This window comes from Anaeromassilibacillus sp. Marseille-P3371 (assembly GCF_900169665.1).
Lineage (GTDB): Bacteria > Bacillota > Clostridia > Oscillospirales > Acutalibacteraceae > Anaeromassilibacillus.
In genome coordinates, this window is record NZ_LT835157.1 from 2,328,999 (window position 1) to 2,386,669 (window position 57,671).

Here is a 57,671-nt window from a genome sequence, read left to right on the forward strand (position 1 = left end):
CGGTGAGGTTACAGAGATCTTCTCCCACCCCAAGACACCGGCTGCACAGCATTTGGTCTTTCCAGAGGGGAAACATACTACCGAGCAATTCACCGGCAAGCATGCAATTCGCATTGTATTCGATGGGAGTTCCTCTTTTGAACCTGTGATCGCAAACATGGTGCTGGAATATAAGTCCCCTGTCAATATTCTATTTGCAGACACAAAAAATATGGACGGCAAAGCTTTCGGTCAAATCGTGATCCAATTGCCGGAAGATGTCTCTCTTGCGGAAAAGATGCAGCGGTATCTGCATCTGCGGGGATTGACCGTAGAGGAGGTGAGCGGAAATGTGGGATGAATCCACGCTGCAAATGTTGTTACAAGGCGTTGGTGAAACCCTGTATATGACACTGGGGTCCACCCTGTTCGCCTATGTGATTGGACTTCCATTGGGTGTTCTGCTCGTCATGTGCGCCTCGGACGGGATCCGCCCACATCCAGTCCTGTACAAAATTTTGGATGTGGTGGTCAATTTGACCCGGTCTTTCCCATTCATCATCCTATTAATTGCTGTTTTGCCGTTCACTCGTTGGCTGCTCGGTACCACACTCGGCCCTACCGCAGTCATTGTCCCCCTGACGATCTCTGCCGCCCCGTTTGTGGCGCGGTTGGTCGAGGGGTCTCTCAAAGAAGTCGATGTTGGTGTGATTGAAGCATCTCAATCGATGGGAGCTTCCGCTTTCCAGATCATTTGGAAAGTCCTTCTTCCAGAGGCACGCCCTTCGCTCATCGTCAACTGTGCCATTGCCATCACGACCATTCTTGGATATACTGCGATGGCAGGATTTGTCGGCGGTGGAGGATTAGGAGACATTGCCATACGCTTCGGTTATTACCGGCGTGAAGAGGATATTATGCTCATCACCGTCGTCCTCTTGATCGTTGTGGTTCAGGTATTCCAAGGGCTGGGGCTTTGGGTAGCCAGGCGACTCGACCGGCGGAAATAAATTTGGAAAAACAGAATGTTTTTTCCATCTGTTGAAAAAACAAGGAGGATTCTCTCATGAAAAAGATTTTTGCAATTTTGTTGGCTGTTGCACTTTCCGCTACTGTTTTAGCTGGATGCCAATCCGGCGGTAATACCTCTTCCGAAACAAATGCAACCAATTCTGAAGCTAAAGTCATTAAAGTAGGGGCTTCTCCTGCCCCTCATGCAGAAATTCTTGCGGTCGCCAGTGATCTTCTTAAAGAACAGGGCTATGAGCTGGATGTCGTCGAGTTTTCCGATTATGTGCAGCCGAACCTTGCGCTCTCTGAGGGCGAACTGGATGCAAACTATTTCCAGCATCAGACCTATCTGGACAACTTTAACGAGGAGTATGGCACGGAATTGGTCTCCATCGGTGCAATCCATTACGAGCCCCTCGGCATTTATGCCGGCCGTACTGCCTCATTGGACAACCTCCCGGACAATGCGACCATTGCTGTCCCAAATGATACGACCAATGAAGCGCGCGCACTCCTGTTGCTCCAAGATCAGGGCTTCATCGAAGTGGATGAATCCGCTGGATTAAATGCGACAGTGAAGGACATCACCAATAATCCCAAGAATATTCAAATAACGGAAATTGAGGCGGCACAGTTGTCCCGCATTCTTCCCGATGTCGATCTCGCCGTCATCAACGGAAATTACGCCATCGACGGCGGCCTAAAAATCAGCGACGCTTTGGCCGTGGAAGAGAGCGGTTCTGTTGCGACAACCGCCTACCCCAATGTGATCGCTGTTCGCAAGGGAGACGAAGACCGCCCGGAATTGAAGGCGCTTGTGGATGCCCTGAAGAGCGACACTGTTAAGCAGTATATCAATGAAACTTATGCGGGTTCCGTTGTTCCAATTGAGTGAACCGCAAACGTCAACCGGCTGTGTGAAATCACACAGCCGGTTTCTTGTTGCCGCTTTCAACATAAACGCCTTGCTTCAACCGCGAAATTCAAAAAGTTTCGACTGGAAACGATCTTGGGGGTTACCAGCCTATCAAGAAGGAACGTCGCCTATCCTTTTCCGATGATTTCAGAGGTATTTGTAAATCCCCAAAACCGATACAGTTAACAAGATACTGAAAGGAGCTGGTTTATCCGTAGCCGGGCAAGCAATGCAATTCTATTTTCAGTACCTCTTCCTATGAATCAAAAGTGCTCCCCTTTAAGATGGAAGTAAACCTCTCATTATATGTAGTTTTAAGTAGTTCCGATTTCATCCTTTCGAATCAGATTATACTTGCCACCACTGAGAGGCCCGGTTTCTCTTTGTTGGCCTTTTTGCGCTAGCCAAAAGCAAAAGGGGCTTCGTAAAAGCGCTTTGATGCGATTTTAATATGTGTCTCCAGCCTAACAAAGAAACGCCCTGTAACACAGCCATTCGGCAGATACAGGGCGTTATTTTTTGTTGGACGTGCAATTCTATTTATAAATGATGTATCCGTTCCCGATGATTGCTATTCCTCTCCGAGAATTACAAGATCAAGAACCCTCATCCATTTCCGTATTTCTGTACCCAACAATCTGGGTAGACCGGCGACGGATTATACCCTGCCTGATCTAAGTTCACAGTTGCATCCTCGCCTTCCCGCACACGGCGGGCCACAACGACCGTTCGAAATTCTTTAAACTCATAGGAACAGGTTGAAAGGGTGAGCAATTGGTCATCTGTGGTAACATCAACTGGTATATTTAGAATAGAGCGGCTTTTCATCTCCTCAATAAACGCCGCAAAAGCTGCATCATCTGGAAAATCCGGCTGGGCATAGTCGAAAATCTCTCCCTGCTCTGGGAGTGTGTTGATCTTAAACACGGAGAAAACCTTCCACTTGCCCTCAACGCCTTCTAAGTCGAAATCAATAACAGGAGCAGACTTATAGAAATCCAGATCGGTATATTGCAAAATAGCTGCAAACATCTGCCCATCATCCATATTATGCCCATAGAGAGTCAAATTCTTCATGTCCTGTGCCGGCGAGCAATTGGCATCCAGAAAAATACACCCATACTGGGTATACTTTTTGTCATATCCATGACGCAAATAGAGTTCTGGATTGTCCTTTGCAGACTGCATCACTGGATAATCCACCACCGTATTGGGAATCTGAATCCATCCAATGGTATCCGGATTGCCTTCCTTGAGTTGTTTAAAGGCATCCCGTTTTCTCTCTGCGGTTTTTTCCGGAACCTGTGAAGAAGAGGTACGATCCTTGTCATCTTCTTCGGTGTGATAAATCTGCTGTACCTGCTCGACTGCATTCCGGTTTCGCAGGGGTTCATAGATCCCTTTATATCCGATCACGCTCAAAGAGCCCACAAAAACACAGAGCGACACAACAAAAATCCCCTTGCGTAGACCGTTTCTCATAGGCTCTCCTTTCGCAGTTTCCGCATCTTCTATCGATCCGCCGGTCAACGTTGCGTCTCTTGTGTACGCAGGCTGATGATCTGTTCTTTCAGGTGTATTTCCCCTTTTCTGCGGCATTTTGCCTCAAATGCGCTGCGGATGCGGTTTGCAACCAATTGACCGTTTTCTTCCTGTGCCACCAGCAGCCCCAAAATAAACTGCGACGGGCTATAGCGCGCTACAATATCATTCCGGCGTAAGGTTTCCGATATTGCTTGCTTCAAAAGGATCATAATATTTTTTAATTTCTCCAACGGAGGAATCTCTCCGTTCTTATCCGTTGCTGTAAGCAAAATCAAAACCTCGCTCTGATTGCAGCGCTCTTGCGAACGCATCTGTACTCGACAGATTTCACGGAATACCGTATATTCACAGAAAAATGGCGTAGAACCGGAGGTCTCCTCCGCAAGGATGTCGTCCTTGATTTGATTCATATCGATCTCTACCATGTTGAGCCCTTGGATAATTTCACGATGTAGATTTCGGATGGAATTAGAAAGACCCATTCCCAATTCCCGATTAAAAGATTCCGAAATATTCTCATAATGAACCAAAGCTTGTGCATATTGACCGGTATGCAAATAGGCCTTTAGCAAAATGTGATGGATGTCCTCCTGATAAGGACAAAAGCGGACCGCACGCTCACAAACCGAGATCACATCCCCGTACTGTTCCGACTGATTCAAAAGTCTGCACAGCGTCAGTACACAACTGACATAGAGGCTTTGGTATTGCGCACGTCTGCTAAAAATCCATTCGTCCTCTCCCAAATTGGGCAGGAATTCCCCGTTGTACAGTTCCACCGCCTGGGAATAACAGGCAATACGGCTTTCCAGGGCCTGCTCTTCATCCGAACCACGCTTGGCCAATAGGGACATAACCTCCGTATCAATCTCACAAGGAAAATCCTCATTCCACATGTAAGCGCCTTCGGAAAAACGAATCAGCTCCATGCCTTCCTCACAAGCTTCATTGTCCGGCGTCAAATCATCCAACAGCATACGCGCACGATAGACCAAATTCTTCAAAGAATTTGCCGGATCGATACACTCGTCTCCATCCCGCCACAATAGACGAATCAAATGGTCTTGGGACAACCTTTGGCCCCGGTTAATTAAGAGAATCCCTATCAAAAGCCAGATCTTTTTGGAACGGTTTCCTTTTTTCACGACTTCCCGGTCGCCCCGCCGGATTGAAAAATCTCCCAGCATGCGCACGGACAGCTTTTCAGTGGCCATCATTCCGATTTCCCCCACAATCTTTTTATTCGTTTCACTGGATTGGTTGTCCTGCCCCCTGGACAGGAAACCCTTATGTAATAAAAACAAACTGCACCAACAGCATATACAGTACCGTCCCTACACCAATACTCAGCAGAGTGTTTTTCTTCCAAAGGTGCAGCATCACAACCGCTGCTACAGCGATCAGTTCCGGTAATCCATATGGCCATTCCAACAAACTGGTCCCTTTCAAACAGTATACCATCAGCATGGCAATAATTGCAAAAGGTAAAACTTTCCCCAGATATTTCACATACGGTGGGGTCTCCTTTCCTTCTGGGAAAAGAACAAACGGAAGCAGCCTTGTGAAAAAAGTAACAAGCGCAACAAACGCAATCACCAGTAGCGCACGAATCGCCCCGTTCATGTAGCCGCCCCCTCCTCCGGCCTGTCCAGACGTCCTCGAAAGACCGACAGTAACACGACCATTCCGATCAACGCCGGCAGGATAAAATTGTCCGCTCCAAAGAGCAATAGACACACCAGTGAACAAACCAGCCCCACCAACGCCGGAACATGGCTCTTTGCCTCGCGCCACTGGTTTACAAAGATTACCACAAAGAGTGCCGTCATTGCAAAGTCAATTCCCTGCGTGTTGAACGAAAAAGAAGAACCGAGCAAGCCTCCTACCACAGAACCCACAATCCAATATAACTGATTGAACAAAGCGATAAAAAAGAAAAACCAATTGCGGTCCACATTTTTCGGTGGCTCTGCTGTGCAAAGCAAAGAAAACGTTTCGTCCGTCAGGGAAAAAATCATGTAGGGTTTCTTTGCTCCAAGATTCCGAAATTTCCCCAACATGGAAATCCCGTAAAAGACATGTCGGATATTCACCATCAAGGTCATCAAAATAACCTGTAAAAATCCTGCCCCGGTGGCCAACAGATCGACTGCTACAAATTGCATCGATCCGGCATAGATGAATATGCTCATCAAGGCAGCCCATCCAAAGCCATACCCTTTACTTTCCAGCAAAATTCCAAAGGCAGCCCCCAAAAAAAGGTATCCCACCATCACGGGAACCGTTCGAGGGAAGGCTGCGCGGAGGGCCAACTTCAACTGCCGCATTTTTGCTGGTTGTCCTGTTTGCATTGCTTTGCCTCCCTTATGCCTTTTTCTTCCTGCGAAGGCGGGAGACAATCAAAATCAGCGCTGCACCACCAATCAATACAACCGGAGCCGCTATGCGAATCATCTGGTCTTTGCGCGCCTCCCCCGCAGTGTAATCAGGATTTTGATCCGGGTCATTTTCCTCCTGCAAAATTTGCAGATAGGCATCTTCCCCGGTCTTATAGGCATCCGCAGCATTGGGGAACAGATACAACGGGGCGGTCACACGGATGTCTACGGCATGGTTGGCCGGAACTTCGTCCACGGTCAAGCTCACCAATTCGCCGCTTTCGATGACCAGCGTATCGTTTTCCTGGTCATGCGTCCATGCTTTTACCTCTTTGCGCTCCGCACCATACGGCAAAATGACATAACCAGTCAGCAATCCCGCCTCATATGGAATATCTTCTCCGATCAGTTGCCAGTTGAATTCCATCGTATCGTTATGAAACCGGACCGCGCCTTTTACCGTATAGAGGACTTTGATCGTCGTAGTAGCATTCCAATTTTTTAGATAAGCATGAATGTCGTATCCCGTATCGGTTTCATCCAATGTATACTTACGCTCCGGATATTTTTCCCCCTCGGTTTCCGTCGCTGCTTGGATTTCCTCGTAGCTGTTAAAACGCTCCAAATCCTCTGAACCCATAACCACACGGATATTCGATATTTCATAGGCATCGGACTTTGCAATCGTGCGTTCGAATTTTGTCATCTTTTCAAAATTCCGGCAGGAGAACGTCCAATATTCTATGATGTTCACTGTACCATCTGTGAGCAGCTCTGCCTCTACCTTTTCGGATTGACAGGTATAGCCCTCCACCGCCAGATCAAACGCTTCCACCTGATGGTTCATAATGTATTCGCCGAGTTCCTTCATTTCTGACGAGATCTCTTCTTCGTCTTCTTCAGCAAAAGCGAAGGACGTACATGAGAGCGCCAGAAGCAGCGCCAGAAGCAGAGATAGGTATTTTTTCATGGATGCTCTCTCCTTGTATTCATAAATTATTTCCGAAAGAGTTGCTTGACCGAACGGATTTCTTCACCGTTCGGGATCAAAAGCCGGTAAAATGGCGTGTGCGTAAACAGGCAAAAAATCACCATGGAGGTAAAGCCCTGTGCAGTCAAAGACGCTGATGTTGCCAATGCAATCCCATTGACCCCCATCAAAGGAATCAAAACGAAGGACAAACTCAGATTGACAATAATTCCGATGATGGTGGGCAGAATGTTCAACTCCGGTTTTCCATAAGCGGCAATGGAATTGGCCAACACCTTTGCATAACAGATAAAAACCGAACCAATGATTAGATACCGCAAAGGCGCGATCGCCTCTACATACTTTGGGAAAACAATCGGCACAAATACCTGCGCTACTAACACCAAAAGTACGGCGCAAACGATGGTGATATAGGTTACAACTTTACAGGACATCAAGGTCAAACGGACTTTGTCATCCTTCTCATGCATGGCCGCAATCCGGCTCATAATCACTTGGCTCACCGCATCGGGCAACAACCAGACCTGCTGCATCATTGTCACTGCCGCATTATAAATGCCAAAGGTCGAAAGAGAATACACGGCGTTGACAATATAAGAGCCCAAATAGGAGTTAATATAGGTCATCACATTGGAAACATGCGACTTCAGACTGTAGCGCAACATGGCACCTGTCCGTACAGGAAAATCATCATCTGGAGCAGGTTCCGGCTCTTTTCCATTCCAACGCTTAATTCCATACATCGCCAAGACGATCATCAGCACCTGGATGCCAATCATCGAAGTCACCAACAACATCGCACTGGGCCACAACAACATGGAAAACATAAATGCGGTCAGCAACACTTTTTGCAGCAGGTTGATGGTGTTGAACATTTTAAACTTGTTTTCACCGCGCAGAATTGCCAGGCAGACGTTCAGCAAAAATGAGAACAGGCCATACACAACAGCCGCCCAACAGTAAAAGGCCGTACTGCCGGGGAAAAAGATCTGCTTCATAAACAGCACTGCCGCAGCGCCAGCCGCCATAATCAGGATGGACATCGCTGTTGTCAAGGTTGTGATCGCCTTTTTGGTATTCTTGATCTTAAAGCGGGAGACAAAGTAGATCATTGCGGCATTGATGCTGAACCCAAACAGTGTAAACAAACCATTTCCCACCAGCTGCACTTGGTTATACTGCCCTTTGACGTCAGGGTCCAGGACACCCAGTACAAAAAATGCGGAGATGATGGACAATAGAGAGCCTATCGCATTGGTGCCGAATGTATTGATGCTATCCCGCACAATGTCGCTGTGAAATCTCTTGGGCTTCTTTTCCGTATCCTTCATCCTGTGAAACTCCATTCCAGGGAAAAATCCCTTTTTTCAAGGCCGAAATTCATAAAGATTATTATAACATTTTGACAAGCAATTCCACAAGGGATTTTCCGGATTTTTACGGATTCTGCGGGTTTGAGGTTTCAAAGGGGCGAAAAAAGCCAGGAATATCGTCCATATCGTATAAAACCCTTTCGTAGGTTTCTACACAAATCGGTCCTTCTTTATATATCCTTCCGTTGTTTGGTCCTTTCTGTGGATTTCCGACTCTGATTCTATCTATCGAGAAACGTCCCTTATCCACATCTTCCGGGCGATATGCAAACTTCTAGGGAATTCCATTTCAAAAGCAGTTGTCCTTCCAAATGCCAAACCCTCTATACGATGTCCAGTTTCATCAAAAACAACCCACTTGCAGTGAGCTTGCGGACGGAAAAGGAATCCAAAGCATGGGAATCTTCTCAAAATCAATCGATAATCAGAAGGTATGACAAAGCAAAGGGAGGACGTTTCTCCTAAAAATCGAATCGTTCGAATCCTGGAGCCTTGTAAAATTGAATCATTTCTGTATATGCCCCCGTACCCCACCGGGATAGAGGGTCCTCCTCCTAATATTTGACGATCTCTCGTCCGCCGGAGCCGTACAATTGAATAATTTTTGTACATGCGCCAGTAGTTCAATAGGATAGAGCACCCCTCTCCTGACAATCGAACCGTTCGAATCCCGGAGCCTTGTAAAATTGAATCATTTCTGTATATGCCCCCGTACCTCACCGGGATAGAGGGTCCTCCTAATATTTGACGATCTCTCGTCCGCCGGAGCCGTACAATTGAATAATTTTTGTACATACGCCAGTAGTTCAATAGGATAGAGCACCCCTCTCCTGACAATCGAACCGTTCGAATCCCGGAGCCTTGTAAAATTGAATCATTTCTGTATATGCCCCGTACCTCACCGGGATAGAGGGTCCGCCTCCTGAAAGAAACGACCTCCCATCAGTCCATCCCCGCAAATATGGATTATAAAAAATAAATTTCCTATTTTTGCGGCTTCCTACAATCCTGATGGAGTCCTCAAATTTTTTGAAACGAGGAGTCTTGCCCCGGATGAAATACCTCTAAACACGGTCTTTCCCACGTACAATGGCGTCAAGGCATGACCTGATTTTTCTCGCATCTTTTAAAAAAATAAGCCTGTTGTACGGTCTTTCCCACGTACAACAGGCTTATCTATTTTCACTTCTATTCGGTTACGCTCGACGCGGGCCGCCTACTGGTAAATGCGCACGCTCCAAGGCTTTGCGGATCGCAAAGAAAAACGGCACCGCGATCACATCGGCCACAATTGCATTTGTCAAAGTGGCTGCCAACTTTGTTACCATTGCAAGTGCCGCAGCCTCTGGTGCAGATCCCACCAAGATTAGCTTCACGAACGAATATCCCAAATACAGAACACAGTAGCAGAGAGAACCACTCACTGCACCCACAATCACACGGGAGAGCTTCCTCGCCGTGTGATCGCCGCCCCATGCGATCAGGCCGCACACAAACGCCATTAGGAATTTAAAAATCAAGGTACTTGGCGCACTGTCCGCCCATCCGCCGATTAAATCAAAAATGCAGGAACCAATGCCAGCCGCAAGGCCGCCATACACCGGCCCCAACAACAGGCCGGCTAAAATGCAAAACACATTTGCAAACCCAATCATCGTTTTATCCGTTCCCACAGGAATCTGCACTTTAAAGAACATCGTCGCCACTAGGACAAGCGCCGCCATCAGCCCAGTAAGCGCCAGATTGACGCTGGTATTCCGTTCATTCAAATGAAATTTCATGGTCTTCCCCTCCAGACAGTTTAAACAGAGAATCTTGCATCTCTGTCCATTTGTGGTATAATCATAGCGCAAAAGTGTTCATACTAAAATATACAGTTTATAAAAAATTGACCAGTACAGTTTGTGAGGAAATCGTTATGACATACGACTATTTGGTCCTTCATCCGAATGCAGAAGTACCTTTATATCAGCAGCTCTATGAGTCTTTGCGAAATTCAATTGAACGAGGACACCTGACCAGAAATGAAAAACTCCCTTCGATTCGCAAGCTTTCTGAAGATTTGCATTTAAGCCGCACCACAATTGAGATGGCATATCAGCAGCTCTGTGTCGAAGGATATGTGCGCGCCCGCCCGCAAAGCGGCTTTTTTGTGGAAGCCAGTCCTCTTCGGTCAGAACACGTGCCCCTCCCAGAGCCTCCCGTGCGTTCCCTCCAAGCGGAAACACTGGAGTCCCGTATTCGTTACAATTTTGGCAGTGATTCCGTGGACAGCGTGTGTATTGACCTCAAAATATGGCGCCGTCATATCCGCGATGTGCTAACCCGTCAGGAGGTGTTGACCTCCTATGGTGATCCCCAGGGGGAACCCGCCCTGCGAGAAGCGCTTTCCTCCTATTGTTATGGTGTGCGTGGGGTGAAAGCCAGCCCGGGACAGATCGTGGTTGGTGCGGGTACCCAGCCGCTTTTATATCTACTCTGTGGCCTGCTTTCGGAAAAAACAGTCGCGATGGACGAGCGCGGCTTTCCCCAAGCGGAACGTGTTTTTGCGGACTGCGGTTTCTCAGTTTTACACCTGCCGGCCGATCGGGACGGCATTCGTATGGATGCATTGGAAGCCAGCGGCGTTCGTGCTGTCTTGGTGCGGCCCTCTCACAGCGTTCAAAGTGGAACCGCAATGCCTATGAATCGACGCTTTGCCCTCCTGGAATGGGCAAAGGCTCATCGAGCTCTGGTCATTGAGGATGACTACAACGGCGAATTGCGCTACAATGCCCGCCCCATCCCCGCTATGCAGGGAATGGCAAGCGGGGAACAAGTTGCCTACATTGGTTCCTTTTCCAAATTGCTCCTGCCATCGGTGCGCATAGGGTATATGGTATTGCCGTCCTCTCTGCTTGCGGACTATCGTTCCCGTGTGCGAAGCTACAATCAGACCGCCTCCAAGGTGGAGCAGCTTGCGCTGTGCAGCTATGTCAAAAGCGGGCAATTGGAACGTCATCTTCGCCGCTTGCGCAAACTTTATGCGGCGAAAAGCATAGAGCTCATCCGCTCGGTACAAAAGGCATTTGGACCCCGATGCCGCCTCTTTTTGCAGGAAACGGCGCTTCGGTTGACCTTATTTCTTCCCTATGAAACTCCCTCTGAAGAACTTTGCCAATTAGCCGCTCAGCGTGGGGTCCGGGTGATTGCTGAAAAAGAGCCGGGCAGTGTCACTCTGGGATTTGCTGGCATCCCCTTGGAAGACATCCCTTCAGCAGTGGAACAACTTCACATTGCCTGGGAAACACTTCCCACCGTATGACCTTTCTGCAGCAATCCACACATATAAAAAAGGATGGATAGAATGAATTCCCTTAAAAGCCTTTATTTCGATGCGGCAGAACCCGATAGCCAGCGCTGGAAGATGCTTGTTGAAAAACACGCGAAAAGAGCGCAGACCTTTGAAATCCACTGCTGGAAGGAAGAACCAGAGTGGATCGATCTCGCTTTACAATACGGAATCCCCAAAGAAACCGATTGGCCATATGGTACAGTTATCTCCGGACCCGTAACACCGGAATTCCTTCATATGCTCCTATGTCTGCCAAAGCCAATGGATACTGAAATTTACAATAAGATGACTCCGTTTTTTTCCATATTCTTTGATAACGGATTTTCTAGCGAGCACTATGGAACAGAGCTGCACCATGGCGAGCCACATCCTTTGTGAAAACAACATTGCGCTTTGAAAAAAATTGGCGTATGATGGAAAAAAATGCTTTTCCCTGAAAGGAGACATATGTGATGAGAGCTTATGAACGATTTCTACAATATGTGCGTTATCATACCACTTCTGACGACAATGCACCGGCGGATAAATGTCCCACAACCGATCGCCAAAAGGTACTGGGGGCTGCACTTGCTGAGGAACTGCTCAGCTTGGGATTGGCCGATGCCCATATGGATGAATTTGGCTATGTCTACGGAACACTGCCAGCCAATTGTAAAACGGACCAGCCGGTTTTGGGGCTAATTGCACATATGGACACCTCTCCCGCAGCAAGCGGTGAAAATGTGCAAGCACGTATTGTGGAAAACTACAATGGAGGAGACATCCTACTCAACGCGGAAAAGAAGATCGTCATGCGTCCCACAGAATTTGAAAGCCTTCTCGATTATAAAGGACAGGATCTGATTGTGACCGATGGTACGACGCTGCTTGGTTCGGATGACAAAGCGGGGATTGCTGAGATCTTCACTGCACTGGAACGCCTGACAACGGAAAACATTCCGCACGGTACGATTAAAGTCGGCATTACGCCCGACGAAGAGACCGGACGTGGCGCAGACCGCTTTGATGTAAAGGGATTTGGGGCGCAATATGCCTATACAGTTGACGGAGGAAAACTCGGTGAAATTGAATATGAAAACTTTAATGCCGCAGATGCTAAGGTCACCATCAATGGTGTAAGCGTTCATCCTGGTACAGCCAAGGGCAAGATGAAAAATGCAATCCTAATTGCAATGGAATTTCACTCCATGCTTCCCGTTTTCGAAAATCCGGCCTTTACAGAAGGATATGAGGGGTTCAGCCATCTGGAAGGTATTCAGGGACATGAAGAGCAGACAAGCTTGCACTATATTATCCGAGACCATGATATGGAAAAATTTGAAGTCAAAAAGGCGCGTTTTCAAAAGATTGCGACTTACTTGAATGAGAAATATGGTACAGGAACAGTTGTTCTCAACATCACTGACAGTTATTATAATATGAAACAACAGATCGCTCCTCATATGTTCCTGATTGAAAATGCCGAACAAGCGATGCGTAAAGCTGGGGTTGAACCCCTGGTTGTGCCGATTCGCGGCGGTACGGACGGCGCCCGTCTCTCCTATATGGGACTTCCATGCCCCAACCTCTCCACCGGCGGCCACAATTTCCATGGCCGTTTTGAATACATCCCCATTCAGAGTATGGACAAGATGGTGGACGTTCTGTTAAATCTTGTACGGATTTAATGGGTTCCTTATCCATATAAAACACCAAAACATGAGGCTGTAAGCTGGATTGCTCCGGCTTACAGCCTCATGTTATTTTGTATATTCAACTTTTGAAACACCTACCGCAAGAACCATCGGAGAAGTTGTTCTTTTCTCGCCGTTGCCGGGGGATAACGCACAGGCAAATCCAAAAAACTGGAATTCTTTAGAATGCTCTTATAATGGCTAAATGTGTCAAAACTCTTTTTGCCGTGATAGCTCCCCATCCCGCTCTGACCAACGCCCCCAAATCCCATGTACGGCGTGGCAAGATGTACCACAGTGTCGTTGATGCATCCGCCGCCAAACGGAATTTCCCGCAAGACTCTCTTCTCTGCAATGCGATCCCTGGTAAAAAGATACAGCGCGAGAGGTTTTTCTCGCCCTTTGACAAAATGGATCGCTTCATCCAATGTCGAGAAGGTCAGGATCGGAAGAATCGGGCCAAAGATTTCCTCCTGCATCACCGGCGCATCGGGCGATACAGGTTCCAATAAGGTCGGTGCAATTTTATCCGTGCCGTTGTCCTGGCCGCCCAGTAGAATGTGTTGGTTTTCCAACAGTCCTTTGAGACGTAGAAAGTGTTTTTCATTGATAATCTTTGGATAATGGGGATTATCTATAGGATTCTTTCCATAAAACCATAAGAGGTACCGGCGCATATACGCCACAAGTTCATTTTTTACCTCCCGATGCACCAACAGATAGTCGGGGGCCACGCAGGTCTGGCCTGCGTTGAGAAATTTTCCAAAGACAATCCGCTTTGCTGCCAGCTTGCTATTGGCCGTTCGGTCCACGATACAGGGGCTTTTCCCACCCAATTCCAAGGTGACTGGGGTCAGATGTGCGGCCGCTTTCTCCATCACAAGCTTCCCAACCGCTACGCTTCCCGTGAAAAAGATGTAATCAAATTGCTGTTCCAGCAGGGCGGTATTGGTCTCGCGCCCACCTTGTACCACGGTCACATATTCCGGCGGAAAACAAGCACGGAGCAGTTCTTCGATTTCCTGCGCTACATGGGGCGCATAGGCAGAGGGCTTGAGAATCACGGTATTTCCCGCAGCTAAAGCGCCGATCAACGGCTCCATACTCAGCAAAAACGGATAGTTCCATGGAGACAGTATTAAAACCACTCCATATGGTTCTGCTAGGCAAAAACTCCTGGATGGAAACTGGCTTAGCGGTGTTGGCACCCGTTTTTTGGTTGCCCAGCGCGTCATATGCGCGGCTATGTAACGAAGTTCGCTATATGTGAGTCCGAGTTCTGTCATATACCCTTCCATATTGGATTTTCCAAGGTCCTGCCGTAAAGCGCGCAAGAACCTGTGCTCTCGAGCGTGCATTTCCCGCGCGAGACGCTCCAAAGCCACTGCACGAAATGCAAGGTTTCTTGTCTTGCCGTGATCATAAAAGGAGCGCTGTGCCTGTACTAGGTCCGCGATGTGCATCGCATGTTCCTCCTCTCGCCCATAGACCCACCCACTGGCCGCCGCTCAAAATCTGCGTGGAAGCGGCCCAATTGTCTTGCGTTTATTTCAGTAAGCATTTTCCTGAAATTAGGAATTGGCTTTTATTAGCGGGTCTTGCTTGTCCATTCTTCGATTCATTATATCCACAAAGATTTGAAATTCGCAAGCAAATTTTGTAAAACAAAATATTCCCTTCTGTATTTTTGATGAATCTGCAAATGATAAGAGTGCGCTTTTATCCGATGGGACTTTTCTGCCTATTTGCATATTGAAAAGGTATTTTTGTCACTTCATCGGACCAAGCGTATAGACAGGAGGTGAATCATATGCCGGAAGAGAAAGCCAATGCCGTTTTAAACAACCCACAGATGAAGAAATTTTTCTCAGCACAGCCCTTTTTTGTACAGGAGAGCATTATGCAGACCGGCGTGGGTGCAAGCACTGAAAATGAGCTGAAGCAGTGTGCAGAAAATCTAACCAAAAAACAACCTGCCGAATAAAAATGGCTTTTCCAATTGTTTGATTAAAAGGGTGCTCCTCTCTTTATTCTTTGTCACACCTACTGAGGAAAAGTTCTTTCCAGTCCTGTGTGCGATTTTATGAACGGCCGTCTTAACGGACAAAAACATCCCGCGGATCGCTCTTCGCCTTCCGCGGGATGTTTCTTATTGAATCAATTCATCCAAGTAGGACCGGAAGATCTTTACATGTACCTTTTCATCCTCCACGATTCGCAGCAGGATAGCGGAAAGCGAAGCGTCGTGCACCATCGCCGCTTGGCGCCGGTAACGGTCAATTGTCTCTTGTTCTGCCAATAAGTTGCTCTGCATCATGTGAAAAAAGTTTTTGCAGGACGATACCATATTTCCGTCCCATGTCCGCCTTCGCTGTCGAAAAGAGACCGAGTAAACTGGGTCACCACCCAAAAGACAAATAAGCTGCGCAAAAATGTCGATATGGTGCATCTCTACCATTGCAATTTGCTTTAAAGCTTGGGATGCCTCAGCATTCTTCGCCTCGATAACCCACCCCTGGTAGAGATATTGCATCACAGCGGTCATTTCACTCTGGGCTGCGCACAGATTCATATGCATCAGCCCGGCATACAGACGATTTTTCCCTGCCACTTCAATCGGTGGATAGGGTTCCGGAGAGGCATATACCTTTGCGGTTTCTATGTGCATGTCACGCTTTTCCACGGGAAATCCTCCATTACGAATGAATTCATCAATACATATGCACCGGACAGACCAGCTAGTACCAGATGCCCCTACAGATCGTAGGAGGATTTGACATTTGCGGTAGATGAGCGTATCATTTTTTCCAGAAAGAGGGATGGATCATGGAACAAACCACCATCAAGATCATTGCAGGCTATTGTCCCTATCTCCATGCGGAGCATTCTATCCGCGCTACATATACCCTGATTCCACATCATGGCAGGAAATTTTCCAACTATTGTTGCAAATACGCACAGGAATGTAAGCAGATGGAACATTGCCCATTATAGCGTGCCGCAATATTAAACGAAAATTGACGCATATTTTTACTTCCATAGGCGAATGCTATGGAAGGGTGATCGAATGTTGGAAACACCGCTTGGCTTTGGAATGCCGATGATTCAATGCCCAGAGGCCATACAGTACCTGGAAGTGGATCGTTCGGTCGACTTCCTTCTGGAGACACAGCCCAATCCTGAGTTGAGAGAAGTCCGACGCACGCAGGAACACGGTTTTGCTACAGCGTTTCAAGAGGCATTTCGTTGGCGTGTATAACTTGCATTCTTATTGGTATAAAAATTAATATGAAAAGCCGCTGTCCATTCTGCACACATTGGACAGCGGCTTCTTTTAAATAACTCTCAATTCGATTAAAGGATCGAACTATCGGCGGATGATGCTTGCAGTTGAATACGTTCAACCATTTCCGCCAAGGAGGTGGCCCGCAAGGTAATCTCCACCTCTTGATCGATGGCGTCCCAAACATGCCGCTTCAAAAAAGCGCGCAACGGTGTCCCTGCATCAAGCTCTTCAGAAATGGACAGATCCCCCTCCAACGCCTCTAATATTGACTGCAAAGAAATCTGTTCCGCTGGTCTGGCAAGAGAATATCCCCCTTGCGCACCAGCCATTCCCAAAACAAAACCCGCGCGCTTTAATGCAGAAAAAATACTTTCCAAGTAGTTGAGGGACAGGTCCTGTCGCGCGGCAATTGCAGCCAATGGCACACGCCCCTCCTCGGCATGCAAGGCTAGATCGATCATCGCCCGCAGTCCATAGCGGCCTCGAGTCGATATTTTCATCGGGGCATTCCCCCTTCCTGCTCGGTCTTCCATTCAGTCCGAAGGCGATCGAGTGTAATACTATCCGCTGCACGCGCAAGGGCATCCGATAATTCCACCCACACCTGCCTGCTGATACAAGTGCCTCGTACCCTGCTGGTACAGGCGGAGAGCGACTCCACACACTTGACAGGAACCAAACTCCCCTCTACTGCTCGGATGATTTGGCCAACAGAAATTTCCGAAAGCGGTTGATTAAAAATGAAACCTCCCCGGGCACCGCGCACAGTACGAATGATGCCCGACTGTTTAAGCTTAAAAAAGATTTGCTCCAAATAAGCAGCGGAAATCCCAGTCCCTGTAGCGATCTCTTTGATGCTTACCGCTCGATCCGGCGTCGCAATCGCCATATAAAAAAGCCCCTCGAGTGCATAACGGCCCTTGGTTGAAAGCTTCATAGCACTTCCCCTCTGTATGACTGCATTTGATTGTCTACTATTATACTATGATTTGGGGACCGATGCAATAAAAACAAGATTTTTCCTATTGACTTTGTCATATATATGGAATATAATAGGGAAAAATTTAATCCTTACTAATTTAATAGGAATTCAAGCAGTCTGCTAAAAACCAGATAGAATGGAGCGAATGTACATGAAGATTTCCAAAAAATTGACGGATCTGATCGGCCATACCCCTCTTCTCGAATTGTCAAATTATGAAGCAAAGCACAACCTGGAAGCCACACTTGTGGCAAAGCTGGAGTCCTTTAACCCGCTTTCCTCTGTAAAGGATCGCGTCGGTTTCGCACTGATTCAAGACGCAGAAGAGCGTGGTCTTATCAATTCGGATACAACTATTATTGAACCGACCAGCGGCAATACTGGCGTAGGGCTTGCCTTTGTGGCAGCTTCCAAAGGGTATCGACTGATTTTGACCATGCCGGAAACCATGAGCTTAGAACGCCGCCGCTTGGTATCCGCCCTCGGTGCAGAACTTGTCCTCACCGAGGGGGCTGCCGGTATGAAAGGCGCCATTGCCAAGGCAGAGGAGCTCGCAAAAGAAATTCCCAACTCCTTTATCCCTGGCCAGTTCACCAATCCAGCCAATCCGGCCGCTCATCGTGCCACAACTGCCCAGGAGATTTGGGCTGATACGGACGGCAAAGTCGATATTTTTGTCGCTGGAATGGGAACTGGTGGAACCATCACCGGCACAGGGGAAGGTCTGAAATCCTACAATCCGAAGATTCGAATTGTCGGTGTGGAACCTGCGTCCTCCCCCGTCATCACGCAGGGAAAGGCTGGACCTCACAAAATTCAGGGCATTGGCGCTGGATTTGTTCCGGATATTCTCAATACAGACATTCTCGATGAGGTTCTCACTGTGACCAACGAGGACGCATATGCTACCACTAAGGAACTCGCAAGAACAGAAGGTCTACTGGCCGGCATTTCCTCCGGTGCTGCTGTCTATGCGGCAACACAGCTTGCAAAACGTCCAGAAAACAAAGGGAAACAAATTGTCGTCCTGCTGCCGGATACAGGAGAGCGCTACCTCTCCACTGGTGTATTTGATGCAGAATAAGTTCTAAAACAAAGGAACGCGCTCTGGGTTGTAGGCAACCTCAGAGCGCGTTCCTTTGCCCGGAAAAGACCGTTTGACAAACCTGTAGAACCGCAGTAAAATAAAAGAAATTCACAGAAAAGTCCATTCTTTGTAGAATTTTTTGGGGTTAGAACCTCATCTGATAGGAGGAGTTGAGCATGAGTACCAAAACCATCATTACCATTGCGCGGCAATATGGCAGCGGCGGAAGAGAAATCGGGGAAAAAGTCGCCAAGCGGTTGGGGATTCCTTTTTATAATAAGGATTTGATTACATTAGCGGCAAAGCAAAGCGGCATGAGCCCCGAAATTTTTGAAAAGGCGGATGAAAAAGCTACCAACAGTTTGTTATATTCTTTGATGATGGGAAACTATACCTTTGGAAGCCAAATAACACCGATGGATAATTTGCCCATCAATGACAAATTATTCTTAGCACAGTCTCAAATCATCCGCGAGGCGGCGGAAAAAGGCCCCTGTGTCATAGTGGGCCGCTGCGCCGATTACGTTCTGCGTGAAAATAAAAATTGTCTGCATGTATTTATCTACGCGGATCATTTTGCACGTATGGACCGAATCATCAAAAAATACGACGTCGATCCGGCTAAAGCAGCAGATACACTGGTGAAACAAGATAAACAGCGTGCAAATTATTACAACTTTTACTCCAACCAAAAGTGGGGAAGCCCGGAAAATTATCACCTTATGTTGGAATCCTCTGCCTTTGGCATTGAAAATTCCATCGACTTGATCTGCAAAGCTGTAGAGATGAAGGAAAACGCCCGGTAATCCATTCCCTACCGTGCTTTTCTGATCGGGCCCTTTCGGATCGCCGTCAAACGGCCTCCTGAAGGGGCCTTTTCTATTCGGAAATCTAAAAGTAAAGGAGTTCTTTCCGTGAAAAAACTTCACGCTGGCGCCACAGATATGACCAGTGGCAGCCCTTACCGGCTCTTGTTCCTATTTACCGCTCCGTTGCTGTTGGGAAATGTGTTTCAGCAGCTCTACAATATGGTGGATAGCATTGTTGTAGGAAATTTTATCGGAGAAAAGGCGCTTGCCGCAGTAGGAACCGGGTTTCCCATCATCTTTATGATGAGCTCTCTGTTTATGGGACTGAGCACGGGTGCAACGATTATGATTTCACAATACTACGGTGCGAGGGACATGGAAAATGTCCGTGCGACGGTCAACACCATCTACACCGCGATGATGATTGGGATCATCCCACTCACAATCATCGGCATTTTATGCAGCCGGCCATTGCTCCTCTTGATGAATGTCCCAAACGATGGTACATTGGAGCTCGCAGAAATCTATATGATTGTGATTTTTGTCGGTATGATCGGCACCCTTGGATTTAATATCAACGCAGGTATTCTACAGGGTTTAGGAGACAGCCGTACATCCTTACTGTTTCTTTCTACCGCAGCAGGAATCAATATCGTGTTGGACCTGGCTTTCACATTCTGTGGGATGGGCGTGTTTGGGGTAGCCTTAGCAACCATTCTTGCACAGATCACTTCCTGGTTGTTCGGCGTGTACTTTATCAACCGGCATTACACATTCCTACATATTCATCTCTTCCAATTTCACTTCAATCGTTCCCTGTTTCAAAAGGCTATTAAGCTAGGGGTTCCTTCCGGTATTCAGCAAGCTTTATTTGCCGTTGGGATTATGGCCATGCAGGCATTGGTCAACAGTTATGGCTCTACCTTTACCGCTGGTTTTAATGGCGCCAATAAAATCGATACATTTGTGTTTCTTCCCATTCAAAGTATGTCTACTGCTGTCACCACCTATGTCGGCCAAAATGTCGGCGCCGCCCGTATGGAACGGGTACACCGCGGTACGCGCGCTGGACTGACACTGTGTGTAGGTGCAAGCATCCTCATCAGTGTGGTGGTTTTTCCGCTCAGTGATCTGTTGATGCATATGTTCAGCCAAAGCCCCGCAGTCATAGAAGCTGGTGTTTATTATCTGCATGCATTGCTTCCCTTCTATTTCTTGTGTGCAATTCTTTTTATTCTCAGCGCTGTCCTACGCGGAGCTGGTTCCATGATCGTCCCCATGGCGGCAAGCTTGCTTTCGCTGTGGTTGGCAAGGGTTCCTATCGCCTATTGGATTGCAGGTGTCTGGGGAAAAGAATTTATCTACTATTCCTATCCCGTCAGCTGGGCGATTGGCATTATCATCGTCTTGGTATCCTATCTACATGGCGGCTGGAAAAAGAAAACCATTGTCACTCCTTCCACAACCGTATAACCGCGGCGGACAGTATGGAATGCTGTCCGCTTATTTTTCATCTATCTCTTGCAGGAAGGAGCGTTCCCCTCTTTTGCAACCGGCCGATCGTAAAGGTAGAATTCCATTGTGGCAGTTTGTCCTTTGAGGCTGACTGTACATCTGTACTGCTGCCGGCGAATCATTCCTTGATGTTCATAGAAGCCAAAATTACAACTTGTATCCGTGAATAGATAGAAACTGGGAATCCCCCTTTGAGCCATATACTGAAGTAAACTGTGAAACAGTTGCTTTCCAAGTCCCAATCCACGATATTCCGGAGATAAAGCAAATAAGGCTACTTCTCCTTTATAAGGCTTATCACATTGTTCCAAAAGCTTTTGATCCACCCCATCGATTGCCTGATAAAATTTGAGCAACTGCCTTCCCTCTTTCATCATGAGAAGTTGGATGATTCCTAGGATCTGGCGCATTCGATACTTGAATGGACAACGGTGGTTCTCGATGTCTTTTCCCAAAATGACGCCCACCGGAAGGCCGTCGGCTTCCGCTATGCGCGAAAAGGTCTGGTTTGCCAAACAGGATGCCAAATAAACCTTTGCCAGTTTTTTCGCCGTCTTTGGAGAGGCAAATCGATCATAGTTCCAAGTCACTCGGATCACATCTTCCAGTGCTTTCAAATCGTCCCATTTCAGATCTCTCAATAGAATGTTCATCTTTTTTCCTTTCTGCCTATTCTTAAAAAATTCTATACGCATCATAAACGATTCAGCAACTGTAAAGTCAAGGAGAATTTTTGTGAAATCAAATGAGTTAAAGTTAACGACCTCCCAATTTGCAAAACTACACCATGTGAACAAAAGGACGCTTCATTATTACGACAGCATCGGTCTATTTTCCCCTAAATGGAAAGGAGCGAACGGCTATCGTTACTACGACTATGCGCAAAGCATGGAATTCGCTTTTATACGTATGCTAAAAGAACTAAATTTGCGCATTGATGAGATCAAAGAGATTGTTTGTAAACTTGATGAGCAGAAATTTTTACAAACAGTGGACCGCAAACAGGAAGAAATTGCAGAGGAGATCAAAGCATTAGAAAGAACCCAGAAAATTCTTGAAAAGAAGCAGAAGCAACTGTTGTTGTCCCAGGAGATCACGGACATGGAATTACGCTTTGTCTCCTGTCAAGATGAATATCTATTGACTGCCCCCTATCGCTTTGCAAATGACGATGTTGCTGAGGTATTCCGATTTGTCCAGAACATCTGGCAACCGGAACAATACCGTTTGGGAGTCGGAAGCTATATATCTCTCGAAAAAGTCCAAAATGCGGCGTTTGAGGTATACGACGGCTTGTTTTCCCCAACTGAAAAACCAAAAGAGAACGATCGTGTCCTATTAAAACCAAAGGGGACCTATTTATGTGGCTATTTATGTGGAAGTTGGGAACGCCTTCCAGCGCTGTATCAGAAGATGTTTCGCCTGGCAAAAGAGCACGGATTGCACTTTACCGGCTACGCTTACGAAATCGGGATCAATGATTTTGCTGTGTCTGACATCCAGGATTATGTCACTCAGGTTTCCATTCAAGTCCAGAACCCGAGTACGACGGATCTTTAAACCGAAATGAGGAGCCCTTCCCATAGTATGGGAAGGGCTCCTCATTGCATCAAAAGGGTATTTAATCACGCCGGTTTTTATTGTAGACAATCAATAGGCCTTTTAACATCAGATTGTCGTCACAGATAATCTTTCTGCGGCAATGTGGAACAATCACACGCGCAAGGCCGCCAGTCGCAATGACCGTCGGCGCTTCTCCCAGTTCTTCTGCAACACGTTCTACGATACCGTCCAGCATGGCGGCATTTCCATAAATCGCACCACTCTTCATGCAATCGATCGTATTCGTCCCAACCAAGCGCTTGGGCGCCTCCAGACCGATATGCGGCAACTGCGATGCACGGTTCGAAATTGCCTCTACTCCAACGACAACGCCAGGCATAATCATGCCACCCAAGTAGTTCCCCTTTTTGTCCACCACAGAAAGGGTGGTCGCTGTTCCGAGATCAAAAATCATAACAGGTTTTGGGTACTCGGCGATCGCTGCCACTGCATCAACCACCAGATCGCTGCCAAGCTGCGCCGGATTGTCAATCAAAATATTCAACCCGGTCTTTAGGCCGCTCCCCACCACCATACATGGTTTCCCTGTGATTTTTTCTAAAGCAAGGCGTAGCGTAGTTGCCAACGCGGGGACCACCGTGGATATGATGCTTCCTTCCATCTCAGACGGCGTATATCCATTTAATTCAATCAGATTTTTCATTAAAACCGCATACTCATCGTTGGATTTAAAGCGGTCCGTGGAGATCCGCACAGTAAAATAGATTTTTTCATTGTCGATGCCGCCCAACACAATGTTGCTATTTCCAACATCAATGGCAAGAATCATCTGTGTGTCATCCTTTCTGCCTTTTACTGTCTTATACGCGGCCCTTTCTTTGCAATCCCAGCAGGGCCTTTCCAATCGCTACCGTCAATACAATGGCGGCGGCAGCCTCCGGTACACCATTTGCACCCACTACCGCCAGAATGGCACCCATAACTGCGTCGGCAGGGATTCCTTTAATCGCCGCATAAGCATCCTTAAAAATCAGGAAAATACTGCCCATAACCAAAATCGTGTTGGTAAAAGAGCCAGCCAAAGCTCCAACGGCCAGGGACAAAAATTCTCCCTTTGTGCTTTTTTTCATCAGCTTTTGGAACAGCGCAAATACATAATACGCCACAACCCCCACCAAAATACGCGGGATAAAACAGATAAACAAACTCCAAATGCTGCCGTTCGGCGTGCCCGGAAGCGGGATCGCCGGCGAAAATGCAAAGGAAAGCGCCGTCGGCATAAAGGTATTGCTGATAAAACTTGTCAGCCCAAACAATACGCCCAAAATAGCGCCCTTCTTTGGCCCTAGAACAATTGCACCAAGTATTACCGGCACGTGGACGATCGTGGCCTTGATGATTGGAAGCTGAATATAACCAATCGGCGTAAAGGCCAACAACAGGATGATGGCCGCGAACAAGGCTAGCAGCACAAAATCGCGGTACTTTGCGGTCTGACGATTCATTTTTACTACCTCCTGCTGCTGCTCTTTTGAAAAAGATGCAGCGCAATTTTTCGCCTTTATTATACGCTAAGATCGTTAAAAAATCAACAATATATTTCCCCATATCCAATGAGCAAGCCATTTCTGCAACTATACGCGGACTAGAATCCGTGTTATAATATCATTGAAAAGGCCATCCGCTTTTTACAGGCATATGAAACAAACCAATGGACTGTTGTTCCATAACATTGCCCGGTAGCTATAGTGCGTCCGTTTCAGAGCCGTTTTCGAATCAGGCGTTATATGGACCAGCCTATGGGGCTATTCAGGTATTCTCCTGTAAGAAACCTGATATATTCACAGAAAACGCACAAAGTACACGGTGGAACAATCACGAGAAATGGGGGAATAACATTGTTGCGAGGAAAGACCATACTGTTGGGCGTCACCGGTGGAATTGCCGCGTACAAAGCCGCCTATTTGGCCAGTGCTCTTCACAAGCAGGGATGCCATGTCCATGTTTTGATGACCCAAAATGCCACAAATTTTATCAATCCCATCACCTTTGAAAGTTTGACGGGAAACAAATGTCTCGTAGATACCTTTGACCGCAACTTCCAATTTCAAGTAGAACACGTTTCGATTGCCAAGGCTGCCGATCTCTGCCTGATTGCCCCGGCAACCGCCAATGTGATTGCAAAAATGGCCCATGGCTTGGCAGACGACATGCTGACTACAACCGTTTTGGCCTGCCAGTGTAAAAAACTGGTTTCTCCTGCCATGAATACCAGGATGTATGAAAATCCAATTACGCAAGATAATCTGAATATTCTGCGAAAGTATGGATTCACCGTCATTGAACCCAGTTCGGGCTATCTTGCTTGTGGAGATACCGGCGCCGGAAAATTCCCCGACCCTGAAGTGATCTTGGAATATGTCTACCAAGAATTGGAATATGCAAAAGATATGGTTGGGCTGCACGTGCTGGTCACCGCTGGACCGACACAGGAATCCATCGATCCGGTGCGCTACATCACCAATCATTCTACCGGAAAAATGGGCTATGCGCTTGCACAAAATGCAGCGCGGCGCGGTGCAACCGTCACGCTGGTTACCGGACCTACCGCTCTGAAGCCGCCGGCATTTGTCGATGTCGTCCCTATTACTACCGCACAGGAAATGTTTGAGGCCGTTGCCTCCCGCAGCGAGCAGCAGGAGATTCTTGTAAAAGCAGCCGCTGTTGCAGATTATCGCCCTGCATTGGTTCATGAAGAGAAGATGAAAAAGCAGGACAGCGATTGCAGCTTGGCCTTGGAACGTACCACCGATATTCTTCAATATTTGGGAGAACACCGCCGGCCAGGGCAATTTCTCTGTGGATTCTCCATGGAAACACAAAACATGTTGGAAAATTCACGAAAAAAACTTGCTAAAAAGCACGCAGATATGATTGTTGCAAACAATTTAAAGGTTTCCGGAGCTGGTTTTGGTACGGATACCAACATTGTCACACTGATTACCGCTGAAACGGAGATGGAACTTCCACAGCTCTCCAAGGAAGAAACTGCTTCGCGTATTTTTGACCATATTTTGGAAATACGCGCGCAGAAACGTGAATAAATATCTTATATTCGGCTAACAATAGAGTTGCATCCTCTTCTGCCGGAGTGATTGAAAAACCGCTCCGGCAGAACACGGATGTGATTCTATTGTAATGGAAGTGTGGATATGACGAATTTAAAATGTACCGTCACAACCTGCGCCAACAACAGCCGAGAATGCTGCTGCCGCCCGGACATCAAAGTAGCAGGCGCCTGTGCCTGTGGATGTGAACAGACCTGCTGCTCCGACTTCATGGAGAAAAGCGGTTCCAGCTCTGCATCCAATGTCTCTTCCTGCGGCTGTTCCAATCCGAACCCGTCCCTGCATGTCCGTTGTGAAGCGCGCAATTGCATTTACAACGAGAACAACGAATGTGTTGCTGAAAACATTCATGTAGCAGACGGTTCCTGTGGGAAGGCAGATTGCAAGAGTCAGACAGAATGTGCTACCTTTAAAATGAAATAAGCCAAAAATTGGCTGCGCATGGACGGAGAACCCGCCGCTGCGCAGCCTTTTCTTATTTTACCCTGGTATCAAACGGCTATCGAACCTGGATAGCGCCAAGAATCTCTCCAATGCTTCCCTGAATTGTCAAATCTGCGTTTTGATCCATCGATGTAGTCGATTTATTGATGAGAACCAGACGATTCCCCCGATAATAATGAATCAAACTGGCTGCGGGATAAACCGCCAGCGATGTTCCTCCGATCACCAAAAGGTCAGCATGCTCAATAGCGTCCACAGCTTCGGTCAATGTATTCGGATTCAAGCTCTCCTCATAAAGCACCACGTCCGGCTTGATCGTACCGCCACATGTACAAGTTGGGATTCCAGTACTGTGCAGTATAAATTGCGCGTCATATATCTGATGGCAGCGCTGACAGAAATTGCGATGTACCGAGCCGTGCAGCTCCATTACACGTTCACTTCCCGCCTTCTGATGCAATCCATCAATATTTTGTGTGACGACCGCTGTCAGCTTTCCTGCCCGTTCCAATTCTGCCAATTTTATGTGGGCGGCATTGGGCTGTGCATCCAGATAGAGCATTTTTGCCCGGTAAAAATCGAAAAACTCTTTCGTATGCGTTACATAAAAACGATGACTTAACATCACCTCTGGCGGATAGGAATAATGCTGATTGTAAAGCCCATCCACACTGCGGAAGTCCGGGATTCCGCTTTCTGTGGATACACCCGCACCACCGAAAAAGACTATTTTTCTGCTTTGGTCTACAAGCTCCTGTAACTTCTGCAATTTTTCAAGTTCCTGCATATTGACCGCCTCCCACTGTTGATACTCCTATTGTACTGCGCCCCTAAGGACGCGGCAAGTAAATTTAAATGTTTTTTGAACTCTTTTCCCCTTCCATTGCAAAGTAGGCCCACATTCCCTATAATAGACACAGTTAAGAAATTTCTTGGAAAAATATTTGTAAAACATATGACTTTCTTAATAGGAGAATGAAGAATGCAGAAGGCTTTAGAAATTATAGAGGAAGTAAAAAAGGCGGTTGTCGGAAAGAATGCCGTGATCGGCAAAATGCTGATGGTAATCCTGGCCCAGGGGCATATCCTGCTGGAGGATATTCCAGGGGTTGGAAAAACCACTCTGGCCTTGGCTTTTTCAAAAGCGATGGCCCTAGACTACCGGCGAATGCAGTTCACGCCGGATGTGATGCCTACGGATGTGACCGGTTTCTCTGTGTACAACAAGTCCACCGGCCAGCTCGAATACAAGCCGGGCGCGGCTCTGTGCAACCTCTTCTTGGCGGATGAAATCAATCGAACATCCAGTAAAACGCAAGCGGCACTTCTGGAAGTGATGGAAGAAGGACGCATCACCGTAGACGGCGTAACACGTGAAACCCCCAAGCCATATATCGTGATTGCCACGCAGAATCCTGTCGGATCTGCGGGTACACAGCTTCTTCCAGAATCCCAGATGGATCGCTTTATGGTATGCCTGACGATGGGGTACCCCAAATTGGAAGATGAAATTGAGATTCTACGCCGGAAACAAGGGGGAGATCCCTTGGAACAAGTCCAAAAGGTGGTAGGAACAACGGAGATTTTATCCATGCAGCGGGAGGTGGAACGCATCTATCTGGCAGACAGCCTCTATGATTACATTGCACGGCTGACGGCTGCCACCCGCAAAGAACCTCTCATCCGTCTGGGTGCAAGTCCCCGCGGTTCCATTGCATTGACCCGTATGGCACAGGCTGCCGCTTATCTGAGTGGACGCGACTATGTCATTCCGCGGGATGTCCAAATTGTCTTTCACGACGTCATTGGCCACCGCATTGTATTGAGCCCTCAGGCCAAAATGGCGGATGTTTCTGTCGCCTCTCTCTTGGAAAAAATTCTGAATCGCGTCAATGCGCCCACCGTTAAATGAGGTGTGCCTATGCTGCGATGTCGACTGGTTTATTTGCTTGCCCTTGTAGGGGCTGTTCTATTTTATATTTTCTTTAATGGATATTTGTCCTATTTTGTCCTGATTTTCGCACTGGTTTTGCCGTTTCTCTCCCTCGTTTTGAGCCTGCCTGGGATGTGTGCGATGCGCGCCCATGTGGAAATTCCCCTCACAGCCGTTGCCCGAAAAAGTCCGTTTCCCGTCCAATTGATTGTGGAAAACCGAACGCCATTTCCTATGGCACGTGCACGTATTCGTCTCCGTTACTCCAATACATTCAGTCACGAGGAAACGTCCGAAACGGTTTTTATGCCTGTCTTTCATGGAAAGCAACGGATCGAGCGCGAAGCGATTGCCCAGCACTGCGGAAAGCTGTTGTTCTCTTTGGAAGAAATACGATGTTACGATTTTCTCGGTCTGTTTACTTGCCGGCATAGAGCTCCAAAGCCAAAGGAATTGTTCATTCTTCCTCATATTGCCCCTTTGGAACTTGCCTTGGAATCCTCTTCTACTCCAGACCCGGAAAGCGATACCTTTTCCACAGAAAAGCCCGGAGACGATCCTTCCGAAATTTTCGGAGTCCGTCCCTATCGGGAGGGGGATCGGTTGCGCAGCATTCATTGGAAGCTTTCTTCCCGCACAGGAGACCTTATGGTCAAGGAGTTCAGCCTTCCTATTTGCAGTTCCGCTTTAATTATGATCGATCTGTTTGGTGACACCGACATGTTGGACGGTGTCTTGGACAGGCTTGCCGCTCTCTCCCATTTTTTATTGGAAAATGGTCTGGAATACGAGGTGCAGTGGTACGATCCCAACGCTGTTCAGCTTCGCCAAGTACACTTGGCAAGTTTTGACGATCTTTATGCTCTTTTAAACCAATTACTGGCGCATCCAGCACCGAAGGATGGTTTATCCGTTCCGGAATGCCGGATGCGTTTGGGGGACGTAAAAGAGTATCCCTATATGTTTTCCATTACGCCGCAGCACATTGAGGAGCTCGTCAGCGGCACGGTATGGGAGGAAGTGCCATGAAAGAGCAAAATCAAGCGGGGATTCTCCTGAGCCGTCCGGCCTGGAAGAACCCAAAACGGGGGAGTTTATCCATTCTGTTGGCAGATATGCTCTTGGTTCTACTCAGCCTGTTTGGAACTGCGCAATGTCTTGTATCGGCGTTCTCTCTGTCGGTCAAGCCTTTATTTTTATCCCTGTGTATCGCACTGTTTACCTTTCTATTTCTTGTAGTATTTTCTTTAAAGCGATGGCGCCTTCCATTCTTATTGGCCTTATCCGCGGCCTATTGTGTCACCGCGTACTTTTTGCGAACCTATTTCCTTCAAGGATTCGTTCTGACTACCAATCAAATTCTGTCTACCATGAGTGCGCACTCTCGTTTTGATTTTCCACAATTTCGGGTCGATTTGCCGGTCGGAGAATATACAAATGCCTGCACGATCTTTCTGGCGTTTGTATTGTTCTTTTTGTCGTGTTATATATGCTGGACCGTCCGCCGGCACAGCTTTTGGCTTTCCCTATTGGGGACAGCCCCTTTCCTTCTTGTTCCACTGGGTTTCACGATCACGCCTGCATGGCCTTCCGTATTGATGCTGCTCGCCTTTTGGGCTACGCTGTTATTTAGCCGCTTTTGCGCGCACAGTTCCTTTGGCCGAACCTCCGCCGCAGGCCGTGTCGTCCTGCTTGTACTTCCCGCCGTTGGCCTTTGTCTGGTGGGTATGAGCTTGTTGATTCCTCAGGATACCTATACCCGTCCGGCCGCCATCGAAGAGCTTCGAAAGGATTTGGAAAGCGGGATTTATCAATCCTCCCTCTTTTCTACACAAGGCGGGACGCTGGGGCGTGTCAATCTTAACACAGCGGGCAACCGGGAATATACCGGGCAAACCGTCTTGCGGGTCAAGAATCCAGACAAAACGCCTTTGTATCTGCACGCATTTTCCGGAAGCGTTTATACCGGTGTCAGTTGGGAACCTCTTCCCGACTCTTCCTACGCCGAGCTGGAGGACGCCCTTTACTTTAACCCACAGAACATGGCAGGACAGTTTCTCTCCTTTTATGCCCTTCCAGAAGAGCAATCGCTTTTGGTGGAAATTGAAATACAAAATGTTGCTGCCAATCGGAACTGTATCTACGCGCCTTATGGCCTGGCTTCCCGTCCAGAGGAATTGCCCGGTACCGCATTTGTCCATGACGCTTACATTCGCGCGACTTCTCCATTTGGCATGGCAAATTATACGCTACAGACATGGGATTTGACCCGCTTTTCTCGGACTGCAGACCTTGAATTGGTCTCCGAACCGTTCTATTCTGCGGAACAGGCGTATCGTTCCTTTGCCAATACCCATTATACGCAGTTGCCACAAAACCTTCTGGAAAAGTTACAATGGTACTGCATACAGATGGGGATTCCCTCCGTAGAAATCGCTGGACAGGAGGCCGTCGTTCGCGCGATCACAGATTTGGTCCTATCCAGCGGTGAATACACCCTATCCCCCGGAACAACACCGGAGGGGCGCGATTTTGTGGATTATTTTCTCTTTGAAAACCATAAAGGATACTGTGTTCATTTTGCCAGCACAGCTGTCGCACTTTTGCGTTCACAGGGGATTCCCGCGCGCTATGCCGAGGGATATGCTGTTACCGCAGGGGACTATGGGGAGGATGGCTGGGCGGATATTCCGGATCGGCACGCCCACGCTTGGGCGGAGGTCTATACCCCGGGGCTGGGTTGGCAGCCTTTGGAGGTCACCCCAGGTGTCCAGCTTTCCTCTGGTGAGTTAAACGAATCAGACGATGTTCTTCCAGAAGAGTCCTCCAGTCTACCAGAAAGCGAACCGGAAAGCAGCAGTGAGCCGTCTTCCAGTGAAATTACAACTTCCTCCTCTCCGGTGGAGACATCTTCCAGTGCATCTTCTACTGCCGAATCTGCCTCATTTGATTTTGGCCCACTTTCCCCCATTCTTTTGGTATTTTTGTCGGCTGGCGGTGGAATTTTCCTGGTTGCCCTGCGGCGGGTTATTCTTTTGAAACGGCGTGAAAAACGGTTTCATCTGGTCAATACCAATCAAGCGGCCCTTGCAATTTACGCTTATCTGACAGACCTCACTGCCTTTGGTGCTTCTATCAACCCGCGTTCGGAAGAACTGGCGCTAAAGGCCAAGTTTAGCCCACATATTCTCACACAGGATGAGGTTGAAGAATTGCGGTCCGATGCCCATAAAATGGCGCGTGCACTCTATCCCACTTTACCCGTGTTCCGTAAGCTGGTCTTTAAATACGGAAAATGTCTGCTTTAAGCAGAAGGTTTCCTTCCACCTTCGTTGCGGAGAATCCGTAAACAATATGGAATGTTTTCGGGTTGTATTGGCGATTCCCGTTCCCATACTCGAAGTCAAGAGGGTGTCCCAAAACTACGAATTTTACGATTTATAGGAAAGGGGCATCCTCTTTCTGTTTGAAAAATATCTGAGTTTCTAAAAAAAGAGGGGACTCTCCCGTCATTTCATAACGTTTGGAACCCTCTCCAAGTAGGCTTGTAAGGGGACCCTATTACCGGCGAGCGTCTTCAAACGCATAGAACACTCCCCCTTGTATCACTTGCCCACGGCCTGTAAACGAGCAAGCACCCTACTAACAACAAACTTCTATCCATTGAAAGATTGTTGTTAATAGCTTGCTTTGTCTAATACTTGAAGCGAAAGCTTTTTTACGTGGCATCTCTACCAGCAGAACCAGCGGTTTTCCTAACCAATCCCCTTTCCTTTTCACAATAAGCCTGAACCTTATTGTACTGGGTTTGGGATCTTTTGCATAATTTCTTTTTTCTCCGCATATCGGGGAATTTTGTTTCGTCTTTCTTAAATACCTAAATGAAGGAATAAAAAGGCTCTGTAATCGGCTGAGTGGCCGGACTACAGAGCCTTTTTATATTCGGGGGACTATACAGAAATCTTATACCATCAAATTGCAGACTCGATTGGAAAATGCTACTGGATCGTCAATGGATACGCCTTCAATCAGAAGCGCCTGATCGTACAGCAGCTTTGCATATTCCTTCAACTGATCCTGATTCTCCGTATACAGCTTACAGAGTTTTTCAAAGATCGGATGGTTCGCGTTGATCTCCAAAACCCGCTGCGCCTGGACCTTCTGGTCGTTCGGCATTGCATTGAGCACTTTTTCCATCTCAATAGAGATCGCTCCCTCAGAGGACAGGCAAACTGGGTGGGATTTGAGCTTTTGAGAAAGAATTACCTCTTTTACCTTTCCGTCCAAAGCATCCTTCATGAACGCGAGCAAATCTTTATTCTCTTCCACTTTCTTTGCAGCTTCCTGCTTTTCTTCCTCAGTCTCCAAGTCCAAATTGTCAGCGGAAACGGAACGGAATTCCTTCTCCTCGTACTTCATCATCATGCGCAGAGCAAATTCATCCACATTATCCGTAAGATATAGGATCTCATACCCCTTATCTTTCAGTGCCTCTGTCTGCGGAAGGAGATCAATTTTGTCCACTGTCTCGCCGCAGGCATAGTAGATATACTTTTGCTCTTCCTTCATGCGGCCCACATACTCTTTGAGCGTCACCAATTTCTTCTCACTGGAAGAGTGGAACAGCAACAGATCCTGTAGGATCTCCTTATGCATACCGTAGTCGGCGTACACGCCATATTTTAGCTGTAAACCAAAATTTTTATAGAAAGATTCGTATTTCTCACGCTCGTTGAGCAACATACTTTCCAACTCGGACTTGATCTTCTTTTCCAATCTAGAGGCAATGACCTTCAACTGGCGGTCGTGTTGCAACATTTCTCTGGAAATATTTAGCGACAAATCCTGCGAATCGACAAGGCCTTTCACAAAACTGAAATAATCCGGCAGAAGATCCGGGCATTTCTCCATAATCAATACCCCGTTCGAGTAGAGTTGGAGTCCCTTTTCGTAATCGCGGGTATAAAAATCGAACGGTGCGCGTGCCGGAATAAACAATAGGGCGTTGTACGTAGCCACCCCTTCTGTGCTGCTGTGAATAACCTTCAGCGGTTTTTCATAGTCATTGAATTTGTCCTGATAAAACCGATTGTACTCTTCCTCGGTAATCTCATTTTTATTCTTACGCCAGAGCGGAACCATGCTGTTTAGGGTTTCATTCTCCGTATAGGTTTCAAATTCGGGATTTTTCTCATCGCAACCCTCTTTCATGCGGCTTTTTTCCACATCCATTCGGATGGGATAGCGAATGTAATCCGAATACTTCTTGACAAGATTCTTTATGGTATAGGTATCCAAGAATTCGTCGTAATTGTTTTCTTCTGTATTTGGCTTGATGTTCAGAAGAATCTCCGTACCGTAACTTTCCTTTTCACAGGGCTCGATGGTGTACCCTTCGGCTCCTTTGCTGGACCACTTCCATGCTTCATCGCTTCCAAACGCGCGGCTCGTCACGGTCACACAGTCGCTGACCATAAACGCTGAATAAAAACCGACCCCAAACTGGCCGATAATCTCGATATCCTCTTTTGGCTCGTTGTCCTTTTTAAAGCTGAGCGAACCGCTTTTGGCGATGGTACCCAGATTGTTTTCCAGTTCGTCTTTCGTCATACCGCAACCATTATCCGAAATAGTCAATGTGCGCGCTTCCTTATTCGGTTGGATGCAAATAGAGAAGTCCTCCCGCGAGAGCCCGGTATCTCCGTCAGACAGCGTTTTATAGTAGAGCTTGTCGATGGCGTCGCTTGCGTTGGAAATCAACTCGCGCAGAAAGATCTCACGGTGCGTATAGATCGAATGAATCATCAAATCCAAAAGGCGTTTTGATTCCGCCTGAAACTGTTTCATTGCCATTTTTATCAACCTCTTGCATTTTAATTTAGCACTCTTATTAATCAAGTGCTAATTGTATTGTAGTACAACTTTTGAAAAAATGCAATGAACAAATTATGAACAAAACATCCGGACGGATTGCCTCTCTTGACGATCACAATCGCAGAAGGCCCATAGAGGTTCAGCAGCCCTCCTCTGGTAGCCTATAGACGCCGGACCTTTCTACCGCTTGAACCTCCGGATCTTGTACAATATTTTTGGGGACATCCATTCTTCCTATGAAGCCATCCGAAATAATTAAAGAAAACAAAGACGGCAAAAGCGAGGAATTCAGCCACGCTTTTGCCGTCTATTCTTTTATGCCAGATTGCCCGTATAGAGCTGATAGTAACGCCCCTTCTGGGCAATCAACTCGTCGTGTGTACCGCGTTCAATGATTCGGCCTTGTTCCAGAACCATGATACAATCCGCATTCTTAACTGTGGACAAGCGATGCGCAATCACAAACGTTGTACGGCCATACATCAATCCATCCATACCTTGCTGAACCAATGCTTCTGTACGGGTGTCAATGGAGCTGGTCGCTTCGTCCAAAATCAAGACTGGCGGGTCTGCCACAGCAGCACGAGCAATCGCCAGCAGCTGTCTCTGACCCTGGCTCAAATTCGATCCATCGCCAGTCAACATGGTATGATAACCGTCCGGCAAACGGCGGATAAAGCCGTCTGCATTTGCCAAGCGTGCTGCTGCAATGCATTCCTCATCGGTTGCCTCTAAACGGCCATATCGGATATTCTCCATAACCGTCCCGGTGAAAAGATGCGTATCCTGCAAAACAATGCCCAAACTGCGGCGCAGATCATCCTTCTTGATCTTGTTGATGTTGATTCCGTCATAACGAATCTTTCCGTCTTGAATATCGTAAAACCGGTTGATCAGATTTGTAATGGTTGTCTTTCCGGCTCCTGTACTGCCGACAAAGGCCACTTTCTGTCCCGGCGTAGCATACAGCTTGATATTGTGCAGCACAATTTTATCCGGTGTATAGCCAAAGTCTACATCGTTAAACACCACGTCACCCGTCAAGCGGGTATAAGTCACCGAACCATCGCTGTGCGGATGTTTCCATGCCCAACGGCAAGTGCGCTCTTCGCATTCTACAAGGGAACCGTCGGCCTGTTCCTTGACATTCACCAGGGTAACATAGCCCTCGTCCGTTTCCGGTTCTTCATCCAACAGCGTAAAGACGCGCTCCGCGCCTGCAAGCGCCATGACAACGCTGTTGAGCTGTTGGCTGATCTGCGAGATCGGCTGCGTAAAGCTCTTATTGAGCGTCAGGAAGGATACCAGGGTCCCCAGCGTCAGTCCAACATACCCATTGATTGCCAAGGTCGCCCCGACGACTGCACAGAGCACATAACTCAGATTGCCAATTTGCACATTGGCGGGCATCAGGATATTGGCAAATGTATTTGCCTGCTTGGCGCTTTCCCGCAGGTTTTCATTTAATTCCCGAAATTTTTCCAGGGTTTCATCCTCATGGCAAAAGACCTTGACCACCTTCTGGCCATCCATCATCTCTTCAATGTAGCCATTCACAATACCGAGGTTCTTTTGTTGTTCTGCAAAGTATTTGCCCGATTTCCCAGCGATTTTGCGCGTCACCAGCAGCGAGACACAGATCATCGCCAATGTAAGCAGGGTGAGTGGAATGTCCAAAATCACCATGCTGCAAAAGATGCTCAGTACTGTAACGCCACAGGAACAAATCTGCGGCAAGCTCTGGCTGATAAACTGACGCAGGGTATCTGTATCATTGGTATAGATGCTCATGATGTCGCCATGCACGTGGGTATCAAAATAACGGATGGGCAGCCGCTCCATGCGGGAAAACAATTCCACACGCAGATTTCGCAGCGTTCCCTGCGAGACATTGACCATCACGCGGGTGAATAAGAAGGAACAGAGAATACCAAATGCATAGACCCCTACGATCTGCAACAGAGCAGCCGCAAGCGGGCCAAAATCCGGGTCCGGTGAACCAATCATCGGTGTGATATAGTCGTCGATCAGCGTCTGAAGAAACAATGTCCCGCGTACCTGGGCTAATGCAGCACCGATGATACACACCAAAACCAGAATACAATGCGGTAAATAATTTTTAAAAATAAAGGCCAATAGACGTTTCAAAACCCCTTTGGCATTTTTGGGGCCTTTCCCTTTGACACCGGGCACATTTCGTCTTCCTACTTGTCTGGTTTCACTCATGCCAACTCGCCTCCCTTCTGATCGAAGTCGCCGCCACCTTTTGTCTGATTCTCATAGACCTCCTGATAGATCTTATTGGTCTTCAGCAGATTTTCATGGGTGTCCAGTCCATCGATTCGCCCGTCGTCCAGCACCAAAATGCGATCTGCATCCTGTACACTGGAGATCCTCTGAGCGATAATAAATTTTGTCGTGTTGGGAATCTCCTCGCGGAACGCCCGGCGGATTTTGGCATCCGTGGCGGTATCCACTGCGCTGGTAGAATCATCCAAAATTAAAATCTTCGGCTTCTTTAACAATGCGCGCGCAATGCAAAGGCGCTGTTTCTGTCCACCAGAGACGTTCGTTCCGCCCTGTTCGATATAAGTATGATACCCCTTCGGCATCTGCTGGATAAACTCATCTGCACAAGCCAACTGACAGGCGCGTTTGCATGCCTCTTCCGTTGCATTTTTATCGCCCCAACGCAAGTTCTCCAAAATCGTCCCGCTAAACAACACGTTCTTTTGCAGAACCACCGCTACCTCATTGCGCAATGTTTCCAAGTCATAGTCACGTACATCGCGGCCACCCACACGTACTGTACCCTCGGATACATCGTACAGGCGGCTGATTAAATTGACAAGGCTCGACTTTGCGCTGCCGGTCCCGCCAATCACGCCGATGGTCTCCCCGGGGCGAACATGTAGATCGATGTCTTGTAAGACTGGTTTTCCACTGCCATGCCGGTAAGAAAAACTCACATGGTCAAAATCGACGCTGCCGTCTGCAATTTCGGTGCAAGCCTCTGTTGGGCTCTGGATGTCAGGATTTTCGTTGATAACTTCTGCAATGCGGTGCATACTTGCAACACTCATTGTAATCATAACGAACACCATGGAGAGCATCATCAAACTCATCAAGATATTCATAACGTAGCTGAACAGACTCGTCAGTTCACCAGTGGTCAAGCTGCCGACCGTAATCATCTGCGCACCAAACCAGCTGAGGGACAGAATGCACCCATACATCGCCAGCATCATAGCGGGATTGTTAAAAGCAAGCATACCTTCAGCCTTTACAAACAAGCGATAAAGATTCTGAGCTGCCTTTTGAAACTTTTCGGTCTCAAATTTCTCCCGTACAAAGGATTTGACCACCCGAATGGCGGAAACATTTTCTTGAACGCTCGCGTTTAGATCGTCGTATTTGCGGAACACCTGATCGAATAAGCTCATGGTTCTCCACATAATCAGACCCAAGCAGATCGCCAAAAAGATAATCGCCACAACAAAAACCATACTGATCCGATTATTGATCGAAAACGCCATAAAAAGCGCACAAATCATCATCACCGGCGCACGCACACACATGCGCAAGACCATCTGATAAGCATTCTGCACATTGGTGACATCCGTGGTCAAACGGGTCACCAACCCAGCGGTAGAATATTTGTCGATGTTGGAAAAAGAAAAGCGCTGGATGTTGGCAAACATCGCATCGCGCAAATTACAGGAAAAACCTGTTGCCGCATTGGCTGCAAATTTTCCAGCCAGAATGCCAAAAAGCAGGCACAGTGCGGCTGCAACCAGCATCATGGCCCCCACACGATAAACGGTGGACATCTCTCCTGTGTTAATGCCGTCGTCGATAATCGACGCCATCATGAGAGGAATGGTCAATTCCATGACCGACTCCAGCATCGTAAAAAGTGGGGCTAAAAAGGAATCCCGCTTATACTGCCGGATCTGAGAAGTAAGTGTGTGGATCATAGAAATCCTCCTTCCATTTTGTTTGGCACAAAACTGTACGATATAGAACTATATGGTTCAAAAACAGCTTGATGTTGAAACGAAATTACTCCATAGGTTCTTGAATCCGATCGCGTAGCTTCTTTAACAAAACCAATAATTCCTCGTGCTCCTTTGGGGTGATAGCGGACTCCACCAGCTCCTCCGCTTGCAAAATGGATGACTCTACACGGCAATGAATCTCCTTTCCCAATGGCGTCGGTACAATTTTTTTTAAACGCGCATCATGCGCCACACCTTCCCGACGAATATACCCTTTGTGTTCCATCAGCTTTAAAATGCTGGTGACAGTAGAACGTGTAATATCAAAGCGGGATTCAATATCTTTCTGATAAATGTCATGCCCTTCATTGCGATGCAAATAAGCTAAGATCATACTGTGCATGGGTGTAATATCGTCATGGACATTTTTAGCAATGATATAATTCATCTTCCGCTCGATCAGGTTCCCCAGTGTCCGGATTTGGAACGTCAGAGCTTTTTCCGGATTCATATTGTGCCTCCATCTGTTTTATTTCAAACTGTTTTGTATAGAACATTATACGGCCAATTCTTGAAATGTCAAGTTCTTTTTTCGACAACCGTTAAAACTTACAGAATTTATTTTTTCATCTACATATTTTATACCGAATGGTAAAGTAGAAATCAGTCGGTATGCTTCTAACGGCTTCTCTTAGAGGTGTAATGCCCCGCTTGTCTTGGCATTACCTAAAAACCTTTCTCCCGCTTATCGCCTTATATTGGAAATACTTTTCATATTTGTGACAAGGTCATTTTTCATTTCAACTGTATGAAACACGTTTAAATCGTAGTAAACGGCTGGCATAAATTTCCTTCATTTATTCTATGGGAATGATTTAGAAAGCCTTTTCCCCTCGAATCCTTCTCCATCATCCAATAAAGATTTAAATACAAGTGTCATCCACTCTGCATGATCAACGATTTTTGCGATTGCTTTATCTAAATCATAAATTTTTTTTAGATTCAGTACTTTCTTCCGTTGTTCAACACGCGTCTGGAAAATGTTCATGATCCCTTGTACTTTTGCAAATACAGTCTATATGGAGCATATCTTTAAATATATAAGGAATCTTTTTCCAATCATACGAGACCGCGGGTTCATCTTTATGCCCTTCAATACCAGGAAACCGATAGCAGCGCCTAGGGCTATCGGAACATAAAGCAAACGCAATCATTGCATCACCCCATTTTTATGCCCATAATGGGGACTTTATATATATCGGATTTGCCGACCTATATGGATACTCATCCTATCGGAACTGGAAGCAATTGTTATAAATTCCCCGTCAGCCTCTCTTCCAAACTTTTGTACACTACCAATCTTGGAATAGCTTTCCTAGCTGTATCACCTTTTTTGTTGCATAATCGCACAAAATTTCTATTTTTCCGGCATCTTTATCCAACTGCATAAAAAATTTCTGACACGTCCTGCAAGGCATACCTACTTTTCCGTCCGACATCACTACAACTATTTTCACAATTTGATTTTCTCCATTTGTAATTATATTTGCTATCGCATTTCTTTCTGCACACATTCTCAAAGAGCAAGTGGCATCCATACAAACACCGACGCAGATGTCTCCCTTTTCTGTAAGAAGTGCAACCGAAACAGAGCCAACTTCAAGTAAGTGGGAAAATTTCCTTTCGTACTGTACTTTCCTTGCAGCAATATATAGTTTGTCCCATGTCCCGTCATATTGTGAAAGCGCTTGTTCTTCCATTCTTCGCACAAAATCCTCTTTTCCCTCACAATAACGATCTATATCGTAGGGAAAATTTTGTGCAAGGATTTTTTTTATTTGTGCGTATTCATCCCGTTCTTTTTTATGAGTACGCATATAGTCCCGGAATGCAAGGTGCCTTCCGATGTTGTTCCAATCGTCCGCGTGGAAGATATGGATTTGATGAGTTCGTTCATCTCCACCCTTCCGGAGATAGCGCCTGCCAGCTATTCCAAATTCTCCGAGGTATTCATAACCTATACTAGAAAAGTCCCCTGAAACAATATCCACTTGTTCAAGGCTTCTCACTACTGCCATAATGTCAATAATCGGTTTAGCCGCCAGTCCCGGAACAGATGTACTGCCGATGTGATAGATTGTAATACAATTACCTTTTAATATTGCGCTTATCTTTTCTTTTTCTTGCTCATATTTTAACGGCCATTCCGGATTATAATCCAAAACGGTTATATGCTGTGGCATAGGACAGCCCCCTCCCAATTACCTTCTACCTATCCCGATTCTTAGGGCTGTCTCAAATTTGAAAGATCCCGCTAAACGATCCCATTTCTTTGTTCTCTCCTGCATAATCGTTTTGATATTTGTATGTCTTTTCGCTAGCCCATCGGTAACATATTTCGAAAAAATGATTCTCTGTTATTAATCATATATGCAATGGGGATGCCTCCACTCCCTTCCAATTGGGTTGAATCAAAAATTTTTATCAATGAATTCAAAGAATGGTTTTTTATTCACTTTATCTGGATGATTCCTATACCAATCAAACGCTTCCTGTAGTCCTTCATACAATGGTTTCACCTCTTGCATGAGTTCGTACTGCTTTGTAACATCAAGATCATATTCATAGTTATAAAAACTAAAATAGTTTCTCTGTTCAATGTCCTTGTACACATTCACACATTCAAGTTGAGCACCTACAACCTGATAACAAATTTTTACCCAATCATGGACAGATACTGTCGTTTGATTCCCTACGTTAAAAACGTGTCGAGAAGGTTTATTATCTAAGAGAATGTCTATAAATTTGCATAAATCGCCAATATGAAAAAACTGCAATTTCATATCCCCATTTTGGGGCAGATAGAACGTTCTGTTTTTCATGGCACAATCAAAAACAAACGCTTCTCTGTACACATTATTCATGGGACCATATAAATACGGGGGCCTAAGAATGTACGCATTTGGGTTTCTTTTCAATAGAACTGCTTCAGCGTCTATTTTCCTTGTCCCATATTCCCCCCAAAACTTATTAATTGCTAATGGCGCCTCTTCTTTAATGGGTTGAGGAGAATACTCCGGATATACAGCGCTTGAACTAATAAAGATGTAATCTTCATAACCATCCAAAGCATCCAGCAATAATGCAATATCGTTACCAGTGTATGCAGTATCGATCACAACATCAAAATGAGTATTGCGAAGTGCGTTTCCCAGATGATGCCTATCCGCTTGAATAAGCTTTACGCCTTTCGACTGTTCTTTCGTATTTCGATTTAATACGTATACGTCATATCCCTTTGAAACATAATACTCAGCAATATATCTGCTTACAAAGACAGTCCCACCAGTTATAAGAAATCTCTTCATGTTTGTCCCTCCACAAATTGATTTTCATAAGCTGCGTTTATACTAAAATCGGACACTCCAGCGCCGCCGGAATGTCCGATTCAGGATACACAAGTCTGTTTTCGTTGGTAGGAATTTCATTTTTTTGCCAAATGCGGTACATAATCGTGGTCTACCGTCAGCACTGTAAAATAGGTTGGGTCCAATCGGGAAATGCCCTGCGAAATCCGCTGTATCAACTCAGAATCACTCCACTGAAAATCAAATGGTACACAGACATCAAAAATTACATTGGTATGCGTCGTTCCCCAAACAACGCGAAAATCATGCATACTGATTTGCTCGGAAAGTTCTTCGAGCAGATGTATCACTTGTTCTTTCAGCTTTGTCGTACGCGCATCGTCTGTGACCACCGGGTCCAAGTGAATGACCAGATGAATATTCATATCCCGCAAAAAATCTCTTTCAATATTGTCAATGATGTCATGACTGACCAAAATGTCCTGCTCCGCAGGAACTTCACAGTGAACGGAGGCAAAACAACGCCCTGGCCCATAGTTATGCACAGTCAAATCATGGAGGCCCAAAACACCGTCATAACTGAGTATTTTTTCATAGATACTTTGCACCAGCTCTTCTGTTGGAGCACTTCCCAACAGGGGATTGCTGGTTTCCATAATCAGGTGAACACCACCAATGACAATCAAAATAGCGACAACCATCCCCATCCAACCGTCCAGATTGTAACCGGTCAGCTTGGTGACCGCCATACCGGCTAAAATGGCAATTGTACTGAACACATCATTCCGGCTGTCTGCCGCCGTTGCTTCCAGCGTCGTCGATGCAATCCGCCGGCCAATTGTGCGGTAGAACACAAACTGCCACAGCTTGAGTAATACAGAGACCACCAGGACCACCACTGCCAATAAGCTGATCTCACTATCCTCTGGATGAAGAATCTTCTCCAAAGAGGACTGCGCCAACTGAAATCCCAACAATAGAATAACCAACGATACAATCAGCCCACTGATATACTCAATTCTCGCATGGCCATACGGATGTTCTTTATCCGCTGGTTTTGCAGAAAGCTTAAAACCCACTAGGGTTACCACCGAGGACGCTGAATCCGACAGGTTATTGACTGCATCGGCCACAATGGCGACGCTGTGAAATGCGATGCCTGCCAAAATCTTGATACAGAATAACAGCACATTGGTGGCAATTCCTACAATCCCTGCAAATTTGCCATATTGTTCCCGCACTGCATGGTTCTCTACATCTTGATAATTTTTAATGAACAGATGCACTAAGAAATCGGTCATACCATTCTCCTCGCTTTGGCGCTCTAATCCACAAAGAGGCTTCCTCCCACACAATCGATCGTTACAAATAGGGGAAACTGTTCGATCTGAAGCTCCTTGACCGACTCACAACCGAGGTCCTCATAAGCAAGCACTTTGAGATTTCGCACACATTTGGCAGCCAACGCACCAGCACCACCAATGGCGCAAAGATACACAGCCCCATTGCGGCGAATCGCATCCACCACTGCCGGGGCACGATTCCCCTTTCCAATCATACAAATCATGCCCAGATCCAGCAGGCGTGGCGCAAAGACATCCATGCGGGAAGAAGTCGTAGGCCCGCACGAACCAATCGGCAACCCCTCTGGGGCTGGAGTTGGCCCTGCGTAATACACCGTAGCTCCTTTTAAAGGAAACGGAGGCTCTTCCCCGCGGTCCAATTGCTCGCAAATACGCTTATGCGCGGCATCGCGCGCAGTGTAAATGGTGCCGCTCAGCAAAATTTGATCCCCTGCGCGAAGTGTCTTCGCACATTGAAGCAGCTCATTTGTATGAATCTGAATGCGTTCCATAGTTGAATCCTCCATAAAAAAGGGAGCTGCCCAGCAGTTCCCCATTTCAGTCCGTCTGTTTAGAACATATCCTTCTTTCGAAGAATCAGGTAAGCAGCCCCCATGCTCACAATCGCCAAAAGCAACGGGAACCAAAAATACGGCAAAGGCAGACCCGATACATTCATGCCATAAAAACTGGAAATAACCGTCGGGATAGAAATCAACAGTGTGATCGAAGCCAAAACCTTCATCACAATATTCAGGTTATTGCTGATGACCGAAGCAAAGGCATCCATCGTTCCGGAAAGAATGTTGAGGTAGATGCTGGACATCTCAATCGCCTGCCGCACTTCGATCAACACATCCTCTAGCAGATCTTGGTCATCCTCATAGAGCTTAATCACTCTTCCTCTCGAAATCTTTTCGATTGTGATTTCGCTGCCTTTGAGTGAAGAAGAGAAATAAACAAGGGACTTTTCAATATCCAAAAGCTGAATCAGCTCAGAGTTCTTCATCGATTTGCGCAATTCCCGCTCCACATGGCTGCTGAGCTTATCAATCTGCTTCAAATACTGCAAATACTTTGTTGCAATCCGAAGCATCAGATGGAGGATAAAGCGCGTTTTCAGATTCGTCTGTACCCCTTTGACCACTCCGTCGGTAAACTCATCAATTACAGGATTTTCCCGCGTGCAGACCGTAATTACGTTTTTCTCTGTGATAATGATACCGAGCGGCGTCGTGATATAAGTCACATGGCTGCCAGTCGTCTCAATCACCGGCATATCGATAATCACCAATGTACTGTAATCCTCTGTATCAATATGGGAAGATTCCTCCTCGTCCATTGCCGCACGGAAGAAATCTGGCTCAATTTGAAAATCCTCAATCAAACCGCTGATCTCTGCATCCGTCGGAGCAATACAGTTGATCCAACAACCGGGCTCGCATGCCTCCAACTGGGTAATGTGTCCGTCAATCGTCTTGTAGTAGGACAGCATTGCGTTCATCTCCTTTATTATCTTTTCGTATGTCGCCGCATAAAGGGTCCGGTTTCACAATGCCACCTCCCAACGAGCGCCGGAATGCGCAAAAAAATGCGCGCGGGTCCACGCGCGAATATGATAATCATTTATAACAAATTCATTATAGCACAGAAAAAGGAGATTTCAAGGGTGTGAAGCACATTTTGCATATTATTCCCGAAAATTTGCCCTCCAATGCCGTACACAGCCCAATTTGGCCTAAAATCATTCTTTTTTCATCAAACCATGAGAAAAGGCCAACAAAAAGCCCGGAAAAAAATCCGGGCTTTCAAACAATTCAATATGTAAAATTACTTGCGATTGAAAATGGACATAATATCCGTAAAGGTATCATCGTCGTCGATCGGCGCTGGGGCGGGTCTGCGGGATTGGCCCTCTCGGATATCACGCGCCGTATTGGCATAGGCACCTGCCGATGTACTGCTCTTGCGTTCATCCAACATCGCCTCATTGGTTCCGTCATGTGTCGCAAAACCAGTCGCAATGACTGTGACGCTCATCTCATCCTCCATGCTCTCATCGAATGCGGCACCCCAGATGATATTTGCATCCTCGTGCGCCTGAGAGGCGATCATAGAAGAAGCGGTTTCAATTTCGTCCAAGCCAATATCCGGAGAAGAAGTGATGTTTACAATAACGCCCTTGGCGCCATTGATCGCTGTCTCCAACAATGGGCTGGAAATCGCCATATTGGCCGCTGTCTCCGCCTTATCCTTGCCGGAAGCGCGTCCAACGCCCATGTGTGCATAGCCAGCATCCTTCATAATAGCTGTAACATCTGCAAAGTCCAAATTGACAAGGCCGGGAAGCTTGATGAGGTCCGAAATGCTCTGTACACCCTGACGAAGCACATCGTCCGCAATGGAGAACGCATTAACAAGCGTAATCCGCTGCTCGCTCACCAGCTTAAGGCGTTCATTTGGAATGACAACAAGGGAGTCCACATGCTCTCGCAGGGCAGCAATGCCACTTTCTGCCTGTTCCATGCGGCGCCTGCCTTCAAATGCAAAGGGTTTTGTCACAATACCTACGGTCAACACGCCCATGTCACGGGCAACTTCTGCAACAATAGGAGCTGCACCTGTACCGGTACCCCCGCCCATACCTGCGGTGATAAACACCATATCGCTGCCGCGAATTGCCGCTGCAATCGCCTCACGGCTCTCTTCGCCAGCCTTCTGCCCCATCTCAGGCTTGGACCCTGCGCCCTTTCCATGGGTCACCTTTTCACCAATCTGAATTTTTTGAGTCGCCTTGGAACGATAGAGCGCTTGTTTATCGGTGTTGATGGAGATAAATTCCACCCCTTGTACGCCCATCGTAACCATGCGGTCGATCGCGTTTCCGCCACCGCCGCCGACACCAATTACTTTTATCTGTACAATATTGTCAAAATCATTATCAATCTCAAAAGGCATTGCTGCGTCCCCCTTAAACATCCTTTTATTCCATAGCGCCAGACTTTGCCTAGGATATTACTAATTTATCACTTTTGCAAAGTAATTTCAATAACTATTTACATAAGCTTGAAAGTTTCCAAGTATTTCTACCCTATCCAGGCGCCGAAGCACTCTCATTCGAATAGTCCGGTTCGAATGGTACCCTGTTATTTACTGCATCCGATAGGTTTAACGTTCCTTTTTCATTTTCTTTGATTCCACCAGTATCGAGAATTCCTTTTGCGTAATCGAGTTTATAATCTAAATCGGTAGGAAGGCCAAGTTCCATCGTGATACGGCCGTCATACAAAATCGTCAGGTTGTACCGGTCGCTGAGGTCGATCTCTGTGATCTTGTCCAACCCGCTGTCCTCGATGGCCCCACGCAATTCTTGAAAAATCTCCTTCGATTTATGCAGAGTGGATTCTTCTTCACTAACCCCTGTAATCGCTGCCGAAGCGGCTTCCGATGAGCTTGTGGAGGATTCAGCCGAAGCAGAGGCATCGCCTTCTGCTGTGCAAGAGGAAGTATTCTCTTCCACATCATCTGCATAGACAATCGGCTTTCCTACCTCTGCTTTGGCTAGTTCCAGGCCTTTGACCAATGTGATTCCTTCCGGGACGGTATCTGCAAATTCCAGCACCTTTTCACTGCTTCCAAGCAATGCATACCGCCCTTCATAGGCAATCGCTCCACTCGCTGTATCATCTTCCACGTGAATGACAATGGTGGCAGGAAGCTGTCTGGAAACCTTCGCTGATTTAATATAGGGAAGTTCCCTTTCAATGGATGCGCGGGCCTCTTTGGTCTTTGCTAAAAAAAGGTTCTCCCCCCGCACAATTCCACTGATTTGCACGATCTGTTGCGCTGGGTAACGGGATGTTCCCGTCACTTGAATCGTGTCAATTTTAAACAACACGGTTAAGGAAAGTGTAACCGCGGCGACCACGACAAGCAGAAATGTCGCTATGTAAAACAAAATCGCACGCCGGCGCTTTCGACGGCGCCGCAGGGCTGCTCTCTGCTCTGTTCCACGCGGCACTTGCCGCCCATTCGAAAAGCGCGGCGGCGGCTCCGGTGGTTCCCGCCGTGGATTTTGCGGAGGCCTTCGGCCGGGCGGTCCACCTCGCGTGCCATTGGGTGTCCTTGCCATACGGTTTCACTTCCTTCCATCTGGACTTCCTTTCCAGTTCTTTGTTCAATCCGAAAGACGCGTTACCTGTGCACCGAGTGCACACAAACTCTTCTCCAAACATTCATACCCGCGATCGATGTGCCGTACGCCGCTGACGAGTGTCTCCCCTTGGGCAGCCAAGCCAGCCACTACCAAGGCCGCTCCACCCCGCAGGTCTGCCGCCTCGACCGGAGCCCCGGAAAGATGTCCTACCCCTTCTACCACGGCTACACGGCCTTCCACTTTGATATTCGCCCCTAAGCGAAGCAATTCCCCCACGTGCTTATAGCGGCTTTCAAAGATATTTTCTACAAAGATACTCGTACCATTCGCCACTGCTGTCATTGCCATCATCGGGGCCTGCGCGTCCGTCGGAAAGCCCGGATAAGGCATAGTCCGTACATTCTTAATGCGGCTCAGACGGTCCGGGGTATGCATACGGATTTCTTTTCCCCGAATCTCAAAACGGCACCCGCTCTCCTCAAATAGAGGAAGGACCGGCGCCAAGTGGGCTGGGAGTACATGAGTTAGCGTAATGCTGCTTCCCGTCGCCGCTGCTGCTGCAAGGAAGGTGGCCGCTGTGATCCGATCTGGAATCACCTCATGCTCACAGCCATGAAGGTTTTTGACCCCCTCTATGACGATGGTGCTCTCTCCCGCTCCAAGGATATTGGCGCCACATTGATTGAGGAACTCCGCTAAATCACAGATCTCTGGTTCACGCGCTGCATTGGTAATTACAGTTGTTCCCTGCGCACAGCAGGCGGCTAAAAGAACGTTTTCGGTTGCACCAACACTTGGGAAAGAAAAGGCAATATTTACGCCCTTGAGCCCCTCTGGAGCACTGCATTTTAAGCAACCGTGATCTTCCTGAATCTCCACCCCCATCTTCCGCAGTGCGGAAAGATGCAGATCAATCGGGCGGGGGCCCAGTTCGCAGCCTCCAGGAAAAGAAAGCTCCGCCCGACCCATACGGGAGATAATCGCTCCCAAAAAGACAATGGAGGAACGCATTTCCCGCATCAAATACTCCGGTATGTCGCTCTGCTCCACACCGCGTGGATCAATCGCAACATCCGCACCGGATCGCTCTGTATGGCATCCTAAATGCTGTAAAATCTTTTCCGAAGTTTGGACATCGGAGAGAACTGGACAGTTATGTAGCACACAAGTGCTGTCACAGAGCAGCGAGGCAGCCATTAACGGCAGCGTACTGTTTTTCGCACCATGTACGCGAACCTCCCCCTTTAACCGGCTGGGTCCCTGAATCAAAAGTTTTGACATAGCCGCACCCCTTTTCCCCCGGGAAAAATGCCGGTGCCCGGCGTTTTCCACGTATCACAGGTTTTTTTGAACTGCTGTATACTATGCACCGGGAAGGTATGCTGTGCACACAGGGAAAAAGGCGCAATCGCTACTTTACAATCTCCTTTATGATATGATAAATTCGTTCATTTGCATCCAAAATTGCCATCTTCTTGGCGTTTGCTGCAAAGGTGGGAATTGTGTCAGGATTGTTAAACAACTCTTCTACTTTTTGGCACAGCGCTTCTCCACTCAGATCTTTTTCCTCCAGAATGGCTGCTGCACCGCGATTCACAAGAGCCATTGCGTTATGGTACTGATGATTCTCCGCCACATTTGGGGATGGAATCAATATAGACGCGCGCCCTTGTGCCTGCAATTCACTGAGCGTAATCGCACCGGCACGGCAGATCACAAGATCTGCGGCTGCCAGGCAGTCCGGCATATCGTTGATGTACTCGCGGACATCTATATTGGGGTGGCCGGCAACGTCCAGACCTTTTTCTTTGAGGAGATCGGGGAACCATTTCCCCCATTGGCCGTAGGCGTGAATGTGCTGGAACTTGTCCGAACGGGCGCTCCAAACCAAAAGATCGGCAACTGCTTCATTGATCTTTCGGGCGCCCAAACTTCCACCAAAGGACAAGATCAGAGGCCGCTCATCCAAGCCCAATTTCTTGCGCGCAGCGGCGCGCCGGGCACGGATGACCTCCTGTCTCACGGGATTTCCCGTCAGCACACAGCGGGCCTTTGGGTCCAGATGCCGCTGTGCGTCCGCCACCGCCAACATAGTCCGGGTCGCGTGCCGGCTCAGTGCCTTATTGGTCACGCCCGGATATGCATTTTGCTCATGAATGACGGATGGAATGCCCATTTTTATCGCATCTCGGATCACCGGGCCGCTGACATAGCCGCCCGTCCCTACACAGACATCCGGCCGAAATGCTTCTAGGATCTTCCGCGCTTCTTGACTCGAGGTGAACATGCGTACCACCGTTTTGGCATTTTTCTTTAGGTTTTCCCAGCTCAGTTTTCGCTGAAAGCCGGAGATGGTGATGCTTTTAAAAGGATATCCGGCAGCGGGGACCAATCGCTCCTCCATACCACCTTTTGCCCCGATATACAAAATTTCCACATCTGGCTCGCGCTCGCGTAAATATCCTGCAATCGCCAGTGCGGGATTGATATGTCCGGCGGTTCCTCCGCCTGCAAATAAAACTTTCATAAAATACCGTCTCCCTATCGTGGTACAACCGCCTAAAGGCTAGGTTTTTTCAATCGTCGATGTCCGTGAAATCGACAGCACAACTCCCATTTCTGCCAATAGAATCAACAGGGAGGTGCCTCCATAGCTGAAAAAGGGCAAACTGATGCCTGTATTCGGAATGGTATTCGTCACAACGGCAATATTCAAAATCACCTGCAAGCCCACCTGTACGGTCAGACCGATGCCCAACAACATTCCAAATTTATCCTTGGCTTTGAGGGATACGGTTATCCCTCTCCAAACCAGCATCGCAAAAAGAATGACAATCAACAGAGCGCCGATAAACCCGAGCTCCTCACAGACCACGGCAAAAATAAAATCGTTCTGTGGCTCTGGCAAATACAAATACTTTTGCCGGGATTGCCCTAATCCAAGCCCCAGCAAGCCGCCCGAACCGATTGACATCAAGGATTGGCGCGTCTGCCATGTATCCACGGTATTTCCAAAAGGGTCGAGCCATCCGGAAATACGGTCGCTCGCATATCCGAATTTTGCACTAAATAAAACGACATACGCCACAGCTGCCGCCAACATACCGAACGCAATTCCAAACCAGCGCAGCTGAACGCCGCCGATAAAAAGCATAACACCTGCTAAAGCAACTAAAATCAGCGTCGCAGAAACGTGTTTTTCCAAAAGAACCAAAACTGCGATTGAACCCAAAATCAACAGATACGGAAGAACGCCAAACCGGAAGGTATTCATCCGCTTGAAATTAATCGAGATCAGGTGTGCAAAGATCAAAATTAAAGCAAATTTTGCGATCTCTGAAGGCTGAAAATTGACTGGGCCTAGATAAATCCAGCGCCGTACACCGTTGCGCTCCGGCATAAACAGCACCAGAACCAAAAGCATATACGTGACCAGAAGGATGGGAATAGCCAATTTATGCAGGTGGTGATAATCAAAGTAAGAGATCACCACCATAATAAAAATCCCTGCGACGGCAAATCCCGCCTGACGGATGATAAAGTAATAGCTGTTTCCATAATTGTAATAGGCATAAGCATAACTGGAGGAAAACAACATAATCAGGCCGATCACCAGGAGGGTGAGCACCAGAAAGAAAAAAGGCAGGTCCATACCCGCGCGTACAGAAAAAAGACGAAATTTCTTTCGAATCCGTCTTCCAAACGACACCTTTGGAGGCATCTCCTTTGTGTCGGATTTTCGCGCGGTTGGCAAGTGCGTCACGTTTGCTCCGCGTTTACTGTCCGCCCTTGTCGCCATAAAGCCGCCTCCTTTCAAATCCAGACAAATTCCGGAAAACCCCCTAGATTCTGTGGGGCCTTTCCTCATTTAACCACAAACCGGCTGCCAAAAATGTCATTTTAACGCTTACAGCCCAAACCAAACCGACGCTACGCTAAGCACGCCAAACAACAAGGTAATCAGGCTGAAAACTGTACAGATTTTCACTTCGCTCCAACCACACATTTCGAAGTGGTGGTGGATGGGGCTCATTTTAAACAATCGCTTCCCGCCAGTGGCCTTAAAATAGGTGACCTGTAGCACAACGGAGAGGATCTCCACAATATAAATGATACCCACTGGCAGAATTAAAACTGGCAAATTTAGGCCATAGCCCAGTGCGCAAACCATCCCCCCCAAAAATAGGGAACCTGTGTCGCCCATGAAAACTTTGGCCGGGTTGAAATTCCAGATCAGGAAGCCCAAGCAGCCACCCGCCGTTGCCGCCGCAAGAATCCCCATACCGCTGGCGCCTAGAACGCCAGCGATCACCATAAAGATGAGAGACGCGAAGAATGTCACCGACGCATTCAGTCCATCGATTCCATCGGTGAAATTGACAGCGTTCACCATTCCAACAATCCCAAGCAGGGAAATCACCCAATAAAATATCCCCAGGTCCACGCCGCCCAAGAAGGGAATCAAGGTCACCGACGAGCCTCCGGAGAGATACAAAGAAAACAGATACGCCCCTGCGACCAAAAACTGCAAAATCAGCTTTTGCTTTTCATTCAAACCGAGATTGCGCTTTTTTACCACCTTGATATAATCATCAATAAAACCCACGCCGCCAAAGCCCAACGCCATCAGAAATCCGGCTACCAGTTTTGTCTGCATGTTCATATCCTGCGGGTTCTGTCCCGAGGTCCGATAGAATAGCACCAAACTGGCAGCTGCAGCCACAAAAATACCGATGATGAACATGAACCCGCCCATCGTCGGCGTACCGTTTTTCTTTTGATGCCACTTTGGTCCTACTTCCCGGATGGTCTGTCCAAAATTGATTTTGTGCAGAAATGGCACCATCCATTTCCCCAAAAGCCCCGTCACTGCAAATGCAATCACTGCCGCCGCCAATATCCAGATGCCGTCCGCCATATGCAATATCCCCTTTGTCACCGTTTGCCGCGCCCATGCGGTTGATTTTATTATAACCCATTCGAATGGAAAAGCCGCCCATGATTGCCATACAGGCGGCTTTTTACATTCCAAATGGGAATTTTTATATGATCTTTATTATACCATCTTTTCCCCGCTGGTTCATTGGAAAAAAGCACGGATATATAGCCTTTTTCAGACCATTTCTTGGTTCTATTCTACGGAATCCAATTCCACAAAATCGACCGTCACCATCGTACCTGGCGGAACTTGGCTGCCCTCTGGAATACTTTGTAGATTGGAAACTGCATTTTTCCCAGTGAGTGCAGCGCCAGAAATACTGATATTGATTCCCGCATTGGCCGCCGTAGAATTTGCCTGTGCCAGAGTAAGCCCGGTCAGTTTCGGAACGGTCACAGTCTGCGCAGCACTTTCCTCATCGGTAAACAGCACCACCTGGCCGCTCTTCGGAATGCTCTTGCCCGGCTCAGGTACCTGCGAGAGCACCGTATCCCCCTGACCATACACTTTCACGTTGAGCTCTGCGCTCTGAATCAGGTTTTGGGCTTCTTGGACACTTTTCCCAAGGACATCCGGGGCACTGGTATCCAGCTTTGCAAGTTCTTCCTCCGTATATTTGGCTTCTACCCCAAGGTACGGCAGAATCTCACTCATGGTCTTTGCAAATGGTGGGCCTGCAATTGCACTGCCAAACACCTGTCCGCCCTGCGGCAAAGGTTCGTCAAAGAACACCAGCATTGCCACCTGTGGATCGTCAGCCGGAGCATAGCCGCAGTAAGAAGCAATGTACTTTTTTTCCCCTTGCTTTCCCTGCGCAATCCATTCTGCAATTTTTTCCGAGGTACCGGTCTTTCCGGCTACCCGATAACCTGCAATATAGCCATTTTTTGCCGTCCCAGTGGTAGCGGTTTGCTGTAAAATAGCGCTGACACGACGGGATGTCTCATTCGAGATCACCTGACGCTTCACCGTTGTATCCGTGGTGCGAATGATATTGCCCTCGTCGTCGATTACCTGTGCCACCACATGCGGCTGTACCAAATAACCGCCATTTGCGACTGCTGCAGCCGCAGTAATCATCTGAATCGGTGTAATACTGAAGTTCTGACCAAAGGATTCCGTCGCCAATTCTACAGGTCCCATCGTCTCATCGTAATAGATACTTCTGGATTCGCCAGGTAAGTCAATACCTGTCTTCTGGGTAAATCCAAACGCTTCAAAGTACTCAAAGAATGTCTGCGCACCAAGCTTTTCACCCACCTGGATAAACACCGGGTTACAAGAATTACACAGCCCCTGCGCAAATGTTTCGGACCCATGGCCTCCCGACTTCCAGCAGCTGATGCGCCGGTCGGCAACCACATAATAGCCAGGACAGGAGAAAGGGGTATTTTCACTGATAATGCCCTCTTCAAAGCCCATGGATGAGGTCACCATCTTAAAAACAGAACCGGGATAATATGTATCGCTGACACATTTGTTACGCCATTGCTTTTGGCGCGCTTCGTTCAATGCTTTCGTGCGTTCCTCCCCCTGAAGCGCATCAACGGCAGCCTGTTCTTTTGGGTCGGTCAAAGTAAATGGGTCGTTGGGATCAAAGTCTCCTTTCACAGCCATTCCCAAAATGGCGCCGGTTTTGACGTTCATCACAATGCCACAGGCGCGGTTTCGGGTACCGCTGTTGGCTACGCCCTCTTCCAAATACTTTTCCAAGAAATGCTGCACGACCTCGTCGATGGTCAGAACCAAGCTGTTTCCATTCTGTGCGTCCACCATCTGCTCATAATCAAATGGCATATCGGTTCCAACGGCATTCTTAGCTGTCACGAGCCTCCCAGGAACGCCGGTCAACTCTGAATCATACTGCGCTTCGATGCCCGCCAAGCCCTGGTTATCCGACCCAGTGAAGCCCAGGACGGATGAGGCAAACTTTCCATACGGATAGTACCGCTTGTAGTCAGGAATCAAGCGAATCCCATTGGTAATTTCATTCTCTTCCTTAAAAGCAACAATCTGATCTTTCACATCGGTCTCTACCTTATTCTTGACCACATCATAGTAGGTTCTTTTTTTGCTTCGTTCGATCAGATCGGCTTTGTCCAAACCGAGAATTTGGGAGAGTCCGTTGCAGATCAACTCCCGGTTGTCGTCGTCGATATAATTGGGCTCCAACACCACCTTCCAGACGGCGGCGCTCTTCGCTAAAACCTTCATATTGCAGTCATAGATTGTACCGCGCTGCGCGCTGATGGACGTATCCTTCAAATACTGGTCCACGGCGCGGGTCTGCATCTCTTCTCCCTGCACCAGCTGCAAGCGGAAAAGACTTACGACAACCACGGCAAAGCCGGCGATAATCAAAGCCAACAGAAAAGCGGTACGTCTCCACATACGGATCGTTGTTCCTTTTGCCATTTGCAACCTCCATATTACAAAGCGGAGAGTCAAGATGTTCTCTTAACTCTCCCGCTTTTACAATCATTGATTCCGGGATCAGTCCTGACGCATCCATATGGAACAGGAATCCCCTCTTCTGAACGGTCCCTTTTTATCTATATGAGAAATGGTTTGCTTTATGACAGCAACTGTTCGATAAAGTTCCAAATCGATGTGAGCCAATTTTCTGAAGAATCCCCCTCTAACACCTGGCCCTTGTCCCCCTGGGATAAACTGATATATTCCACTTGGCTCTGCTCCAGCTTACGCATTCCGAGCTGTGTCTCCGCGTATTCCTCCACCGTTTCAAGCGACAGCTTGGACTGCGATTTCATCTTCAATTGGGTGTACAGGCTTTCCTGTTCGGCCAGTTCTGTTGTAGAAAGATTGATCTCGTTCGTCAATTCCGAAAGACGAACCTGTCCATAGACAAAGGTCCCAACAATTCCCAACATGACGGTTAAAAAGACACTCATGGAAAGGACCTTTAACGATCTGTGCTTTGGACGGCGGTTTCTTTCCAGTTCTTCCTGCGGAAGCCGTATGATATTATTCGTTTGTTGCTGCGGTTCCGATTTTCTCTTTGGCTCAAAAAGCTCAAAATCATACGCTTCGCCTCTGGTTCGCGTCGCCATTCACAGACCCTTCTTTCCTCATCTATGTTTTATATCTATAGCTTGATACAAACCCGCAACCGCGCGCTGCGGCTCCTTGGGTTTTGTTCCAATTCTTTTTCCGTCGGAGCAAGTCCTTTTTTATAAAGCAGCTTTGCTCTCGGCTTCTTCCCACAGACACACACAGGAAAATCCGGCGGACACGTACATCCTTGACACCAGGATGCCATGCGCTGCTTGACTATGCGGTCCTCCAGGGAATGAAAGGTGATTACAGCCAAGCGTCCCCCCGGCTTTAAAATTGAGAATGCGGCATCCAATCCGTCCGAAAGAGCGTCCAGTTCGCCATTGACTTCAATGCGCAAAGCCTGAAACGTCTTACGCGCGGGATGTCCCTGTTCTCTGCGTACAGCCGCGGGAACAGAAGCCTTGATGATCTCGGCTAGTTGCCCTGTGGTTTCAATTGGTCCGCTCTCTCGGGCGTGAACAATCCCCTTGGCAATACTCTTTGCGTTACGGTCTTCCCCATAGCGGCTGATAATCCCAGCCAACTCCTGCCAAGAAAGCGTATTCACCAAATCCTTTGCACTGGGACCCTGTTTACTCATACGCATATCAAGCGGTGCATCCGAATGATACGAAAATCCCCTATCAGGGGTATCCAGTTGATAAGAGGATACGCCGATGTCCAAGAGGACACCATCCACAGGCACCAAATCCCGCTCCTTTGCAACTTGAGCCATTTCGCTGAAATTGGCGTGTGCAACAAGGGAACACTTCATCCCCTTCAAGCGTTCTCGCACCACGGCAATCGCATCTGGGTCCTGATCAATCGAAAGCAGTTTTCCAGTTGTTAAACGGCTTGCAATGGCCTTGGAATGGCCACCGCCTCCCGCTGTTCCATCGATGTAGATTCCGTCGGGCTGAATCGCCAAAGAAGCAATCGCCTCATCAAACAACACGGGTTTATGCTGAAATTCCATCTCTGTGCGCCTCCGGTTCCCGGGGCCTGTCCTACGCCTAAAATTCCGTTCGGAAGCGCCCACTGTGGATTCTCTCTAACAAGATACACTTAAAATTGCAGTTCTTCCATCACCTCAATCAAGCTGCTGTCATCCAACTCCGCATTAAACGAAGCCCAGCGTTGGGCATCCCAAAGTTCCGCCCGGTTTGAGGTTCCTATAAAGGCTACATCTTTTTCCAGCCCAGCGTATTCCCGCAAATGCTGTGGAAGAAGGATGCGTCCCTGCTTGTCCGGCTCCACCTCAGCAGCGCCGGAAAAAAAGAAGCGTTGGATACCGCGGGCTTTTCCCATGGGCATTGCCATGATTTTTTCCTGCAATTTAGTCCATTCTGTAGGCGGAAGAACGAAGAGACAATGATCCAGGCCCTTCGTGACATAAAAACGTTCCCCCAGGTCCTCCCGGAACCGGGCGGGAACAATCACGCGGCCCTTCGCGTCAATATTATGTTGGTATTCGCCAATCAACATAACCGCTGTGCCTTTTCAGGGCAAAAGATGGATACTTGAACCACATCGTGCTATTTTGCCCCACCTTCCTCCACTTGTTGATTACGATTATACTCGATTCGTAACAAAAATGCAACTGATTTATTTTGATTATGTCAACTAATCCGACAAATACCGACTCTCTTTTGAACAAAATTCGCTTATTTAGTAGCATAAAAAAATGCACCACAATATCTTGTGGTGCATTTTTTAGGTTAAGAATTGAGATTTTCTATATTATCCAAATATTACCAAATTTTTCTAGCGGAAACTTACAAATGTTTCGATCAATTCTGACCGGAACGCTGAGTCGCTTTGATGTTTTGACGGGTCTTGCGCAGTTCTGCCAGGTTTGCCGCAAGGGCCTCATCTGTACGGCGCATCAGATCGTCCACATACTCGTTTGCTGCTTTCCGCATTTCACGTGTTTTTATCTGTGTTTGCGTCAATAGGTCGTTTGCCTTCTGCTGCGCCTGCTTGACAATCTCATCCTGGTTCACCATCGCCCGGGCCCGCTCTTCTGCGACCCGAATCTTTGTCTCGGCTTCCATCTTTGCCGTGCTGATAATCTGATTGCGATCCGCCACAATCGCTTTCGCTTTGAGCAATTCCTGGGGCAGGTTTTCGCGGATCTCATCCAAAATCTGTTTGACCTCTTCGCCATCCAGCACCGCGCGGCCGCGGCTGAGCGGAAGGTTCCACGCCTTCTCTACCATCTCATACAATTCGTCGATCAGTTCTTCCACGTTCATCGTATTGATCCATCCTTTCAGAGGGCCGCAGAGTTGCGCATGGGAAAACGGAACCGGATACACGCATTCCCACCCAGAATATGTTTACTTCTTCGCGGCATACATTCTTTCTTTGATGTCATCCAAGATACACGCTGGAACAAAGTTAGAGACATCGCCGCCAAAGTTGGCGATCTGTTTGACTATGCTGGAACTCAGGAACATGTTTTCCGACCTGGTAATCATAAATACGGTTTCTAACTCGGAATTGAGTTTCCGATTGGTGAGCGCCTGCTGAAATTCATATTCGAAGTCGGACATGGCCCGCAGGCCTTTGACAATCGCCGTCGCCCCGCGCATCTTGGCATAATCTGCCAGCAAACCGTCAAAGCTGACCACTTCCACACCGCTCATGCCATTGGTGCACTTCTGAATCAGGGCAATTCGCTCTTCCGTGGTGAACATCGTGTGTTTCTCCGGGTTCACCATTACAGCCACAATCACATGATCGAAAATCTTTCTTGCACGTTCAATAATATCCAAATGTCCGATGGTGACCGGATCAAAGCTGCCTGGGCAAATTGCAATTTTCATAGGTCTCTTCCTTTCCAAAACTCTTCCCATGTGTGGAATCCTGTATCCACACGAATCCCTTATAGATCTTTGTGCCGGTAGACCGACAGCACAATCTTTCCATAGCGGTAGTCGCGCTTTTTTTCGAAATCCCCTGCCGCCTCGGGAATCTCCTCGTCGAT

General features: G+C 47.5%; 55 protein-coding genes (2 of these 55 cut by a window edge). 18 read left to right on the top strand and 37 right to left on the bottom strand.

The window, feature by feature from the left end:
• The 3 genes in view from B9Y59_RS09710 to B9Y59_RS09720 are tightly spaced (at most 56 nt apart) and all read left to right on the top strand, a layout consistent with a single transcriptional unit that may run on beyond the window.
• Window positions 1-340, top strand: the 3' end of a protein-coding gene (locus tag B9Y59_RS09710; protein ID WP_054324331.1) for a methionine ABC transporter ATP-binding protein. The gene continues 665 nt to the left of window position 1, outside the view; the window shows 340 of its 1,005 coding nt (coding positions 666-1,005); the start codon falls outside the window, past its left edge; the stop codon is at window positions 338-340.
• On the top strand, window positions 330-989 hold the full coding sequence (locus tag B9Y59_RS09715) for a methionine ABC transporter permease (protein ID WP_054324332.1): 660 nt from the start codon (window positions 330-332) through the stop codon (window positions 987-989). The genes B9Y59_RS09710 and B9Y59_RS09715 overlap by 11 nt, the downstream gene beginning before the upstream one ends.
• 56 nt (window positions 990-1,045) lie before the next feature.
• Window positions 1,046-1,885 (top strand): MetQ/NlpA family ABC transporter substrate-binding protein, encoded by an 840-nt coding sequence (locus tag B9Y59_RS09720; protein ID WP_054324333.1) that lies wholly within the window; start codon window positions 1,046-1,048, stop codon window positions 1,883-1,885.
• Window positions 1,886-2,512: 627 nt separating this feature from the next.
• Here the strand turns inward: B9Y59_RS09720 and srtB are convergent.
• The 7 genes from srtB to B9Y59_RS09755 form a co-directional block, all read right to left on the bottom strand.
• Entirely contained in the window at window positions 2,513-3,388 is an 876-nt protein-coding gene (srtB, locus tag B9Y59_RS09725; RefSeq protein ID WP_158088993.1) for a class B sortase, read from the bottom strand.
• 44 nt (window positions 3,389-3,432) lie between these two features.
• Window positions 3,433-4,668, bottom strand: a complete 1,236-nt coding sequence (locus B9Y59_RS09730; RefSeq protein WP_054324336.1) for an AfsR/SARP family transcriptional regulator — start codon at window positions 4,666-4,668, stop codon at window positions 3,433-3,435.
• A gap of 70 nt (window positions 4,669-4,738) precedes the next feature.
• Window positions 4,739-5,074, bottom strand: coding sequence for a branched-chain amino acid transporter permease (locus B9Y59_RS09735; RefSeq protein ID WP_085533173.1), 336 nt, complete (start codon window positions 5,072-5,074; stop codon window positions 4,739-4,741).
• A complete protein-coding gene (locus B9Y59_RS09740; RefSeq protein WP_242967284.1) occupies window positions 5,071-5,802 on the bottom strand; it encodes an AzlC family ABC transporter permease in 732 nt (243 codons plus the stop codon). Before B9Y59_RS09740 ends, B9Y59_RS09735 begins: the two co-directional genes overlap by 4 nt.
• Window positions 5,803-5,815: 13 nt before the next feature.
• Window positions 5,816-6,799 carry a DUF2207 domain-containing protein gene (locus B9Y59_RS09745; protein WP_054324338.1) on the bottom strand — a complete coding sequence of 328 codons (984 nt, stop codon included), beginning with the start codon at window positions 6,797-6,799 and terminating at the stop codon, window positions 5,816-5,818.
• Window positions 6,800-6,825: 26 nt separating this feature from the next.
• Window positions 6,826-8,151, bottom strand: coding sequence for a lipopolysaccharide biosynthesis protein (locus tag B9Y59_RS09750; protein ID WP_158088994.1), 1,326 nt, complete (start codon window positions 8,149-8,151; stop codon window positions 6,826-6,828).
• A gap of 1,238 nt (window positions 8,152-9,389) precedes the next feature.
• Window positions 9,390-9,974: an ECF transporter S component gene (locus B9Y59_RS09755; protein WP_054324340.1), complete on the bottom strand. Its 585-nt coding sequence runs from the start codon at window positions 9,972-9,974 to the stop codon at window positions 9,390-9,392.
• Between the two features lie 137 nt (window positions 9,975-10,111).
• On the opposite strand from B9Y59_RS09755, the gene pdxR reads away from it, so the two are divergent.
• The 3 genes from pdxR to pepT all read left to right on the top strand — a co-directional run bounded on the left by pdxR (window position 10,112) and on the right by pepT (window position 13,194).
• Entirely contained in the window at window positions 10,112-11,497 is a 1,386-nt protein-coding gene (pdxR, locus tag B9Y59_RS09760) for a MocR-like pyridoxine biosynthesis transcription factor PdxR (protein ID WP_085533177.1), read from the top strand.
• Between the two features lie 42 nt (window positions 11,498-11,539).
• Complete coding sequence (locus tag B9Y59_RS09765; RefSeq protein WP_085533179.1) at window positions 11,540-11,905, top strand: hypothetical protein; 366 nt, start codon at window positions 11,540-11,542, stop codon at window positions 11,903-11,905.
• A 74-nt stretch (window positions 11,906-11,979) separates the two neighbouring features.
• Complete coding sequence (pepT, locus tag B9Y59_RS09770) at window positions 11,980-13,194, top strand: peptidase T (RefSeq protein WP_054324343.1); 1,215 nt, start codon at window positions 11,980-11,982, stop codon at window positions 13,192-13,194.
• A gap of 101 nt (window positions 13,195-13,295) precedes the next feature.
• Here the strand turns inward: pepT and B9Y59_RS09775 are convergent, their stop codons facing one another.
• Entirely contained in the window at window positions 13,296-14,663 is a 1,368-nt protein-coding gene (locus B9Y59_RS09775; protein ID WP_085533181.1) for an aldehyde dehydrogenase, read from the bottom strand.
• Window positions 14,664-15,010: 347 nt separating this feature from the next.
• On the opposite strand from B9Y59_RS09775, the gene B9Y59_RS16010 reads away from it, so the two are divergent.
• A complete protein-coding gene (locus B9Y59_RS16010) occupies window positions 15,011-15,184 on the top strand; it encodes a hypothetical protein (protein WP_162838197.1) in 174 nt (57 codons plus the stop codon).
• 165 nt (window positions 15,185-15,349) lie between these two features.
• Here the strand turns inward: B9Y59_RS16010 and B9Y59_RS09780 are convergent, their stop codons facing one another.
• Window positions 15,350-15,883 (bottom strand): ferritin-like domain-containing protein, encoded by a 534-nt coding sequence (locus B9Y59_RS09780; RefSeq protein WP_085533184.1) that lies wholly within the window; start codon window positions 15,881-15,883, stop codon window positions 15,350-15,352.
• Between the two features lie 143 nt (window positions 15,884-16,026).
• On the opposite strand from B9Y59_RS09780, the gene B9Y59_RS15765 reads away from it, so the two are divergent.
• Window positions 16,027-16,194, top strand: a complete 168-nt coding sequence (locus B9Y59_RS15765) for a hypothetical protein (RefSeq protein WP_158088995.1) — start codon at window positions 16,027-16,029, stop codon at window positions 16,192-16,194.
• 73 nt (window positions 16,195-16,267) lie between these two features.
• Complete coding sequence (locus tag B9Y59_RS09785) at window positions 16,268-16,459, top strand: hypothetical protein (RefSeq protein WP_054324347.1); 192 nt, start codon at window positions 16,268-16,270, stop codon at window positions 16,457-16,459.
• Window positions 16,460-16,554: 95 nt separating this feature from the next.
• Here B9Y59_RS09785 and B9Y59_RS09790 read toward each other — a convergent pair whose 3' ends face one another.
• Window positions 16,555-16,986 carry an RrF2 family transcriptional regulator gene (locus B9Y59_RS09790; protein ID WP_054324348.1) on the bottom strand — a complete coding sequence of 144 codons (432 nt, stop codon included), beginning with the start codon at window positions 16,984-16,986 and terminating at the stop codon, window positions 16,555-16,557.
• On the bottom strand, window positions 16,983-17,423 hold the full coding sequence (locus tag B9Y59_RS09795; RefSeq protein WP_054324349.1) for an RrF2 family transcriptional regulator: 441 nt from the start codon (window positions 17,421-17,423) through the stop codon (window positions 16,983-16,985). Before B9Y59_RS09795 ends, B9Y59_RS09790 begins: the two co-directional genes overlap by 4 nt.
• A 196-nt stretch (window positions 17,424-17,619) precedes the next feature.
• Between B9Y59_RS09795 and cysK the strand changes: the two genes are divergently transcribed.
• The 3 genes from cysK to B9Y59_RS09810 all read left to right on the top strand — a co-directional run bounded on the left by cysK (window position 17,620) and on the right by B9Y59_RS09810 (window position 20,837).
• Window positions 17,620-18,552 carry a cysteine synthase A gene (gene cysK / locus B9Y59_RS09800; protein ID WP_054324350.1) on the top strand — a complete coding sequence of 311 codons (933 nt, stop codon included), beginning with the start codon at window positions 17,620-17,622 and terminating at the stop codon, window positions 18,550-18,552.
• Window positions 18,553-18,731: 179 nt separating this feature from the next.
• The gene (locus tag B9Y59_RS09805) at window positions 18,732-19,361 is read left to right on the top strand and encodes a cytidylate kinase-like family protein (protein ID WP_054324351.1); all 630 of its coding nucleotides are present in this window, start codon (window positions 18,732-18,734) and stop codon (window positions 19,359-19,361) included.
• A 108-nt stretch (window positions 19,362-19,469) separates the two neighbouring features.
• Window positions 19,470-20,837 carry an MATE family efflux transporter gene (locus tag B9Y59_RS09810; RefSeq protein ID WP_242967285.1) on the top strand — a complete coding sequence of 456 codons (1,368 nt, stop codon included), beginning with the start codon at window positions 19,470-19,472 and terminating at the stop codon, window positions 20,835-20,837.
• 41 nt (window positions 20,838-20,878) lie between these two features.
• On the opposite strand, the gene B9Y59_RS09815 is transcribed toward B9Y59_RS09810, so the two are convergent.
• Window positions 20,879-21,532, bottom strand: a complete 654-nt coding sequence (locus tag B9Y59_RS09815) for a GNAT family N-acetyltransferase (protein WP_085533186.1) — start codon at window positions 21,530-21,532, stop codon at window positions 20,879-20,881.
• 82 nt (window positions 21,533-21,614) lie between these two features.
• Here B9Y59_RS09815 and B9Y59_RS09820 point away from each other — a divergent pair, with 82 nt between their 5' ends.
• Window positions 21,615-22,439 carry a MerR family transcriptional regulator gene (locus tag B9Y59_RS09820; protein WP_054324353.1) on the top strand — a complete coding sequence of 275 codons (825 nt, stop codon included), beginning with the start codon at window positions 21,615-21,617 and terminating at the stop codon, window positions 22,437-22,439.
• A 61-nt stretch (window positions 22,440-22,500) separates the two neighbouring features.
• Here B9Y59_RS09820 and B9Y59_RS09825 read toward each other — a convergent pair whose 3' ends face one another.
• Both B9Y59_RS09825 and B9Y59_RS09830 read right to left on the bottom strand, forming a co-directional pair.
• Window positions 22,501-23,271 (bottom strand): type III pantothenate kinase, encoded by a 771-nt coding sequence (locus B9Y59_RS09825; protein ID WP_054324354.1) that lies wholly within the window; start codon window positions 23,269-23,271, stop codon window positions 22,501-22,503.
• Between the two features lie 31 nt (window positions 23,272-23,302).
• Window positions 23,303-23,947, bottom strand: a complete 645-nt coding sequence (locus B9Y59_RS09830) for an ECF transporter S component (RefSeq protein WP_085533188.1) — start codon at window positions 23,945-23,947, stop codon at window positions 23,303-23,305.
• A gap of 393 nt (window positions 23,948-24,340) precedes the next feature.
• Here B9Y59_RS09830 and coaBC point away from each other — a divergent pair, with 393 nt between their 5' ends.
• Complete coding sequence (coaBC, locus tag B9Y59_RS09835) at window positions 24,341-25,546, top strand: bifunctional phosphopantothenoylcysteine decarboxylase/phosphopantothenate--cysteine ligase CoaBC (RefSeq protein ID WP_085533190.1); 1,206 nt, start codon at window positions 24,341-24,343, stop codon at window positions 25,544-25,546.
• 108 nt (window positions 25,547-25,654) lie between these two features.
• Window positions 25,655-25,993 (top strand): DUF1540 domain-containing protein, encoded by a 339-nt coding sequence (locus B9Y59_RS09840; protein ID WP_054324356.1) that lies wholly within the window; start codon window positions 25,655-25,657, stop codon window positions 25,991-25,993.
• 76 nt (window positions 25,994-26,069) lie between these two features.
• On the opposite strand, the gene B9Y59_RS09845 is transcribed toward B9Y59_RS09840, so the two are convergent.
• Window positions 26,070-26,801, bottom strand: a complete 732-nt coding sequence (locus tag B9Y59_RS09845) for an NAD-dependent protein deacylase (RefSeq protein ID WP_085533192.1) — start codon at window positions 26,799-26,801, stop codon at window positions 26,070-26,072.
• A 195-nt stretch (window positions 26,802-26,996) separates the two neighbouring features.
• Between B9Y59_RS09845 and B9Y59_RS09850 the strand changes: the two genes are divergently transcribed.
• The 3 genes from B9Y59_RS09850 to B9Y59_RS09860 are packed head-to-tail and all read left to right on the top strand — an operon-like array spanning window position 26,997 to window position 31,255.
• A complete protein-coding gene (locus B9Y59_RS09850) occupies window positions 26,997-27,926 on the top strand; it encodes an AAA family ATPase (RefSeq protein ID WP_054324358.1) in 930 nt (309 codons plus the stop codon).
• 9 nt (window positions 27,927-27,935) lie between these two features.
• Window positions 27,936-28,976, top strand: coding sequence for a DUF58 domain-containing protein (locus tag B9Y59_RS09855; RefSeq protein WP_085533193.1), 1,041 nt, complete (start codon window positions 27,936-27,938; stop codon window positions 28,974-28,976).
• Complete coding sequence (locus tag B9Y59_RS09860) at window positions 28,973-31,255, top strand: transglutaminase TgpA family protein (protein ID WP_158088996.1); 2,283 nt, start codon at window positions 28,973-28,975, stop codon at window positions 31,253-31,255. Before B9Y59_RS09855 ends, B9Y59_RS09860 begins: the two co-directional genes overlap by 4 nt.
• Window positions 31,256-31,910: 655 nt before the next feature.
• On the opposite strand, the gene htpG is transcribed toward B9Y59_RS09860, so the two are convergent.
• The 22 genes from htpG to rsmD all read right to left on the bottom strand — a co-directional run.
• Window positions 31,911-33,800 (bottom strand): molecular chaperone HtpG, encoded by a 1,890-nt coding sequence (gene htpG / locus B9Y59_RS09865; RefSeq protein ID WP_085533195.1) that lies wholly within the window; start codon window positions 33,798-33,800, stop codon window positions 31,911-31,913.
• 336 nt (window positions 33,801-34,136) lie between these two features.
• Window positions 34,137-36,047, bottom strand: coding sequence for an ABC transporter ATP-binding protein (locus tag B9Y59_RS09870; RefSeq protein ID WP_085533196.1), 1,911 nt, complete (start codon window positions 36,045-36,047; stop codon window positions 34,137-34,139).
• The gene (locus B9Y59_RS09875; RefSeq protein WP_085533198.1) at window positions 36,044-37,798 is read right to left on the bottom strand and encodes an ABC transporter ATP-binding protein; all 1,755 of its coding nucleotides are present in this window, start codon (window positions 37,796-37,798) and stop codon (window positions 36,044-36,046) included. Before B9Y59_RS09875 ends, B9Y59_RS09870 begins: the two co-directional genes overlap by 4 nt.
• Before the next feature lie 85 nt (window positions 37,799-37,883).
• The gene (locus tag B9Y59_RS09880) at window positions 37,884-38,330 is read right to left on the bottom strand and encodes a MarR family winged helix-turn-helix transcriptional regulator (RefSeq protein WP_054324363.1); all 447 of its coding nucleotides are present in this window, start codon (window positions 38,328-38,330) and stop codon (window positions 37,884-37,886) included.
• 841 nt (window positions 38,331-39,171) lie between these two features.
• Window positions 39,172-40,062, bottom strand: coding sequence for a GrpB family protein (locus B9Y59_RS16620; RefSeq protein ID WP_085533202.1), 891 nt, complete (start codon window positions 40,060-40,062; stop codon window positions 39,172-39,174).
• A 228-nt stretch (window positions 40,063-40,290) separates the two neighbouring features.
• Window positions 40,291-41,187 carry an NAD-dependent epimerase/dehydratase family protein gene (locus tag B9Y59_RS09895; protein WP_085533204.1) on the bottom strand — a complete coding sequence of 299 codons (897 nt, stop codon included), beginning with the start codon at window positions 41,185-41,187 and terminating at the stop codon, window positions 40,291-40,293.
• A gap of 116 nt (window positions 41,188-41,303) precedes the next feature.
• Complete coding sequence (locus B9Y59_RS09900; RefSeq protein ID WP_085533206.1) at window positions 41,304-42,488, bottom strand: cation diffusion facilitator family transporter; 1,185 nt, start codon at window positions 42,486-42,488, stop codon at window positions 41,304-41,306.
• 23 nt (window positions 42,489-42,511) lie between these two features.
• Window positions 42,512-43,042 (bottom strand): FumA C-terminus/TtdB family hydratase beta subunit, encoded by a 531-nt coding sequence (locus tag B9Y59_RS09905; protein ID WP_085533208.1) that lies wholly within the window; start codon window positions 43,040-43,042, stop codon window positions 42,512-42,514.
• Between the two features lie 59 nt (window positions 43,043-43,101).
• Window positions 43,102-44,025 (bottom strand): magnesium transporter CorA family protein, encoded by a 924-nt coding sequence (locus tag B9Y59_RS09910; protein WP_085533210.1) that lies wholly within the window; start codon window positions 44,023-44,025, stop codon window positions 43,102-43,104.
• A gap of 335 nt (window positions 44,026-44,360) precedes the next feature.
• A complete protein-coding gene (gene ftsZ, locus B9Y59_RS09915; RefSeq protein WP_085533212.1) occupies window positions 44,361-45,488 on the bottom strand; it encodes a cell division protein FtsZ in 1,128 nt (375 codons plus the stop codon).
• A 133-nt stretch (window positions 45,489-45,621) separates the two neighbouring features.
• Window positions 45,622-46,662, bottom strand: a complete 1,041-nt coding sequence (locus B9Y59_RS09920) for a cell division protein FtsQ/DivIB (protein ID WP_085533214.1) — start codon at window positions 46,660-46,662, stop codon at window positions 45,622-45,624.
• A 45-nt stretch (window positions 46,663-46,707) separates the two neighbouring features.
• Window positions 46,708-47,967, bottom strand: a complete 1,260-nt coding sequence (murA, locus tag B9Y59_RS09925; protein WP_085533216.1) for a UDP-N-acetylglucosamine 1-carboxyvinyltransferase — start codon at window positions 47,965-47,967, stop codon at window positions 46,708-46,710.
• A gap of 130 nt (window positions 47,968-48,097) precedes the next feature.
• Window positions 48,098-49,213, bottom strand: coding sequence for an undecaprenyldiphospho-muramoylpentapeptide beta-N-acetylglucosaminyltransferase (gene murG / locus B9Y59_RS09930; RefSeq protein ID WP_085533218.1), 1,116 nt, complete (start codon window positions 49,211-49,213; stop codon window positions 48,098-48,100).
• A gap of 39 nt (window positions 49,214-49,252) precedes the next feature.
• On the bottom strand, window positions 49,253-50,485 hold the full coding sequence (ftsW, locus tag B9Y59_RS09935) for a putative lipid II flippase FtsW (RefSeq protein ID WP_143255285.1): 1,233 nt from the start codon (window positions 50,483-50,485) through the stop codon (window positions 49,253-49,255).
• Window positions 50,486-50,593: 108 nt separating this feature from the next.
• Entirely contained in the window at window positions 50,594-51,604 is a 1,011-nt protein-coding gene (gene mraY / locus B9Y59_RS09940; RefSeq protein ID WP_085533220.1) for a phospho-N-acetylmuramoyl-pentapeptide-transferase, read from the bottom strand.
• Between the two features lie 213 nt (window positions 51,605-51,817).
• Window positions 51,818-54,040: a penicillin-binding transpeptidase domain-containing protein gene (locus B9Y59_RS09945; RefSeq protein ID WP_054324371.1), complete on the bottom strand. Its 2,223-nt coding sequence runs from the start codon at window positions 54,038-54,040 to the stop codon at window positions 51,818-51,820.
• Window positions 54,041-54,198: 158 nt separating this feature from the next.
• Window positions 54,199-54,696 (bottom strand): hypothetical protein, encoded by a 498-nt coding sequence (locus B9Y59_RS09950; protein WP_054324372.1) that lies wholly within the window; start codon window positions 54,694-54,696, stop codon window positions 54,199-54,201.
• Window positions 54,697-54,731: 35 nt separating this feature from the next.
• Window positions 54,732-55,658 (bottom strand): 16S rRNA (cytosine(1402)-N(4))-methyltransferase RsmH, encoded by a 927-nt coding sequence (rsmH, locus tag B9Y59_RS09955; protein WP_054324373.1) that lies wholly within the window; start codon window positions 55,656-55,658, stop codon window positions 54,732-54,734.
• 89 nt (window positions 55,659-55,747) lie between these two features.
• Window positions 55,748-56,167, bottom strand: a complete 420-nt coding sequence (gene mraZ / locus B9Y59_RS09960) for a division/cell wall cluster transcriptional repressor MraZ (RefSeq protein WP_085533222.1) — start codon at window positions 56,165-56,167, stop codon at window positions 55,748-55,750.
• Between the two features lie 305 nt (window positions 56,168-56,472).
• Window positions 56,473-56,937, bottom strand: coding sequence for an ATP synthase subunit B family protein (locus tag B9Y59_RS09965; RefSeq protein WP_054324402.1), 465 nt, complete (start codon window positions 56,935-56,937; stop codon window positions 56,473-56,475).
• Window positions 56,938-57,021: 84 nt separating this feature from the next.
• A complete protein-coding gene (gene coaD, locus B9Y59_RS09970; protein WP_054324374.1) occupies window positions 57,022-57,510 on the bottom strand; it encodes a pantetheine-phosphate adenylyltransferase in 489 nt (162 codons plus the stop codon).
• Between the two features lie 59 nt (window positions 57,511-57,569).
• Window positions 57,570-57,671, bottom strand: partial view of a 16S rRNA (guanine(966)-N(2))-methyltransferase RsmD gene (gene rsmD / locus B9Y59_RS09975; protein ID WP_085533224.1) — the final stretch only. It continues 441 nt past the right edge of the window; the window shows 102 of its 543 coding nt (coding positions 442-543); its start codon lies beyond the right edge, outside the window; its stop codon occupies window positions 57,570-57,572.

Excerpts from the sequence above, each read along its gene's own strand:
- srtB (WP_158088993.1), bottom strand. The coding sequence starts at position 3,388 with ATGAGAAACGGTCTACGCAAGGGGATTTTTGTTGTGTCGCTCTGTGTT.
- pdxR (WP_085533177.1), top strand. The coding sequence starts at position 10,112 with ATGACATACGACTATTTGGTCCTTCATCCGAATGCAGAAGTACCTTTA.
- B9Y59_RS09870 (WP_085533196.1), bottom strand. The coding sequence starts at position 36,047 with ATGAGTGAAACCAGACAAGTAGGAAGACGAAATGTGCCCGGTGTCAAA.
- B9Y59_RS09825 (WP_054324354.1), bottom strand. The coding sequence starts at position 23,271 with ATGATTCTTGCCATTGATGTTGGAAATAGCAACATTGTGTTGGGCGGC.
- B9Y59_RS16620 (WP_085533202.1), bottom strand. The coding sequence starts at position 40,062 with ATGCCACAGCATATAACCGTTTTGGATTATAATCCGGAATGGCCGTTA.
- B9Y59_RS09860 (WP_158088996.1), top strand. The coding sequence starts at position 28,973 with ATGAAAGAGCAAAATCAAGCGGGGATTCTCCTGAGCCGTCCGGCCTGG.
- B9Y59_RS09740 (WP_242967284.1), bottom strand. The coding sequence starts at position 5,802 with ATGCAAACAGGACAACCAGCAAAAATGCGGCAGTTGAAGTTGGCCCTC.
- B9Y59_RS09785 (WP_054324347.1), top strand. The coding sequence starts at position 16,268 with ATGTTGGAAACACCGCTTGGCTTTGGAATGCCGATGATTCAATGCCCA.
- B9Y59_RS09720 (WP_054324333.1), top strand. The coding sequence starts at position 1,046 with ATGAAAAAGATTTTTGCAATTTTGTTGGCTGTTGCACTTTCCGCTACT.
- B9Y59_RS16010 (WP_162838197.1), top strand. The coding sequence starts at position 15,011 with ATGCCGGAAGAGAAAGCCAATGCCGTTTTAAACAACCCACAGATGAAG.
- B9Y59_RS09775 (WP_085533181.1), bottom strand. The coding sequence starts at position 14,663 with ATGCACATCGCGGACCTAGTACAGGCACAGCGCTCCTTTTATGATCAC.
- B9Y59_RS09895 (WP_085533204.1), bottom strand. The coding sequence starts at position 41,187 with ATGAAGAGATTTCTTATAACTGGTGGGACTGTCTTTGTAAGCAGATAT.
- B9Y59_RS09850 (WP_054324358.1), top strand. The coding sequence starts at position 26,997 with ATGCAGAAGGCTTTAGAAATTATAGAGGAAGTAAAAAAGGCGGTTGTC.
- B9Y59_RS09875 (WP_085533198.1), bottom strand. The coding sequence starts at position 37,798 with ATGATCCACACACTTACTTCTCAGATCCGGCAGTATAAGCGGGATTCC.
- murA (WP_085533216.1), bottom strand. The coding sequence starts at position 47,967 with ATGTCAAAACTTTTGATTCAGGGACCCAGCCGGTTAAAGGGGGAGGTT.
- B9Y59_RS09815 (WP_085533186.1), bottom strand. The coding sequence starts at position 21,532 with ATGAACATTCTATTGAGAGATCTGAAATGGGACGATTTGAAAGCACTG.
- B9Y59_RS09880 (WP_054324363.1), bottom strand. The coding sequence starts at position 38,330 with ATGAATCCGGAAAAAGCTCTGACGTTCCAAATCCGGACACTGGGGAAC.
- B9Y59_RS09745 (WP_054324338.1), bottom strand. The coding sequence starts at position 6,799 with ATGAAAAAATACCTATCTCTGCTTCTGGCGCTGCTTCTGGCGCTCTCA.
- mraZ (WP_085533222.1), bottom strand. The coding sequence starts at position 56,167 with ATGTTGATTGGCGAATACCAACATAATATTGACGCGAAGGGCCGCGTG.
- mraY (WP_085533220.1), bottom strand. The coding sequence starts at position 51,604 with ATGGCGGACGGCATCTGGATATTGGCGGCGGCAGTGATTGCATTTGCA.
- B9Y59_RS09830 (WP_085533188.1), bottom strand. The coding sequence starts at position 23,947 with ATGAATCGTCAGACCGCAAAGTACCGCGATTTTGTGCTGCTAGCCTTG.
- coaD (WP_054324374.1), bottom strand. The coding sequence starts at position 57,510 with ATGAAAATTGCAATTTGCCCAGGCAGCTTTGATCCGGTCACCATCGGA.
- B9Y59_RS09900 (WP_085533206.1), bottom strand. The coding sequence starts at position 42,488 with ATGACCGATTTCTTAGTGCATCTGTTCATTAAAAATTATCAAGATGTA.
- B9Y59_RS09965 (WP_054324402.1), bottom strand. The coding sequence starts at position 56,937 with ATGAACGTGGAAGAACTGATCGACGAATTGTATGAGATGGTAGAGAAG.
- B9Y59_RS09765 (WP_085533179.1), top strand. The coding sequence starts at position 11,540 with ATGAATTCCCTTAAAAGCCTTTATTTCGATGCGGCAGAACCCGATAGC.
- B9Y59_RS09845 (WP_085533192.1), bottom strand. The coding sequence starts at position 26,801 with ATGCAGGAACTTGAAAAATTGCAGAAGTTACAGGAGCTTGTAGACCAA.
- B9Y59_RS09905 (WP_085533208.1), bottom strand. The coding sequence starts at position 43,042 with ATGGAACGCATTCAGATTCATACAAATGAGCTGCTTCAATGTGCGAAG.
- rsmH (WP_054324373.1), bottom strand. The coding sequence starts at position 55,658 with ATGGAATTTCAGCATAAACCCGTGTTGTTTGATGAGGCGATTGCTTCT.
- B9Y59_RS15765 (WP_158088995.1), top strand. The coding sequence starts at position 16,027 with ATGGAACAAACCACCATCAAGATCATTGCAGGCTATTGTCCCTATCTC.
- cysK (WP_054324350.1), top strand. The coding sequence starts at position 17,620 with ATGAAGATTTCCAAAAAATTGACGGATCTGATCGGCCATACCCCTCTT.
- B9Y59_RS09840 (WP_054324356.1), top strand. The coding sequence starts at position 25,655 with ATGACGAATTTAAAATGTACCGTCACAACCTGCGCCAACAACAGCCGA.
- B9Y59_RS09790 (WP_054324348.1), bottom strand. The coding sequence starts at position 16,986 with ATGAAAATATCGACTCGAGGCCGCTATGGACTGCGGGCGATGATCGAT.
- htpG (WP_085533195.1), bottom strand. The coding sequence starts at position 33,800 with ATGGCAATGAAACAGTTTCAGGCGGAATCAAAACGCCTTTTGGATTTG.
- B9Y59_RS09910 (WP_085533210.1), bottom strand. The coding sequence starts at position 44,025 with ATGCTGTCCTACTACAAGACGATTGACGGACACATTACCCAGTTGGAG.
- B9Y59_RS09730 (WP_054324336.1), bottom strand. The coding sequence starts at position 4,668 with ATGATGGCCACTGAAAAGCTGTCCGTGCGCATGCTGGGAGATTTTTCA.
- B9Y59_RS09945 (WP_054324371.1), bottom strand. The coding sequence starts at position 54,040 with ATGGCAAAAGGAACAACGATCCGTATGTGGAGACGTACCGCTTTTCTG.
- B9Y59_RS09735 (WP_085533173.1), bottom strand. The coding sequence starts at position 5,074 with ATGAACGGGGCGATTCGTGCGCTACTGGTGATTGCGTTTGTTGCGCTT.
- B9Y59_RS09795 (WP_054324349.1), bottom strand. The coding sequence starts at position 17,423 with ATGAAGCTTTCAACCAAGGGCCGTTATGCACTCGAGGGGCTTTTTTAT.
- B9Y59_RS09950 (WP_054324372.1), bottom strand. The coding sequence starts at position 54,696 with ATGGCGACGCGAACCAGAGGCGAAGCGTATGATTTTGAGCTTTTTGAG.
- ftsZ (WP_085533212.1), bottom strand. The coding sequence starts at position 45,488 with ATGCCTTTTGAGATTGATAATGATTTTGACAATATTGTACAGATAAAA.
- B9Y59_RS09805 (WP_054324351.1), top strand. The coding sequence starts at position 18,732 with ATGAGTACCAAAACCATCATTACCATTGCGCGGCAATATGGCAGCGGC.
- B9Y59_RS09855 (WP_085533193.1), top strand. The coding sequence starts at position 27,936 with ATGCTGCGATGTCGACTGGTTTATTTGCTTGCCCTTGTAGGGGCTGTT.
- B9Y59_RS09750 (WP_158088994.1), bottom strand. The coding sequence starts at position 8,151 with ATGAAGGATACGGAAAAGAAGCCCAAGAGATTTCACAGCGACATTGTG.
- B9Y59_RS09715 (WP_054324332.1), top strand. The coding sequence starts at position 330 with ATGTGGGATGAATCCACGCTGCAAATGTTGTTACAAGGCGTTGGTGAA.
- ftsW (WP_143255285.1), bottom strand. The coding sequence starts at position 50,485 with ATGGCGACAAGGGCGGACAGTAAACGCGGAGCAAACGTGACGCACTTG.
- B9Y59_RS09755 (WP_054324340.1), bottom strand. The coding sequence starts at position 9,974 with ATGAAATTTCATTTGAATGAACGGAATACCAGCGTCAATCTGGCGCTT.
- pepT (WP_054324343.1), top strand. The coding sequence starts at position 11,980 with ATGAGAGCTTATGAACGATTTCTACAATATGTGCGTTATCATACCACT.
- murG (WP_085533218.1), bottom strand. The coding sequence starts at position 49,213 with ATGAAAGTTTTATTTGCAGGCGGAGGAACCGCCGGACATATCAATCCC.
- B9Y59_RS09920 (WP_085533214.1), bottom strand. The coding sequence starts at position 46,662 with ATGGCAAGGACACCCAATGGCACGCGAGGTGGACCGCCCGGCCGAAGG.